This is a genomic window from Leclercia sp. LSNIH8 (genome assembly GCF_002920195.1).
GTDB lineage: Bacteria > Pseudomonadota > Gammaproteobacteria > Enterobacterales > Enterobacteriaceae > Enterobacter.
Genome location: NZ_PQJY01000013.1, coordinates 1 through 55,778, shown reverse-complemented (window position 1 = coordinate 55,778; position 55,778 = coordinate 1). Strand labels below are relative to the sequence as shown.

Genomic DNA, 55,778 nt, shown 5'->3' with positions numbered 1-55,778 from the left:
TTTACGGATAACTACGGGCTGGGCATCCCCAATTTTGTCTATAACGTCGCCCACCAGCAGTTTGACCGCATTCTTGTGTGTACTGAGACACCCGCAGAAAGTATTGACGCGCAGCTTCTTAAGGCGCTGGCTGAGGTTGCGCCCGTCGTGGAGATTGTTACCTATGAATAAACCCGTTGTTCTGAGCGACCTTGACGACACGCTCTTTCAGACCCGTCGTAAAATGGTGGACGAGCTGGCCCTGGAGCCATTCCGTACCGGTGCCGTTGATCGTACCCTGAATCCACGAAGCTTTATGACGGAAGAACAGTCCATGTTAGTGGACTGGCTTCTGGAGCAGGCTGAACTCATTCCCGTTACCGCACGGGGAACTGAAGAAATCAGCCGCGTACGGATCCCTTTCCACTCCTGGGCAATCACCACGCACGGGGCCGTCATTCTCACGCCTGAAGGCAACCCCGACGAGGAGTGGAAGGCCCATATGCTCGGCCAGCTGGCTCCCTATCAGGAAAAGCTGACATCGATGCAGCGACTGATAACTGAAATGATGGACGCAAAAGGGATTAATGCCTGGGCAAGACTGAACTTCGAATACGGTGAAACGGCGGTTTATATGGTGATGAAACACCGCGACAGCACCCGCCTTGACGAGCTCAATGCCATTGCAGATGAGATAGAAACGGTGTTTCCGACCGAGGGCTTCTACATCCACCGCAACAGTAATAACGTGGCCTGGCTACCCACCCCGGTTGAGAAAGGGCTGGCCGTCAGCTGGCTGCTTGAAAAACTTCGAGCTGAACGCGGCGTTTTCCCCGTAATTGGTCTGGGCGACAGCCTGAGCGATCATCGTTTTATGAAACTGTGCAGCTGGTTTGGCATCCCGCGTCAGAGTCAGTTTGCAGATGCCATTTCACAGCGAATTTTTGGAGAAAATTAAAATGCAGCCACATGAAACATTTACCGGCTCATACCAGCCCGGTGACGTGGAATTTCTGCTAAAGCCGGTTGTCATTGAGATGACGCCGGTTGATCAAAAAGAAGAGCTGATTCAGTCCGGGAAGAAACATTATTCAGACATGCTCAGCCAGGAGCCAGCACCAACACAATGGCATCTTGATTTGTTTCACCGGGCGCTGGATCGGGGCGCAGAGAGGCTTGCAAAAGAAGTCACACAGCTCGCTATTTCTCTGGCCGAACGCTTCGGTGATGAGCCCATTGTACTGGCCAGTCTTGTCAGAGCTGGCGTACCGCTCGGCGTTATGCTGCACCAGGCCCTGCGTGACATGGGGAAAACCTCATGGCATTACGGCATCAGCATCATCCGGGATCGTGGAATTGACGGTGCAGCACTCGACGTCATTGAAGAGCGGCATGGTACCAGCGGTATTGTCTTTGTTGACGGATGGACAGGTAAAGGCGCAATTACCGGAGAGCTTGTACGCGCACTGAAAGATCGCCCGGGCTATCCTGAGCAGCCGCGACTGGTTGTCCTGGCCGATCCCTGTGGCTGTTCCTGGCTTGCAGCAAGTGATGATGACTGGCTCATTCCTTTTGGCATCATGGGTGCGCCGGTATCAGGTCTGATCTCCCGGTCAGTATGGTCCTCTGAAGGATTACATGGGTGCATGGTTTGCGAGCATCTCAGTGAATTCGAATGCAGCCGGATGTTTGTCGATACCGTCGCTCATTTCCGTAAGAAGTTAACACCGACATCCCTCGCTCCCCTGAGCTGGAATACGGAGTCAGCCCGGATCTTATGGCAGACAAGTTGCGACGTTATCGCGTTCCTGGCCGATGAATTTAAAGTGGACAGCGTCAATCGTATTAAACCCGGTATTGCTGAAGCAACCCGGGCTGTATTGCGTCGGGTACCGGACCATATATTTGTGCGTTCTATTGACGACCCGGACGTTGCCTTGCTTGTAGGGCTTGCTCGTGAAAAGGGAATAGTTGTTACAGAAATGGGGGGAACCCTCGGCCAGTATCGGGCTGTAACCATTATCAAGAAGGTACTCTGATGAAAAATCGTCTTTCTCCCTGGAATCTGGGAGCCACGCTATACATGCCTGCAACACGGGAAGATATTGCTGATGCCGTCCTGCATGGGAAAATCCCGGGTTTGCGCTCTCTGGTAATTTGCCTTGAGGATGCTGTCAGTGAAGCAGACATCCCCATCGCCCTCAAAAATCTGGAGCACCTGCTGCACGAGCTCAGTAACAGCATGCGTAGCCTGGGTAAAAATGACTGGCCTCTGGTGTTCATTCGCCCCCGGCATGCCGACATGGGCAGATGGTTAAAAGCGCATTATGATCTTTCCGCTGTCGACGGGTTTGTGTTGCCGAAATTTACCCTCAGTTCGTTAGCTGAATGGTGGGATATCATGGGCGGGACTCACCTGTGCATGATGCCAACGCTGGAAACAGAAGACGTCTTTGACGTGGTTCAGATGCGCGAGCTGGCCACCCGTCTGGTGGAACATCCCTGCCACGACCGCATTATTGCGCTTCGAATCGGCGGCAACGATCTTATGAACGTTGTGTCGCTTCGCCGTCCCCGGGACCTGACGCTGTATGACAGCCCGATGGGCTACGTCATCAAAATGCTCGTTTCGGTCTTCGGCCCGCGTGATTTTGCCCTGACCGCGCCCGTATGTGAGCATATTGACGATCATGCCGTAATGGCCAGAGAGCTGGCTCTTGATATGGCACATGGGCTTGTTGGGAAAACGGCCATTCACCCGGGTCAGATAGAGGTCATTCAAAACGCGCTGATGGTCACTCAGGGTGAGCATTCTGACGCTCTGCGGATCCTGAACTCTACCCAGGCCGTGTTTAAGTCGCAGGGAGCAATGTGTGAACCCGCCACACATCGCCGCTGGGCGGCTGGCATTCTGGACAGAGCTAGTTTTTATGGGTTACAGAACGAGCAAAGCGCTGATGGAATCAGATTACTTACCGTGACCCAGCATCATTAAGGAAATCATAATGGGGTTCAGGTTCAGAAAGTCGATCAACATTATTCCTGGTGTTCGCCTCAACCTGAGTAACGGTGCACCGAGCCTGAGTGTCGGGCCGAGAGGTGCTTCCGTTTCTTTTGGAAGCCGGGGGACCTATGCCAATCTGGGCTTGCCCGGTACCGGGCTGAGTTACCGTACCCGGCTTGACCGGGCCGCGCGTTCCGGAGGTGGGAACCGGACGGCTACCGACCCGGGGCTCAGACAGGCGCTTGAGCAGGAAGCCGCTGATCTCATGTCAGCGGTGACCGCAATCCGTAATATTCACGAGCTGACGCCGGATCCCAAAACAGGCATCAGCTGGGCAGAGCTGGAAGCAGTATACCTGCATAACAGAACGTCGCCTTTTCAGGTTCCGGCACCGGTGCGTCCTGAAAAGCCAGACTATCTTGCATTGCCGGAAAAGCCTGCCGAGAGCGAAGGCATTAGTTTTCTGGGTAAATGGTTTGAATCGGAATCAGCTAAAGCTGAGCGCCACGCCGAAAATCTTCGCCGGTGGCAGCAGGAGCTGATTGATGTGGAGCGTGAGAATACCCTTCGACAGCACCGGTACCAGCAACAACGGACGGCCTGGGCCGAACAGTATGCAAACTGGAAGTTTGAGGCTGAAGAACATGAAAAACGGCTCGCCACGGCTCAGGCAGATGCCCGGCAGCAGTTCCGGACAGACGCCGCGTTTTTCGAATCATACCTGGCGGGTGTGCTGGCAGAAACTGAATGGCCGCGTGAAACGCTTGTTGCATTTGAAGTAAAGCCGGAGCTATCAGCAGTCCTGCTGGATGTTGATTTAGCTGAGATTGAAGATTTCCCTGATAAGATTTACGGCGTTAATGCCCGGGGCACGGAGCTGACGGAAAAAGCCATGACGCAAAAAGCCGTACGCGAAAACTATGCCCGCCACGTCCATGGCTGCTTGTTCCGCCTGGTCGGTATCGTTTTACATACGCTACCGTTCGACAACGTGATTGTGTCAGGCTTTACGCAACGGGTCAGTAAGCGGACCGGCTATCTGGAGGATGAGTATATCCTGTCCTGCAAATGCAGTCGCAGCCAGATGTCGTCAGTAAATTTTGCAGGCTTAGAACACATTGATCCGGTTGAAGCGTTAGGCGATCAACCGGTTATTCGAAAGATGAGCAGTACCTTCATTTTTCAGCCTATTGAACCACTAACCCTTTAAGCAGGCTAAATCTTACGATGCAATTAAATACCAGACAGGCCCGGATTTTTAAGCTTGCCAACTTACTGGGCACCGGCAAGCCCGTTTCCGCTGCCGACATTATAACCAGTCTGGAATGCTCAGAGCCGACATTAACCCGGGCACTCAAAGAGCTACGCGAGTCATATTCTGCGGAGATCAAATACAGCAAGGCAGGTCATTCATACCATCTCGTTAATCCGGGCCAGCTGGATAAAAAGACCCTTCGCCGGATGAATGAAGCGCTCGCACAGAATGCTGAACTGAAAACCGGTGAGTCCACAGGGAAGGTCGTACTCGATAAGGATAAAAAAACAGCCGTGTCATTATCGCTACGCATGCGGATTTTAAGAAAAATTGACCGTCTGGCTGCGCTGAGTGGCTCGACCCGAAGTGAAGCGGTAGAGAAGCTGGCTCTGCACTCCGTTGATGAACTGATAAAAGAATACAGCGCTAAAAAGTCCTGACGCTAAATCTCAGACCGGGGTGAAAACCCCGGTTTTGTCATATTTCACCTCTGTATCTGCGTGACGGAGTTTTGATCTATTCTCCTCCCGCAATGTCAGCAGCGCCTTTCTGCCTACAAAACCTGGTGTCTTGACATCCTCTTGTGCTACACATCAATCTTTGGGCGATTTACACTCCATTCATGCAGATCTGTGATGTATGATGATTTTCATACATAAGAAAGTTTATTTTTGCCGGAGTTTTTTTCAGAAATCTTATATTCCAGTACGGTCTGAATTTTTTTCTCTGATAAGAGGCCATTCACATGTCGGTAATTCAATGGTGGTTAACTTATTTCTTTAATGCCGCTTCTGAGTATTTAATCTCCACCCGACAGATGTCGTGCCGTTTTATCAAATCTACAAACTCTGGCCTCTTCCTGAAACTACTCTCCTCTTCCGATCTCTTAAGAAGGAATTACATTTGAGACGCTTACCCGTATATCTGCTACTCGACACGTCCGGCTCTATGCACGGAGAGCCTATCGAAGCGGTTAAGAATGGCGTTCAGACGCTGCTTACCACGCTGAAACAGGATCCGTATGCACTCGAAACGGCTTACGTGTCAGTGATCACCTTTGATTCTTCAGCCCGACAGGCAGTCCCCCTGACAGACCTCCTGAGTTTCCAGATGCCAGCACTAACAGCCAGCGGCACCACCTCTCTTGGCGAAGCGCTTACCCTGACGGCCAGCTCCATTGCCAAAGAAGTACAGAAAACGACGGCTGACACTAAAGGTGACTGGCGTCCCCTTGTATTCCTGATGACGGATGGAAGTCCGAATGATGACTGGCGTAAAGGCCTAAATGACTTTAAAGCGGCCAGAACCGGCGTTGTTGTGGCATGTGCAGCCGGGCATGATGCCGATACCAGCGTCCTCAAAGAAATCACTGAAATCGTGGTTCAGCTCGATACAGCTGACAGTTCGACGATTAAAGCTTTCTTTAAATGGGTCAGTGCGAGCATTTCGGTAGGCAGTCAGAAAGTGGAGTCCAGCAAAAAAGAAGTGATCGGTCTTGAAGACCTGCCACCACCGCCGCCAGAAGTAAACGTGGTCTTATAATTTTATTAATTAAGGGGATGTCATGTCTGTCAGTCTGAGCAAAGGCCAGGGCGTAAGCCTGAAAAAAAATGAATACGATCTCTCGTCCGTTACTATCGGCCTGGGTTGGGATATTAATGAGGAAAAGAAAGGTTTCCTCGGCGGGATCTTTGGTAAAAAAGAAGAAGAATACGACCTTGATGTGATCGCTTTCCTGTGTAATTCAGCCGGAAAGGTGACCGATCTCGGCAATGTGGAAAATGGTAAACCAACGCTTGTGAATGGCGATATCATCTTTTTCAACAGCCTTCGCCATAAGTCAGGAAATATCTGGCTGACGGGCGATAACCGAACCGGAGCCGGTGACGGTGACGATGAGCAAATTATTGTGCGCCTGAATTCCCTTGACGCTCAGTACGAGAAAATTGTGTTCATCGTTCAGATCTACAATGGTGAAAAGCTCCAGCAGCACTTTGGTAAAGTTCAGAATGCCTTCATCCGGGCAGTAGATGCCCGTAATATTGAAATGGCACGATTCGATCTTTCTGGCGGACCCGCCTTCGCCAGCCAGCGCTCCATGGTTTTTGCCGAGCTGATACGCGAGGCTACAGGCTGGAAACTCAGGGCAATTGGTGAGCCTTCAGAATCAGATTCGTTTGTCTCGCACCTGAGGAATTACATGTGATGCGCCGCCTGCCTGTTTACCTTGTTATCGACACATCCGGCTCGATGCGCGGTGAGTCCATCCATTCCGTTAACGTTGGAATTCAGGCGATGCTTAGCGCTCTTCGCCAGGATCCCTACGCCCTCGAAAGCGTTCATATCTCCATTATCACCTATGACAATGAGGCGCGTGAGTTCATTCCTCTCACGCCGCTGGAAGACTTCCAGTTTTCTGACATCGTTGTGCCAAGCGCAGGCGGGACGTTCACCGGTGCTGCCCTTGAATGTCTGATGCAGTGTGTTGAACGGGATGTACGTCGCTCAGATGGTGATACAAAAGGAGACTGGCGTCCTCTGGTATTCCTGATGACTGATGGAACCCCTTCTGATGCCCTGGCGTACGGTGAAGCGGTAAAAGCGATTCGCGGCCGGGGATTCGGATCCATCATTGCCTGCGCCGTTGGTCCTAAAGCAGGCCATGAGCACTTAAAACAGCTCACCGATAAGGTTGTGTCTCTGGAGACGCTAGATTCAACCGCGTTTGCAGGTTTCTTTAAATGGGTATCGGCCAGCGTGTCTTCCGGCAGCACAAGCGCGGGGATCAATAACGGAACTGATACCCTTCCCCCTCCTCCACCAGAAATCCAGCTGGTGCTCTGACAGACAGAAAGGTGCTGCTTTCCGGGCAGCACCTTTCTGTACAGCAACGTTTTCTGCTGGCCGTACCAGCCGTACGAGGAAAATTATGAGACGCCTTCCCGTGTTTTTTGTCCTGGACTGTTCAGAGTCCATGATTGGTGAAAACCTGAAAAAAATGACTGATGGTCTGCAAATGATCGTCGGAGATTTAAGAAAGGATCCACACGCACTTGAAACAGCCTGGGTTTCGGTAATCGCATTTGCCGGTGTAGCCCGTACGATTGTACCTCTTCACGAAATTGCCTCGTTCTACCCTCCCCGCCTTCCCGTTGGCGGCGGTACGAGCCTTGGGGCCGCATTGCGTGAGCTGACCGTACAAATTGATACCCAGGTCAGAAAAACCACTCATGAGGCTAAAGGCGACTGGAAACCCGTCGTGTATCTCCTTACCGACGGACGTCCGACTGACGACACAACCGCAGAAGTGAAGCGCTGGAAGGATCACTACGCGAGTAAAGTGAATCTCATTGCCGTTGGCCTGGGGCCGTCAGCGGACCTGAATACCCTGCGGCAACTGACAGAGAATGTCATGCTGTTCACCGAGTCTCAGGAAGGGGACTTTACCCGCTTCATCAAATGGATCACAGCCTCGGTTACGGCGCACAGCCGCAGCGTCGGAGACGACAAACAACCTGAGCTCAGCCAGACTGAATACATAGTCCGGCTGGCCAAGGACGAGCCAGTAAAAGCGTACGACGAAAACTGCGTTACGCTTACCGGCCGTTGCAGCAAGACCCGTCGTCCGTATCTGATGAAGTATGAACGGCCACCAGCAAGGATTTCCGGGCTCGATTTCAACCTGAACCTGAACAACTTTAATATTGCCGGATGCTATCCCATTGATGAGGACTATTTTGCGTGGTCAGATGCCACCGCTACCGATTTGCAGGTAAACACAAGCGAACTGCATGGTGTACCGGGTTGCCCCCACTGTGGTAATGCCAGTGCGTTTGCCATGTGCTCATGCGGGAAGTTGCTCTGCATTGATGGCCCCGATGACGTGATCTGCCCATGGTGTGAAAAAGGTCTTTCATTCAGCAATGATGGCGGAAACACTAACTTCGACGTAAACAGAGGGAGAGGTTGATGTCGCAAAATACGTCACTTGAAGAAAAGATTATCCGCTTAGTTCTGTCTGAGCTCAGCCACACCGCAGAAGGTGAGCGGCTTTCCCTTCCATCCCAGGATCCTGCCCTGTCTGCCGAGGTTATGCAGCTTATAAAGCGGATTGAGAACCTTGCAAAAGGTACCTCTGCACTGGTTAACGAAGGTGAGAACGAATCAGTGACTGCCCTCCCGCCTGCTCCAGGCCTTGCCGAAAAGCAACAGCCGGTCGGGACTGATGAGGATATGCAGGGAAACCACGCTATTGACAAAAAAGAGACGCAAACAGCCACAGTCAACGAAACCAGCCCTACATTGTGGAAATTGATGCCTTTTTACGAACTTCAGAAACCAGGAAAAAATGAAACTGAAAACCAGCCGTCTCCGATACTAAAACCTGGGCAGGTACCGGAAAGCCAGCATCGGACCGGGTCAGCAGTGCAATGTGTAATGCCCCCGACAGCGAGAATAACCATACCCAACGCCCGCGCAGGCGAACGTTTCTCTTCGCCGGTTGCCATCATACTGGATGAGGGTGGACGGGCGACGATAAGAGACGTTGTCTTTCCCCGGGACATTGGCTTGTCGTATAAAAAAGAACAAGGGTTGCTCACTGGCATACCCACTGAAATTGGCGATATTGAGCTTTCAGTACTGTGGTCATACACTTCGCACGACGAATGCGAAACAAAGTTACTTTTTGTAGTAAACCCGGATCCGAGAAGCCTGTGGAAGGTAATAGAACCACCAGCAGACACTCCCTACCCTAAGGCCCATCTGGACTCTGCTGGCCTGGTCAGAGATAACATATGTATTGCTGCCGCCAGTCGCCGGGGCCGCTCTCATGAGCATGCCGGGAGCTTCAGAGATGATGACTTCTATATCAACCACTGCCAGGAAACAGGATGGTCTGTCATGCTGGTCGCAGACGGGGCCGGTAGTGCAGTAAATTCCAGAGAGGGATCGCGAATTGCAGTCATGACGGCTGGCGATTACCTTTTCAATCAGCTCAGTGGAGTGAAAGGCGTCCGTTTAAAAGAGCATATCACGACTTGGGAAGGGAGCGATCAGCAGGCAACCATAAACGCCATGCTTCATCATTTTAAACAGGCAGCTACGCTCGCGGTCAACAGCATCCAGAACGAAGCCATTTGTGCAGAACAACCTGTGAAATCCTATTCAACAACCCTTCTTGCAACTGTAGCACTGCGAACTGAAAACGAGTTGTTTGCAGCTGCTTTCTGGCTTGGCGATGGTGCGATAGGTGCATACAGTCCTTCAGGTAAAGTCAGGATACTTGGAAATCCCGATAGCGGAGAATACGCAGGACAAACCCGCTTCCTTGACCAGAGCATTATCGCAGACCCATCATTTACTGGTCGCATCAGCGTGGGCAAATGGAATGACGTATCTCACTTGATCCTTATGACCGACGGCGTATCAGACCCTCTGTTTGAGACTGATAACGGGCTTCGCAGTGACGAAAAATGGACCCGTCTCATTAATGAGATCTCCCCTATCCTCGCAGACGCCAGTATTGCGTCTGAGGGGTTAGGCGACTGGTTAAACTTTTTCTCCACTGGGAACCATGATGACCGCACTATTGCGGTGTTGTGGTAAGGGATACGCTTTTTCGGTGATCAATATGGCAAATATCGTTACGTGTAAAACAAAGAACGGCGAAACAGTCCAGTATGTTGACGAGGTGATTGGTTCAGGCTCGATGAAGGATGTTTACTTTTCGCCTGATAAATCTTACGTCGTCGCTTTTTATCAAAAACCGCAGAATGAGCAGGCCCGGGATCGTATTGATATGATCACCGGCCGCTACAGGCAAAACATTTTTGGACAATCCGGTGGCGAATACTGGAAGGATCTGTTTTGTTGGCCGACCCACGTTGTTGAGCATGGGAATAAAATCGGTATCGTGGTTCCAACCTACCAGAACCATTTTTTCTTTAAATATGGTTCCAAAAACGATGATTTTCTGGATATTAAAGGCCGGGAGAAAGAAGGCAAATGGTTTGCCAGCGCCAGCAACCAGAATAAATTCCTCGATCCGCGTGAACGAGGCAATACGCTTACCTATCTCAAAGTCTGTCTGCTGCTGACAAGAGCCGTCAGAAGGATGCATGCAGCTGGCCTCTGTCACAGCGATCTCAGCTATAAAAACGTGCTGATTGATCCAGAAATGGGCCATGCCTGCATCATTGACGTAGACGGCCTAGTCGTTCCTGGAAAGTATCCTCCCGATGTGGTGGGCACTCCGGATTTTATCGCTCCGGAGGTGGTGAAAACCAGCCATCTTTCCAAAGAAGATCCGAACCGCGTACTGCCAAGCATTACTACTGACCGCCATGCACTGTCGGTGCTTATCTACATGTACCTGTTTTTCCGTCATCCGCTACGTGGCGGAAAAATACATGACATGTCGGATGAAGTGCGTGATGAAACCTTATCAATGGGTGAGAAAGCGCTCTTCATTGAACATCCGACAGACAAAAGTAATGCAGTCAAAATCAGTCAGTTATCCTCCTTTTCACTTCCCTGGGCTGACCCGGGTAAAATTCCTTACACCATCATGGGTCCCTACCTGACGTCATTGTTTGATCGAGCCTTCATCGATGGCTTACATGATGCCACAAAACGCCCTACCGCCGATGAGTGGGAAAGTGCCTTGGTTAAGACCGTTGACCTGATACAGCCCTGCCAAAACACGAAATGTGAACAGAAGTGGTACGTTTTCTCGGGTAAGACAAAGCCGGTCTGTCCTTACTGCGGTACGCCGTATAAAGGTAAGTTGCCAGTGCTTAATTTTTATTCTTCTCGTAAAGAAGGCAGCTATCGTCCTGACGATCACCGGTTGATGGTCTGGAGCGGGCAGTCTATCTATGCGTGGCATGTGAATCGTCTTATCGCGCCAAATGAACGTACAACGGATGCACAAAGGAAACGGGTTGGTTATTTTGTTTACCATAACGATCAATGGTGGTTGGTAAATGAAGGCATATCAGGACTAATGTCATTACCGGATAAGCGGCAGATTATGGTTGGGGAAAAAATAGAACTGAAGAATAACGCTCAATTTGTTTTGTCAAAAGAGGAAGGTGGCAGGCTGGTAGTCGTTCAATTAGTAGAAAACTAACAAATATCTCTTACCAGATTTTAGCTGTTACGGCATTGAGCCACTCATCGCGACTAATTCGATGAGCGGCCCGCCAAACGAGGCTGTGAAGCGCTTATGAAGGCGATGGATCGGTTTAACAAAGAGCTGCGTAGCTCTCTGTTCCTGCTTGGGGAAGGGATTCAGCAGGATTTCAGGGGGTAGCAGACCATACTGTCAATGTCGCCACGGTATACCACTCGCTGGAATGAGCTACTTGTCGTAAAAGCCTGACATCCATGCCAGTGTTACCCGGCATGGTCAGTTCTGGCATGAAAAGCTACTTTAACCACCACGGGCCTTCTGGATTGCGTATTTCAGGGTAGCTTCGTCGACAGCCCCCGGGATGAATGATGTCGTTGCAGCATCGGGTTTTTGCATGTTCATGATAATGAACCCTGGCGTTCCGCTGATCCCGAGAGCTTCCCCCAGTTGCATATTTCCGGAAATGACATTCTCATAGCGACTTTTTTCTCGATCGCTGAATGAGCTGTTGAACCCGGATTTATTCACCACCATGTCTAAATCACTGAGCGTAAACCCTCGCTGGTTGTTGAAGAATACATACGCGCTGGTCATCAGGTTGTTGTGGTACTTACGATACGCTTCAGCGCCAAATGCCTGGTACACATGCAGGCCTGTCGCCGCCCCCATCGCAGAAACGGGTTTCGAACCAGCGAAGATTGGAAATTCTTTAAAGAAGAATTTAACATCGCTGCTCTGGCTCAACACGGATTCAACGACCGGCGCTACCTTCATACAGAAATGGCACTGGTAGTCGAAAAACTCGATGACGGCGACGGCCGCATTATCCGGTCCAATGTTGGGAGTCTCTTTGGTCTCGAAGAGAGCCGGTGCGTAAGGGATGATCCGCTCAAGGGAGGCGTTGGTATTTTGGTTTTCAAGAGCCTTACCCGCTTCAAGCAGATACTGAGGATTTTTTACCAGATAGGTAGCCGCTACCTTTCCTACTTCATCGTTACTGGGGAGCTCAGTTTTAAAATATTTCGACGTGATATACACAGAGCCAGCCGTCGCAATCAACACAGAAATTAAAACAGACGCTACGGGTTTTAAATAATTTAATTTAGTCATAGCCACCTTTACGAATTCAACTTGTTAGTTATCAACCTGTGTTCGATTATACTGTCACAGCACATCGGAATTATTCGTTAAAGAACCCTTTTTGGAGGAATTAGAATGTTACGGCATTTATTCTTACTGACCGCCACAACGTTCTTATGTGGGTGCAGCTATCATTTCGGGAATGATGTTGATGCTTACGATTTAATGTCACGCCCGGTAGGCAACAAGAAATTTGAAATTGTAGCGCCTGATGACAGTATACAATCGCGCATGTTTGCAGCCCGGTTTGCGAGTGGATTAACGGGGATAGGGTTTAATATTTCCAACCATCTGCCCGACTATATTCTCAGATTCAGTTACAGTAAGACCCAGGAAAATATGCAATACAGTGAACAGCTGGTGACGGGCATAACCGGATATGTCGTCGAGAAGAAGACAACGAAAAAAGATAAACACGGGCAGACTCAGACGGACTATGACTATAAACCCGTCAGCGGGATCGTGGGGTCAGAGACGATATCACAGAGGCATTTCTGGCGCCGCCTTGATGTGGAAGTCTACCCTGCGGGGAAAGGGGCACAACAGGTTCTTAAAGTCAGTATGCAGAGCAATGCGCCAATCCCATCGGACAGCATTGCGTATTCCGCAATGATCGACGCTCTGGCCGGGAAACTGGATGCCCCGCTACGCTCCGGAAACTATGTCGCATCGGTTCCCTGGAACTAATGACCAGCACCGCAACGCCCAACCGCAAAGTGACTTTTCTCACCTGCATGCCGCACCTTTACCGGCCTCCTCTGTTGAAATCATAGAGCCGGTAAAGATCACCGATCGTCATTGCATCCACTTTGGACACGAACAAATACTCAAACTGCGCTTTCTGAATATCTGACACTGACGCATCGTCCAGCACCTCCTGGTAAAATCGAGCACTGATGCATCTCTCCGGATGCATGAACTGGTACCGACTCTGGAGAACCACCATTAGTAAAAACAGAATCAGCAGAACGAGAAGTAATATTTGGTTGGAGAGCTCCAGTCCCAGCGACACACCGATGGTTGCCAGGAAACAGAGAGTCCATCCGACCAGGGCAAAAGGAGCCTTTTGGATCTTTTGTTGGTAATAACGGAAGATCACCGGATCATTTAAATACCGCTTATCCGGTAATCCCGTTGCCCGGGTGACAATGCTGAGCCAGAGCGACATTTTCTAACCCCCAAATCGCGGATATACGGCGCTCTCAGGCCATACGTTCATAAAAGGCAACCAATGGCTGGGTGATGGGGTTTTGTACAAGCTCGGGGCGAATGACTTTCAGCTGCCTTACCGGCGCTAGCTCATCCGTCGGCTTCACGATTCCATTGCCCGGACCTTTCCGGGTACTGTCGGTGTTCACCTTTAGCCTGTCATTATTCAGATACGATTCAACCCGCTTAGACATGGCGTCGCTGGGGGATGATGCGTCATTAAGTTTTTTTAAAACCGCGTCTTTATCCGTCTGAGCCGCAGAGACCAGCAGTTCACTGCTGGCCTCAATGTCTGCGTTGCAGGACCCGAACTGGCATTGGGCCGCAAAGACGGGTTGAGTGCCAACCGCCACGAGCATTAACGTTGTCAGTATTACAGATTTCATAATCACCTCTTGCAGTCGTGAAAAGTCACTTTTGTGCGGTGCCCATGCGGGTCACCAGATTTTCCGGGCTCAACCAGCCGGTGAACAACTGAGGTTTACCCGACAGCGTTACCATGGTTGGCGTACCCTGAAGCGGAATAGTTGAAGCAACCTGGAAATGCGATTTGATAATATCGAGGCAGGCCGCGTCAGGCCGTCCTTCCGGAATGATTGATATCGAGCTCATTGCAGCATCCAGCGCATCATTAGGTTTGGCCGCACACCAGATTTTTGCCATATTCCCCGCGACCACGGAGTTCAGGCCTGCACGCGGAAAAGCGAGGAATTTTATTGAGATCCCGGCATCGAGATAGGATTGAAGATCATGATGTAGTTTCTGGCAATACCCGCAGGTTATATCAGTAAACACCGCCAGGCGATATTTTTCATTCGCCGACTTATATTCTATGGATTTTGTTTTAGCAGCAAACTCCCTGACGCCTTTCAGTATCGCCTGTTCCGTTGTATTCTCCACATCTTTGCCGTTAACATGAAACAAGCTCCCGGTAAAAATGTAATCACCATCTTTGCTGACGTAACTCACGCCTTCTCTTGAAATCACGGTATAAATATCTTTTACTGGGGATGGTTCAATATGCTCGATGGACAGCCCAACTTCTTTTAATTTCTTCAGTGCTGCATCAGGAAGCACGTCAGTTTTCACTGTCTGGGCATTCATGCTAAAGGCCGTACAAGATGCCAGTAATAAGAATGATGCCTTGATAGTCTTATTCATTTCAGCTCCTTTAATGGAGCATTAATACTATCATGCGAAAAAATCCTCCAAATTCGCTTAAGGGACAAAATTCCCTCCCTATAGTAAAAATTTTTAGCCCGCGATGTGGGAGAATATCCAGTATGTAATTCCAGTGGAGATTATCTCGTGTTTATACCACCAGCAGATGATGTGAAACCTATTCCCGTTCCTGTTGAAGTCTACACACAGTGCATTACCGATGCCTCCCGCTTTTTCGGGATTGATGCAGAATTGGTCTTTACGCTTTTTGATAATGAAGGCGGAAAAGTGGGAACGTTCAGCCGGAATAAAAATGGCACTTATGATATTGGACCTATGCAGATCAATTCGTCCAATCTGCCGGAAATACGTGGCCACTTTCCGTCTGTTACCTGGCGGGTATTGGCCTATGACGCCTGTGCCAGTTTCTGGGTAGGTACCTGGTGGCTTTACCGGAAAATTGTAGACCGAAATGGTAATGTATTTGAAGGGATTGCCGATTACAACAGCAAAACCCCTAAGGTCCGGGCGAGGTATATCTTTAACTTCATGGTCAAATACAATCGCCGGATTCAGGGCCGGAATGGCATGGACGAGTTATATCAGTGGACGCAACCAAAGACCCAGTACAACGGACATATTGTAAAAAATGTTCCGGAGTAAATTACCCCCCTACTCTCCAATTTATTGTTTAGTTGTTTTACGTGGCTGTGAACAATTCATCACTGAGCGAGTGAAACTGTCCCGTGAAAGAGGTTAGGTATGCTCCAATCAATATACGAATTCCTGTGCAAGATACGCTGTTCTCCACAGAAGCTTAGAAATAAAGACTTGGACGGGATCTTGCCTCAGGATGAATCAACAGCTGGCTTATGGGGACCTCTGCCATTAATCCATATTGTTCTTTTCCTGGATTTTGATGGTGTAATCCACAAATGTCAGAATGAATCTTTCGAACGGATGTATTTGATTGAGAAGTTACTTGATGCAAGTCCTTCAATGTTCATCGTTATATCAAGCTCATGGAGAGAATGCGGGAGTATTACCTACCTAAAGTCACTTTTCCGCTCGCCGTACAGAGACCGGGTAATTGGCGCAACCCCATCCCTGTGTCTACCCTCGGGGGGAATAGGGGTACGTGCAGCTGAATGTGAAGAATTCGTGGCCAGGCACCAGGTAAAAGCCTTTATCTGCCTTGATGACGATACGACCCTGTTTCCGCCAGAATATCCGCACCTGATCCGTACGGATTATTACACGGGGGTTAAAGAAAAGGACATAACGGATCTGATAGCCAGATATAACCTACTGATGGCCCGTTTTTATTAAAAAAGTAACTTTTCCACACACTCCGTTAAAAAAAACCATGATTCGCCATCTACCAAAAACACTGCATCAGTCGATCAGAAAAGTAACTTTTTCCTCAACTTTAATTTAGGCCAGTAAGCATTCACGTTTCTTAGGGTGGCGAGTGAACTGGATTTGGAAAGAGAATTTGAATCGTGATTAAGATAGTATCCTGTTTGACCATTGTTTTAAAACTGAACAAACCTTATCCAATGCTCAGTTAGCCGGTGTACTTTTCTCAGATTCGTGGTTTACCTTGAATAGCACTGCCGTGAATAGTTATTTTCCCCGGATGCAGGCATAAAAAAGCCGTGCCCAAAAAGAGCACGGCTTTTATCAGTCAGTATTCACTCCTACTTCTTATTATCATTCAGCCAGTTTTCAGCTCTCTCTATTCTCGACTGATACGGTTCGTTTGTATTGTTAAGGTCTGACTTCATAAAGTTAACGAACGCATCTGCTTTATCCGACCCGAAGCGTGGATCATCGGTCAGTTGCTGACGAATCGCACGCTCTGAGTTTTGTGATGCACTCTCATACGTCTTGATCCCATCACTTCCCATATCCTTATAACGGCTGGTCACCGCGCTCAGACCATCTGACATTTGCAGGTGGTTGCCAACCTTGCCCAATAACGAACTCGGCATATTTACCGGATTCGTTGCATCGTTTGCCAAAGATGCGGGCGTAGTCAGGACCCCAATACCTGAGAGCATGTCGTTTACGGGTTTTGCTCCGATAACGTCAAGCCCTCTGGCAACACTCTCCTGGCCCGATAAAAGCGTACTGCCAATCACACTACGTTCTGTATTGGACTCAATTTTATTACCAGCAAGGGTATCAATCGTGGTTTGGGTTCGTTGGCCAACGATCCCGCCGCCAGAGCCGCCTTCACCAAGATTCGCCCTTATTGCTGAATCAAGAGAGCCTGAAGCCTTGTTGTGCATGTTGAAACCTTCATGGATACTCTGGAGATCATTCATCCCCCAGCTAACGTTGTAGTGACCCAGCTCGGTGAGGAGGCTTTGAGTATCCGCTTTCAGTTGTTCTTTCTCAGCGCCGGTTGCCATTGTACTGGCCCCATAGGTAAACACGGCTTGTGCGGCCAGCTCCGCCCGTTTGTCATCCGGCTTTTTGGTTGGGTCATTTGCAACCCTGTCAAAATAATTCGGGAGGTTGTTTGATATCCCGCGTATCTGGCTATCTCCGTACATAGAATTCAGTTTTTCGCTGGTATTACCCATGCCTGAAGTAGCATGCTTGCCGCCTATACCAGTTTGAAGCTGGTCGAAAGTTTGGTTGGCGTTCTTAACGTCCTGCCCAGCCCCCTGAATTCTTCCCACGGTCTCATTAGTCACTACAGGGGTATTCTTATCCAACGACGAGAGAACACTTTGGTTTTCTTCGCTATAGGAGTTAGCTACATTACCTTTATGAATGCCCTGAATATCTTCTTTACTGACCGAGCCCACATTGTACGGCGTAACACCTGATTCGGTTTGTCCGCCAATATGTTGATTAGCATTCTGCTGGTTCTGTGCCAATCCAGCTTTCGCCTGAGCATCCAGACCTTGCCCTACGTCAGCAACACGATCGGCACTCATTACGCCGGAGGTATCTACATGGTCTGGTGTGCGCTCCTGCGCCTGTGCAATGGTATTAATACCCGATGCATCACCAGTGATTCGGTCAAGTTGATTGGTAATTGGCAGCATCTGTTGAGCGTTACCGCCGAAGTCAGCAACCAGCCCTTTAAGCAGGCTGGAGGTCTCACGCAGATCCTGCTTATTGCTCTCAGCCGTTTCACCCCTGGCAGTATCAATCGCAATTTTTTGCTCACTAAAGTCGCGTGTCGTTGCCACCAGCGCATCAGTTCGCTGGAGTTGTGATCCCAACTGAGTGCTGGCCTTAAATGTGTCATTGTAAGAATTGAATTTATCCATAAACGCATTCTCATCAAGACCATTTTTCCGTGCAAAATTACGCACATCATCATCGCTGAAGTTTTTATTACGAATAGAATCGGAGAATCTGTCTAGGTTGACAGACTGTCTTGAGTCGAGTGTCATGCCGGTATTAGCGCTGGCGTTCGTTGAAAGTGACGTCGACAGATTTTCGGCCATTGTCTGTGTTGCCTGGTTCATTTTTGATGCAGCTTCTTTGAATGCATTGGTCTGTGCAAACTGATCACTGTTTACCTGAGAAGCCGCTTTACTCATTTGTTCAGAAAGTCCTGAGTTTTCTGACAATTGAGTCGTAATAGCTTTATTCAAATCAGTTAAGAGGCTATCACTGCCTGAATTCGATTTTGAGATCCCTGAACCAACGGTACCCGATGCTTTCAGACCTAGTGAATCCATCACTTTCTGACCTATGCCCCCAGCCCCCCCTTTTCCAAGTTTTTCCTCGCCACCAAGTCCCAAACTTCCATTGAGGAGAAGGTTTGACACCACACCAGCTAATTGCTGCGAATTAATTCCGTGCTTCGCCCCTACGCTATTAGCGACGTTTGCACCGGCCTGGTCTGTATATGATTTCAAGTTTTGCAGATTCGAGGAAAATTGCTGGCCCGATTGCCCCGAACGACCAACTTCACTCATCTGATTGTAGGCCTGCTGGAATGAATTACTTGCTGCACTCATGACTGATGAGGTCATTGCCGCCCCTTGTCCCTGGCTTGACGCGATACTTGAACCTGCATTCCACGTACCGAGTCGGAAGTTACTGGAGTCCATGGCCCCGCCACCGCTGAACCCCTGCCCGGTGCTTGTCAGTGCTGTACGATTAACATCCCCAAATGATGATTTTCCGCTATTTGGCGCATCCCACACTTTCGGCGTGAGGTGGCTGGAGTCCACAGGTGCGGGTGGCGTAACTCCTTTCATCGCATTCATCATTGGATGAATGGATTGCGTCATCAGGAACAGCGTCAGGACTGGGATAAGAGCATAGAGCGCTGATGCAACTGATAAGTAAGAACTATATGTTTCGGCAAGCCCTGGTAAGCCCATCCAAGTCACCGCGTTACTCTGACTATTCAGTGTGCTCCATGTATCAAGATCCGCTGTTGCCACCTTCTTCACGTAGGCATTGACCATCACCGCAGTAATCGGCCACATATTAACGAAGAGAATCAACTGAAGATATTTTGCCGCTGCGGCAACACCGTTTCCGCCGAGTGCAAGCAGCATGAGCAATGCAAACGGAGCAACCATGTACGCAAACATTTCAAGAAACGCAATTGCCGCACCAGATAATTGCAGCCAGAGCTGCCCCTGAGATGCCATGGTATTCGTACGTTTTAATGATGCCTCAAACAGTTGCATATCCGAGGCCAGACCAAGTGGGGTTTTGTATTTACTGGCACCATTACGTAGCTCATTCATGATGAACAAAGAAAGCGTCGCGTCATAAGCGCCAATCGCCTTGCCATACATGCCGTTCGCCGACGCCATTACATCCGTGAAGCTCGATCCGGATGCGGCACCGCCCGCCTCTTCTGGGGTAAGAATACCGTTTGTTTGCCCAATCAAAGCAATCGTCTGTCGAGCCTCCGGGGTGCTCGTTACCTGTTTAACGGTCGACCAGACCTCTTCACAAGTCGCTGACTTTGAACTATTCACACCCACGATGTTAGCAGATGCGTTCTTCAGCGAACCTTTCATCGCCTGATTAATGCGTTCCATGCTTTCCGCGACATTTGAAGAGAAAATATCGTTAAAAATGGTTTCTTTCCCAGCGATTTTCGCGCTTGAGTTTTGTGTTCCCTTGAGGCAGTTATAGGCCAGTGATTGCACTGTCGCACACACGTTCATCGCACCTAATCCGCTAACTGGTTCGGGGAACGCTGAACAATACCCCTGGCTGTCCCCGCCCCATTGTAAGAATTTAACGAAGCGAATCATCGGGCCAAGAGTAATGTCATCATCAAGCGTGGTTGCGGCAAAGTCGATCGGCGCCAGCGGATCAAACGCCGTTTTATAGTCTTTGAGTAGGCCCTGGCTAAGGTTAGTGGTTACAGTTCCCATCGCCGCGATAAAAACAGGAATACCATCGACATTTCTCACTTCACCAGACTTAACCGATTCAATAGTCACATCCACGCGTACTATTGCCATCGAAAAAAGAATCAGCCCAAGAATCCATGAAAATATCGGCACCTCTGCTTTTGTCGGGTTCAACAGCCAAAGCCATGTTTTATAAAACAGGCTGGCTCCAGCCAGCACCGCTGCCGTGGTGAGAAATGCTTTTACACCGGTATATTGTGAGAAAATCAGGGCAATCCCGTTAAGGGCGGACCACACGAACTCGATATCACCTACTGTATAGATGTTGTAATCCATATCAGACCTCAGTTACCTGTGCCACGAAGACTTTCCATGAACGCCTTCCTCTTTAATCGGCGATCATCCCATGCTGAAATGACATCAGAGCTGTTACCTACCTGGCTACGGGTGAGCTCGTAAGCTGCTTTTACCTGATTGCTAAGGTTTTCAGATAACCGAGTCAGGTCCTGCCGCCGTCCGGAAAGTGATTCACTGGGGATATTCATAGCGCTGATCTTTGCTTCAACTTGCCGAAGCATGTTAATGACAAGGCTGGTGGCCGCTATTGCACTGATATCCTGGATATAGGCATAGCCTTCAGGGACATCAAAAGTCTGAAGAGAATCAAGAATTGTTGGGATGCCGATATAAGAAATAATGCGTAATTCATCATCAGAGATCCTGACATCGCTGATTGCCTTTGTTTGAACCTGAATTAGGAGGTCTGAAATCGTATCCTTCAGTCCTTTGAAACCACCATCCATCACTTCAGACATAACCAGGCATTGCGACTTTCTCGCTGAAGCAGGATCGGGTACAGGCGAACATTTGAGCATTTTTATGGAGCCACCAGCCGGAGGACCCATGATGAAATCCGATACCGTCATCGTCGATGGACGAACTTCCATCCCCGCTTTTTCACCTTTAGCATCCCAGTTGATAATCACAGTGCCGACAAGCGACATCAGCTGCTCTGCGAGTTTGTAGCCAGATAATTCAGTCACGCCACCGATATTCATAGAACCTTTATCGATGTCCATAAATGACATATAGAAAAGGTTTCCACTGAATTTTTCAGCAAACTCTTCAGGGTCTTTTGCTTTTACCTGGGAGGTCACAGTTTCTGGCGACTTGGTCATTGATGAACCGAAATCAGGCAACAATCCATTAAGAGTACCAAGCATTGAAGCTGGGCCGGAACTGACCGCATTCGCATACTGGCTGGGTGGTCCAACATTTTCAGAAAGAAACGAGTAAGTAGCGTTGCAGGAATCTTTGGCAAATTTGTTCAACGCCTGCAATTTGTTCTGGATATCATTAATAGTCGCAGCACAGTCAGCACAGATTGCCGATACCGCGACATTAAATGCATAAATCGCGGCCCCCTGCGCGATACCGCGAGCAACCTGCACCAACTGATCTCCGTTAATCATACTGAATGAACCGAGGAAAACATCGATGCCGTTACAGCCGACGGAAGCTTTGGGGAAAGACATTGAAACTAAATTGGTATTCACGTTTGTTGTGCGGTAGGAAAAAGAGCCGCCAACCACACCGGTACGGGTGGCCGTTTCAAAACTGGCCGGGCTGGTTGTCGTCATCATTCCATTAAAAATATTACGCATGGCGTTATCGGCACCGGCATTTGGTGCAATCATCGCCGTGCAAACGGCTAACGACAAAAGTAACTTTTTTGCACAAACATGGAGGTTAGCGCGCATATGGGCCTCCTAAACTGCCACCAACATTCAAGTAGTTCACAGGGTCCGCTGTAGGCATATCGTACCCTTCCAACTTCTGGTCCATTATTCGTTGCAATAAGAACGGGTCAGATTCCATTTCTGATTTATTCACTGTAATTACGCCATCCTCACCAATGGTATATTGGCGCTTAATATCTAACGTGGATTGGAATGAGGCATCATCAATCAGGTTCATGCCCTTTGCAGCCAGAATAATAGTATTCTTGAGCGCCTCAGCAGTGATCATACCTTCGCTAATTCGTTGCGCTGATGACCCGTCTTTCGACACAAGGAAAATAGTTGGCACTTCGCGGATTTTGAATTGATCAATAATCTGCGCATTAGGGACAGAGAAATCCTGGAACAACCCATTTTGTAATGGTCTGCCATCCATGCTGACAGGGAGAATGTCGACCGAATAGTAATTCTGCATAAACTGGAGGATTTGACTTTCTTCGTGGCAGAACTCACAGGTACTCTGGAAAAAGAAAAAGAGCCCGGATCTTGTGAAAATATCTTTCATTACCGTCTGCTGGTTTTTTTCCACAACCGTACGATGTGCATCCAAGGCAACCTTCTCAACCGGCTGTCTTCGTTTTTCAGACATCATTGGATTTTTAAGAAAATAATCTTTCGACTTATCCGAAAATCGCGTACCGATATCCAACATTAAACGTTGCGCTGTATAAAACCTCGATAAGTTTTCAGGGGTCGGATTATCCATTGCCTGAGTCAAAAGCCGGGGCATATTGTCCTTTAGCCACTTTGAATTAAGATCAATCTTTTCTTCTTGTACTGGCTGGGACGAAGATGCAACAGGAGGCGTAGTCTCATTAATTTCTTCCTCAGTTTTCCGGGCTGGGTCGTCATACCAGAAAAAACCTTTCTTAAAGGCTTGTCCTGACACAAATGGGGTGTCTTTGATAAGGGTCTGGTCTTCATTTGCATGGACGCCAGTTATAAACAAAGACATCAACACTAACATCTTTGAAGGCAGTAACGTTAATCGAGTCATTCACCGATCTCCTCATGGAATAGAGGTATGATGGCATAAAAAAAATCACCGGGAGTTCGATAACGGAGTAGATTTCATGCGTTAAAAAACCAGAAATGTGACGCCGACAAAGCCCCAAAAACGACAGTTCAACACAGTGTCCCGGTAAAGACATGGTCTGTAAGAGAGAAATGGATTAATTATATGACGGTACAGTAATGCAAATTCGCGTTGTCATTCAGACAACACTATCCAGATTATGAACGATCCCCATACTTTGCTGGTTAACGCATAAGGGAATTTATACTTAATTGAATACCTATAAGAAACGAAATTGGCAGGCGCATCATAAAATCTGGACTTTTCAAAGACCGTAATGAATCAAAGAATGGCAATTCATGTTAGTTATACTTACAGAAAATGAACGTTGGAAGGATAGAGCAGACAAAAAAATACGGATGGTAGTAATATTTAACACAGTATGTTTTAGATACGTCAGAACGGAAGCCGTCTGAAAATAAACAGCAACATGAGGAACCATGTGTAACGGTATGCAAGCCAAAGATTTAATAGATAAAGACGACGCAGTCTTTAGATTTTTGGTCTCAGCTTAAAACCACTCACATAAAGTAATAGCTAATCTAACTCCTCCTGAGAATATCTCGCTATTGCAGAGACCGTTGACGACAATCTGCACCGAGGGCAATGAGTATCATTGGTATACGGGACAATGTAAGGCCGCTTGCATTTCGCACAAGTTTCGAGTTCCTCTATTTCTTTCATTGACGTGAGGATCTCAATGATTTTATTGACCTCAGGGGCGCAGACGAAATACCCAAGGTTATGCAGCACGCTCATGATTCGGTTGAAGTCAATATTGCGGAAGCTGGATTCCGGATGAATAGGATCAAAACCGAAGTAATTTACCGCGACATCAATAACCGCAGAAAATGCTCTGCGGTTATCCGAACGACGACTCCACCCTCGAATACCTTTTTTAACGTTTTGTTGAGGTTCCGATCTGAAATCAATATTTTCTGCAACATGGCTTCCATAAAGAATTCTTATTGAGTTTTTATTCGCACCAAGTGACATCGTTTTTGTAGCGCTCAACAACATGTTAGCTTTAGTTTGATCGACTTTAGCCATTTTTATTAATCCTTCAAGAGCACTTTATTTGCCAAAGAGTTGAACACATCCTGACGGTGGCATGTAAACATAGTGTCGTAACGCAATAGTTCCATTAAGTCGTCACTAACTTTACCCAAACGAATGTCGGCAGATAATTCGTATGCCCAGGCAAACACCTTAGATTTTAATGTTGCACTATCATCCCCCAACCCCGGTGTAAAGGCAATTATTCGTGGGAATAGAACGACATCGTTAATTGCTTTGAGTGATGACACACCAACATCTTTTATTGCATCTACGGTAGCAGGCTTTAATCCAAAAAATATACTGACAAACTCAGGTGCAAGCATTGACATAAAGAAGATCTGCATAAAATAATCATTTTGTATGTCTACACACTTGGAGCGTAACTGCTGAATTTTGCTCGGATTATAACAATCTTCCTGCCCATTCAACAAAGTAACTTTTTCCCCTGCATTGTAAATGCCGAAGTCAGTATCGTCACTGTCATATTCACGGATAACGTTAGTGTCACCATCAACAACGGCCATAAAAAATTTATCCCACGAGATCTCTTTACCTAAAGAACGTGGAACGAGGAAACTTCCGGGACGTGTTTCAACTTCGAATGCATTATCAGCCATTGCCCCAAACCCGGTTCCAAATAGACGGCGTTGCAGGAGTGGAGACCCTGTTTGATACATAGAAGATCCGTGAATAGGCAATAACATTAGGAATGCACGGTAACTACGAATAATCGAAATCTCGGTACGTAATAGTTTACCGAGTAGGTTACGCGTTATGTTATCTGATTCTGACATGTGCGGATTGTCCTTGCGTCAATACAATTGTACTAATCTTCTACATGAAATTAAAGTTTGGTTTTTGAATGATGAAAAGTAACTTTTGGAATTTTAATACTGCCTATTTGAGTCTTAAAACTAACCATTCATCCATTGGCCTTACTTGTAACACTTTTTGACCAAACTAACCAGAATTTTATCAAAAAACCCTGCGCTTGCTAACGAAATTTTAATCGCTTAAAAAAATAGCAAAGCCCGAATCGTTATCGGCATTAAGCGGCAATAACATTAGCGAAAAAAGCGATTCAGGATGAATATTTTTCCGATTGATTAACATGACTACTACATAGGGTCACTTCTTGCCGAAAAGTGGTCCTATGAAGCCTCGACATAGGGTCACTTCTTTGTGAAAAGTGACCCTATGTAGCCAAGACATAGGGTCACTTTTTTTAAAAGTGGCACTATGCGCAAAAAACATAGGGTCACTTTTGTTTAAAAAGTGGCACTAGATATATGTATAACTTAGTAAGTAAAACAGCACTTTTCAGATCACGGTCTCAAAATACCCATGGCAGAAAAAGTTACTTTTCTGCCGCGCTTAAATGCGCCCATCTCAGCCGTTCCCGTGTTCATCTGGAGCTGCGCACTATCTGTATTCCTCACGCCTCCGAAGCCCCACCTCAAAATTCTCGATAAAAATCACGGAAAAAAGTCCTGTTTGTGAAAAAAAAATAAAAACCACTTCGGTATAGTGATTTCACATCAGGAGGTCACATGTCTAATTCGAAACTAATAAAGTCACTAGAATTATCACGCAGTTTGATGCGTTCACAAATCGAGGTTCTGCGGGAGGCAGCTGAAGACCTTTGCACAAATTACTGGATCGAGTGGAAAGAACGGAATCATCTGGAGATTAATTTACCCCGGCCTAACAATACGCTAAAGCGTGAGTATCTGGGTTCGTATGCGCCGAAAATTGAATTAATCGGTAATGCCAAAAAAGTTACAATCACCTGGCATAAGTTCAGCCCGTTTAAAACCAGGTCTCCCAGTCATATGTCGAAACGGATTTCTGCGATGAAAAGCGGAAAATATTCGAAAAGCTGCTTTGTTAATCATGCCTTCTGGGAATATGAAATGATCGAAAAAACGGAGGGAGTACTAGAACCCTACAGAGAATTACTTGAGTTCTATCATACTGCGTATATCGAACTGGGACGCAAAATCCGTAAATACTCAAAATCAGAGGTGGCACAATGACCGACGTAACAATTAATGAAAGCAAGCAGAAGACACCTGATGTAAATGCCCGCTCCTCTCAGACTCCTGAAGATAGCCGAAGAGCCACGCAAAGTAAAAATGAACATTACGGCATGGCAACAGTAACTATTACTCCAGGCACGCCAGACTTTAACCGATTTCTTACGGCACGGAATCGTTCCGTAATAAGAGGCTTTAATGATGTTAGCATTGCTATTTCATCATTATTCAGGACGGTTAATGCGGTAAAACACCCTGAATTGGTGCAGGCAATTCAGGACTGGTTTAATGAATTGCACGACGAAAACAATTTGATGAAGCAGAATCTGGAGGCCCACATCGCCACTATTAAGGTTGATGAAAGTGATCCATTCTTCTCATCAACTGAGTTTTCTCCGTTCAGATTTGAATCTGTCCAGTTAAACTTCAACAACCAGAACACGATGCGATTTTATAAGCACATCTTTGAAATGAACAACCTTCTGACCCAGATGTATAAATTCAACTCTCTGGGTCAGCTGCCGGTTAGCGATTACAACGTAATGGCGCACAATATTATCCGAAGTCTCAACATGTATATCGAACGGGTCAAAAAAACACTTAACGTGTCGCGCCGTGTAAAAGGTTCTTACAGTCCTGATGAGTTTATCGAAAAGGTAAAACAGTACAAAAGCGTGCAGGCATATATTGCTGCGGAACTATCTGGTAAACGCCAATAAGGATTATTTGATGAATTTCAGGGCGCTATTCCTAAGTATACAAAGAGTTTTAGGCATCTTCTCCAGTAGGGAGAATGATGTGGCTGAGTTAATGATGAAGGATGTTTCGAGTCTTTCACCATTTGCTCAGATTATAGGGGATCAGAAATACACTGTACCGGATCACCCGAATCTTGAAGTCCTGAAATTCATTGAGTACCCAACTCGGCCAGCTGGGATACAAACGTTTAATGAGCAGTCTATTCTTTCTCTTTACAGAGATAAACTGCACTCAATCTCTATGATGCTGGCAATAAGTGATGGAGACATCCGTGAGGATGCCTTTACCTTCACCAATCTGGTTTTAAAACCATTGATTGAATACATCCGTTGGATTCATTTACTTCCTGCTTCAGAAAACCACCACCATAATGGTATTGGCGGATTGTTGTCACATAGCCTGGAAGTTGCAATGATTTCTTTAAAAAATGCCAATCATTCTGAATTGCGCCCAATTGGGTATCAGGATGAAGAAGTCATTCGCCGAAAAGTATATCTCTATGCCGCTTTTATCTGTGGCCTTGTGCATGATGCCGGAAAGGTATATGACCTCGATATAGTAAGTCTGAATCTGAATGAAACTTTAACATGGGCGCCAAGCTCGCAAAGCCTGCTTGACTGGGCACGTGAAAACAATGTTGTCGAATATGAAATACATTGGCGAAAACGCATTCATAACCAACATAATATATGGTCAAGCGTTTTCCTTGAGAGAATATTAGATCCGGTCTGTATGTCATTCCTCGACCGTGTCAAAAAGGAGCGCGTCTATGCAAAAATGGTTACGGCACTGAATGTCTATAACGATGGCAATGACTTTCTGTCCAAATGTGTAAGAACCTCAGATTATTATTCAACGGGAACTGACCTTAATGTATTGAGGGACCCGATAATGGGTCTGCGGTCGAATGATGCTGCGGCAAGAGCAATAGGTACCATTAAGCATAACTTCACCAGTATTAATATTAATAACTATAAATCCAAACCCATGCACATCATTATTGTAAACGGTGAAGTTTACCTCAATGAAAACGCCTTCCTCGACTTTGTACTTAGTGATTTTGCGGCCCACAAGTTCAACTTCCCACAGGGGGATGCAGGTAAAACTGTACTAGTAGAGTCGCTGGTTCAACGGGGTTATGTTGAGCCTTACGATGATGAGCGTGTGGTTCATTATTTTATTCCCGGGACATACTCGGAAAATGAAATAGCCAGCATCTTCCGAAACGGTATCGGTAAGCTGGAATTTTATAATCTCCTGAAACTTCGCTGGATCGGGTTAATTTTTGACTCATATAAAATCCCGGATTCTGTTCCGGGCCTCTTCAGCGTTAATGCAAATAAAGATTTCATCTATATTGATGAACAGAAAACTGTAACAGAATACAGAAGGCCGGTCCCGGGTCGTGAGTCTGTTACCAGAGTAACGGACACCGTAAGCGACGCCATTGAAGATACTCCACAATACGGACTCAAACTCGTGAACGGCCCTGATGCCGACAGTGTCAACGGTAAAAGCAGTGAAAATACTGAAGCCATCACAGAAAGTGTGGAGGCGGCTGGCACGGATAAAGCAACCGATATTATTGATCCGCAGGTTACTACGCCAACAGATACAGCCGGAACAGGCGGCTTGGATGAAAAGGAACGGGTAGAGGAACATGAAGAGCAGAGTCAGATGCGTCTGGTCGAGCAGCTGCATGAAATGCTTCTGAGCGCCCCACTGCCCCACAACGCAGTCATTAATATTGATTCCGTACCTTACCTTAATCTCGATGCTGCTATTGCGTTAATCCCTGGTATTGATGAGGCGGCATTTTGTGATGGGCCCTTTTTCCAGCTGACGTACCGTGATGGATCACTGGATGGTATGTGGATAGTCCGTGACGTAAACAATCTACGCCTGATACAACTGGGGGATAACTGTGCTGGTATTCAGGTGAGTACCTCGGAACCCCGAACCACTTCTACGCTGAAGTCGCTTTTTGATACGTCAATGTACCAGCCGTTGGATATCCCTGAAAGTCCATCATTAAACGAAGCGGTTTCGCCCCCACAAACACCGCTTGATCTCCCTCCGGCGCGACTGAATACCCCCCAGGCTGTAGAGGCCAATTCGGTAGCTGAACAGATTAACGCCCACTCCGAACCGGAGACCGTCACTGCTTCTGAGTATGAGCAATATGGCCACCTGCTGGAAGAAACCCTAGATAGCGATAGTGAGGCATATTCTGACTTTATAGTCGCCGACAACTCTGTGGTTGAACCCCCCCAGCCTGAGGCGAAAAATAGCGATGTCGCCGAATTCCATGATGAAACAGACCAGGTCGTTGCGCCCGGTAAATTGAATGATCCTGAGGATACCAGAGAGCCACCAGCTCCCAATACAACCGGGAAAGAAGTAATTTTAACAAGTCCTGTGTCATCACAGGACCCTATAAAATCGGAACCCGCCGGGGAGAAAGCGAACCATCTATCTCCGGCCCTGGCTCGTCTGTTTGCGGTAAACACTCAAGCAGAGAAGAAGCATGAAAATCCGCCGGTCACGACTCCAGTGAAAGAAGCCTTTAATCGATCCAACTCTGCCACAGTTCAGGCTCCTATTGCCGTTGACCAACCTGGTGCAGAAGAAAAGGAGACACTGGAAGATTTTACCCTGCTAAGTGGCGGTGAAGTTACAGAACTTGAATACGTCGAAATTGCCACAATGCTTCACCACATTCTGACTAAGTTATCTGGGTCGTTTAAAAGAAAGCGGAAAAACCGATTCATGGTTTTGACCCAGAACACCTTTTTTCTGACCCAGTCATGTGTTGAAAAATACGGGACGCAGTTAAATGCGCCTGAGCTTTTTAACCAGCTTCCTCAATACCAGGTCACCTCCGGCGCCATAGTCAATACAAAATGTTTCGCATTCAACATGCCAACTCTGGTAGCCGCATCCGACCGGGCAAAGGTCGATATTGAGTTAATCATTAACACACTTAAAGATGTAGGGAATCTATAATGGCAAAATCAAAAAGGACCAACCTGCACGCCCAGGAAAACTTTTACAGGCCGATATTGGAGTACAGAAGTGCCTCAGTACTTTTAATTTGCGCCATAATAATGCTGTTTATGGGGTTTCGATCAGATGGGTTGAATATTGCCCCCATCATTTTGTATACCGCTGCCTTCATGCTTTTGGTTTGTTTGTACCGCTGTAAAACGGCATACCCTTATTTGATGGCGCACTGGCGCGTGTTTCAGCGCCAGATTATGTTTATTAGCCTTAAATCGCTCAGGTCGATCAACAAAAGTAACTTTTTCTCTAACGAGCGAAAGTACCGCCAGCTGGTACAAGAGTATAAAAAATCCAACCGTCAGGTACCGGACAGAAAAACCTACTTCTGTAACGGCTTTGAATGGGGTCCCGAGCATGCAGATCGCGCGTATCAAATTGCCAATCTCTCAAGCGATAAAAGAGAGATAGCCCTGCCATTTGCCCTAAACCCCATAGCGCGGCATTTTGAGGCGATGGCCAGATCCATGGGTGGCAGTAACGCCATTTTTGCTGTTGATAAACGGGCGCCAATTTTTGTTACCGAAGATAACTGGTTCGGCCATACCCTCATTACCGGAAACGTCGGTACCGGTAAAACAGTCCTTCAGCGGTTATTGAGCATCAGTATGCTGCATTTAGGCCACGTCATTGTGGTTATTGATCCAAAGAACGACGCAGATTGGCGGCAGTCACTTATGGATGAAGCGGCGGAACTTGGGTTGCCATTTTATAAGTTTCACCCTGCCCAGCCTTCTTCTTCAGTGTGTATTGATGTCTGCAACGCTTATACCAATGTTTCGGACCTCACCTCACGCCTTCTTAGTCTGGTTTCGGTTCCCGGGGAAGTTAACCCATTCGTACAATATGCCGAGGCTCTCGTTTCAACTGTGATCACCGGTCTGTCTTACACGGATAAAAAACCGTCGATATATCTCATTCATAAAAACATGAAAAGCCACATGGCAATCCTGAACCTCACCGTAAAAGTTCTGGAATGCTGTTATGCACGGCACTACGGGCCCGATGTATGGATGGAAAAGGTGAAATATTCTTCGAATGATACTCTACAAGTCCGCTTTAAGCGCCTTGTTGAATGGTTTTCTGCCCACTTCTTGAATTATGAAGGTGCCGAGCCCATTGATTGGATTGATACCGTCGGCCGGTTAGTAGATTATTCTTTGTCTGATCCTGAGCACATGTCAAAAATGACAGCGGGTATTATGCCGCTGTTCAGTCGTCTGACCGAACAACCACTGAATGAATTGCTTTCGCCGTCACCTAATTCACTCACTTCGCGTGAAATAGTCACTTCAGATGGAATATTCAGTACCGGAGGTGTTCTCTATATCTCGCTCGATGGTCTTTCCAACCCGGAATCCGCCCGGGCTATTTCGCAGTTGATAATGTCAGACCTGACGTCCTGCGCGGGTAGTCGCTATAACTCTGATGATGGTGATATGTCCTCACATTCAAGGATCAGTATTTTCGTCGACGAAGCACACTCCGCAATCAACAATTCAATGATAAACTTACTCGCTCAGGGTCGTGCCGCACAAATTGCATTGTTTATTTGCACGCAAACCATTTCCGATTTTATTGCAGCAGCAAACATTGAGACTGCAAATCGTATTACGGGTCTGTGTAACAATTACATTAGCCTGCGGGTAAACGACACCCCAACGCAAACGCTGGTTGTAGAAAACTTTGGTAAAAGTCCAATTAGTACAAATATGGTCACGTATACGACAGGATCAGAAACCACTTTGCCGCATAATAACTTCTCTGGTTCGATATCAGAAAGAAAGCAAACAACGCTGGAAGAAAGTATTCCGAAAGAGCTTTTAGGCCAGGTTCCAAAATTTCATATTGTGGCCAGACTTCAGGATGGTCGTAAAGTCGTCGGGCAGATCCCGATTGCCGTAAGTGAAAACTCGATGAGACCCAATACAACATTATTGGAGATGTTCCTGAAACCCGCCGGAAAAGTAACTTTGCGTCAGAATGTGGGTTTAGACTATTTAAATAAACATCTAAGGAAATTGCATTGATGGACGAGCAAATTACTCTGACACAAAATCAAATTTTCAGTTCATCTCTGAAAGTCAGTAAAAGCCGTTCGCTTGTTAAACGGCGTATGCAGTCATTAGGCCTGAAGTTTGCCGATTCGCAGGATGTTCGTGACCGTCTGGCAGGGATTGAAAAAGGTGCTTTGAAATCTGTGGGGCAATTTTGCCATGACAACGATGCTGAGTCTTTATCAGCGCTGGCTATTATCCTTTCCGAGCTTTTTCTGCTCCAAGGGGAACTGTCCACCAGCAATGAATACGGTGACCATGAAACAAGTTACTGGTCCGTAGCTCAGGGACCTTGTGATGAATGGGTTCAGTCTCTTCTTACGAGCGAAGACGGACAGCGAAAATTTATTGGTTTTCGCATTACATTCGACAATTCTGAAGAGCGCCGCCGCCTTGTTGATAAAAATTCAAAAATGCTGGGGAGTTATTTACTTCCCTATTTTGTCAATTTTACGAGTGCTGCATCGGCGTTTATTACGCTGCCTGACAGCGTCACGTTTAAACAAGTACAACGCAATAAGCCACTCATTCACCCTGAAACCACATTAAGTCACATTCTTACCATAGAAGACTCGGCGTTTCTCTCTCGTATCAAATTTAAACTAATCTCGGCGATTGACCGCCTGCCCGACCCGACCGGGCTATATGCCAATATGTTCAACCACATTATGGACCGGGCACTATTAACACACCTCGACCGGGAGCAAATTGATAGCCCTTGTGTGTGCAAAAAGGTCATCTCAACCTACGCAGACACCATGCTAACGCTCCCGGTATTTAATACAGGGATCACCGGGAGATACCGACACTGGACGCCCTGGGGGATTAATTTTGTTGAGTTTAGCCGTCAGGCTGCAAAGGAAAAAGCCTGTGTCTATGTTCCTGAACCCGGTCAAATTCATTGGAAAAGTCCGGAGCATAAGGAACTGGCTGAGTTCAGCCTGATCAACCACATAATCCCGCAGCAATACCACTGGTTGCTGGGTGTGCCAACAATCTGGCGAAGCCACTACCGTGACCATGGCGACCGATTAGACTTATTCAGGGAGTGGAGGGACGCAAATGGCTGCGGATAATTCTGCACGGGCAGTATTCATCAGAGGACTGCTTTTTTTAGGGATGATGCTTTATCTTATTTATAGTCTGGGCTTCCAGAATACTGACGATCTAAAGCAACAAATCACTCAGGAGGTGAACGCCAGTCGTAGCCTCATTTCTAATGACCGGTGGTTGTCGGTTATTGCAAATAGTGAAGCTACTTTGTCGACTCTGATTAATGACTATAAGCTGATCGAATATCTGAATACGATACTGATCCCGGAAACGACGAAACCTGCGCGTGGGCTGAATTACGTTGCAGAGAAGATGTCATCGGTAAACTACACTGTGGCAAAGAATCTCCCCTTGCTCATTTATCAGTCCATTTTCCGCTGGAATCTGATACTCGGCTGGCTGATTGTGTTTTCACCTTACTTAATTGCTATGCTCGCTGACGGCATGTATCAATGGAAATTAAAACGTTACGTTTTCGGTAATGTAACCGTTCAGTTTTACAGGATCTGGTTCAGAGCCTTCTGGATAATTGGTGCATTAACCTTTGTTTACCTCTCAATGCCTAATATGTCTCTTTTTAACAATATCGCTCAACTGTTCCCCCCTGTCGCATTGCTGATATTGGGAATTGCACTCAACCGCTTGTGGTCTAACTTTCAAAAACTTATGTAATAAGGTGGTCAGATGTTTAACCGTAAAAATAAGAAGTCACCTGCCAATATCAAAGAATCGCTTGATGAGAACGCTGACCGTTTTTATAAGATGTTCCGAATCCATACCACCTCAAAAGTGGTTATTTCCCTTCTGGCATTAGCAGCAGCAGGGGTTTCGGCCTTTAATATTTACGATAAGTATCAGGAATCAGAAGGACGAATGGATCATATTGCCGTCGTGCGCATATCGGGAGAAATGGGCACCGGGTCAGAGGCCGGTGACGGTTCTGTGATAGCCGCAGCACTGGCAAAAGCGTACAACAACCCGCATGCCAAAGCTGTCATTATCGAGGCGGAGTCAGGTGGTGGCGGACCTTCAGACGCGATTATTATTTATCGCCAGATTAATGCACTTCGAAGCCACCAGCAGAAGATTGAACGTATTTCACATGCGGAATCCGCAAGCAAGACCCGTAATACGGGTGATACCAGTGCTTCACGCTCGCAGGACGATATCAATGCCGAACAATCGAAACGCAATACCCTGGAGGTCCTCTCCGCCGGGAGTGGCCGTTTCATTGCCGATATGGAAACCAGCTATAAGCCTATTATCGTTAGCGTCAAAGGCATTTGTGCTTCAGCGTGCTACTACGCCGTGTCCCCTGCTGACGCCATTTATGCAGATAGCAGCGCTCTGACCGGCTCGATCGGCGTACGAATGGATCACTGGAACCTGTCCCGCGTCATGGATACGGTCGGTGTTAAAAATGAGCCGCTCACAGCAGGGGAATTTAAAGCTGCACTCGACCCTTATCATCCGCTTTCCGAGGCCACCCGGGATTTTATGCAGAAGCAAATCCTGGATTCCATGCATGAAAAATTTATTTCGGACGTTGAGCAAGGCCGGGGTTACAAACTAATTAGCCGCCCGGAGGCAAATGCTGTCGCTCTGTATTCCGGCCGGGTATGGACAACGCAGCAAGCAATCCAGTACGGTCTCATCGACGGTGACCTGACACCAGTCGAGGTCCGTTCGCGTCTGTCTCAAATGTATTCGACCACTACATTCAAAACGTACAACGAGCCGCAACGATCGCTTCGCTCCGCGCTCGGTATGTTAATGAGCCTGTCAACCAACATCGAAACGCTGGCGGGCACAACCTCCCGGTTACTTGATTCTGTTCAGGCCACCAGCTATCCGACGGTGAAATAAGATGGACGTGATCCTGATGGCGTGGCGGGTGATAGCAATAAGTATTATTGCCCTGGTACTCATTGTGCTTTATTGCTTGATGGGATTCGTATCGTCAGCCATTGCTGAACGCAGGACGGCCAAGCAAATTGAAGCGTACCTTCCTGATGATGCAGAAGGCCTTCTGAGCGATTTAACTCTGCCGGTTAGTGCCACTGGCACCACGCAGATTGATCACGTCCTTATCGCCTCTCATGGGCTCTACGTCATCGAGCAGAAGAACTATGCTGGAAAGCTCTATGGGAAGCTGGATGAAAGCCACTGGCGAAAATGGAAATCGTCAGGGACACTAAAGTTACAAAACCCGTTCAGGCAAAACTACGGTCACATCAAGGCCATTCAGTCTACATTACGCGCCAGCGAACTGGAGTGTATCAATGTTGTCATCATTAACGGGCCCTGCAAGTTTGAAGGTGAGAAGCCAGACTGGCTTTGCATGGGTATGGGTGATTTTGTTCGGAAAGTCACTGAGCGGCGCCAGTTAACTGTATTCAAGCCTGAGGCAGTAAGTTATATCCGTGGGGAGCTGAAGTTAAAGAGAAAGCCTCCTGGCCTTTATACTGATCTGGACCATATCCACAACGTTACCACCAGATACAAAACAACTATGCGATTGGAGCAGCGTATTACCTATAACCTTTTGCGCTTTCTTCGGAATCTACCGGGTAAAATATTCGGTTCGACAAAGTAAAAAAAAGCCCTGCTAATTTATGCGGGGCTTTTTTATGGATTCAACACCGGAATATTTTGCCATGCTTCCTGCATAATTTGCATGACCTCCCCAATGGGTAGCGACGGCCATAAGACTGTGTCAGTCATGATTACGCCAACCGGCTCACATTCAATGGGAACCAGAATTAAAATCACACGAGTCCCTTTAACCTGATACGCAAGATTAACTACCGCCTGTCTGTAGGTTGCCAGAACACCAGAACCGTACTCCGCTGGTTTGCTGGCCCAGTTCCGTACCAGAGCATAAGCCTGCGGCATATAACGATTATCCAGAACGCCCTGTGGCCGACGAAAAGGCACAATATCATCGGAGCGGTAGATAGTAGTGGTGGTTACGTTGGCCGTTGTCATTATTAAACTCCTCCCGTCCAACCCTATTAAATCTGAATGAATAGGGTTCAACTAACAGTTCCTAGTCGTGAAAACTGGCTAGTGTAGCTAGAATTTTTGTTCCATTTGTTGAGCTTCAAAATCTCTCGTTGCCTTCAATAATGAAGCGCCACTGTAGTACTCCGGTTCAGTAATATCATCCTCTTTATTCAACCATTGCGAGGCTGATTCATTGCCTGTCTTAACTGTACTCACATCGCTGCCTTGGTATTTGGGCAACATTACGGCATCCACTTCTTGATAAACGCCATTGCGTTTCACCAGGATTTTAACCGCTTTCGCTTTGCTGCGTTTTTCGCGCACTTTATTAACCAGATACAGCACGACAATCCAGCCTACCAGTACGTAAAGAAAAGTATTCATAATGCCCTCCTTTGTATGTGTCCATTATACCAGGTTCCGTCCCAGCCCAAATAGGTTCGGTGCATGAAAAATAGACTTTCCCGCTTGAATCTGCAAATCACCTCCGGCGTGCCTTTGCTGCCCCGAGAGATATTTTCTTTCCGGATGCGTCTGACAGATTCAGAAAAGGTACTTTTCTGCACGACGGATTTAATTTAGATTCTCTGACTTCACGCCCCACCAGCCAGAGCCCACGGCCGCAACCTTTACGAAAAAAACCGTCAAAATTACCAATGTCGATAGCTCCCCACCAGCGGACGCCTGCGAACAGCATCAATCACCACCACCCCCACATCCGCCACCAGCGTCACCACCACCCCCACATCCACCATCACCGCCTGAGGTATCGGGGGTAAAGAAGGAACCATTTCCGTCGGCAATCCCCCCTCTCTTACTATCCTGCGTATACCGACGCCCTTCGGTCTGGGAATGGCAAAGTGCCTTTTTATTACGGGCTCTCAAAAATAGACAGCAGAAAAGACATACAACCACATAGAGGGTTAAAACAATATGGAGAATCATAAGCACCAGTGAAATCCTGTGAGTCATCGTTAATTGTCTGAGTATTTATATCAAAGTCCCTCGCGCTTAATTTTTGCTAGCACGTCCCTTTTCTCTCGATCGCGAATTAAGATGGCTCAGTTCAGTTACAGACGACACACCGCAGGCATCCGCCAGGCATATCTACACGCAGGTCGGGAGGTCACGACGATTTCTTTCCGGATGCAAGATACCTTTTCAGTTCCCCGGCGCCATCTCGGCACCGGGCGAAACCATCTGCATGCGGGTCAGACTTATACCACCAGCTGTGGGCCCCGGGCAGACCCAGACTCCCTTCCCCGTTTGCCAGCACTGACAGCTGAGTCCATAAAAAGAAACCCGGAGTTACCGGGTTCTTGTGCTGATCAGCTGGCCTTCAGTCCGTGGCTTTGCAGGTGGCTATTGAGCGCATCATAGGCATCGGGTTCATAATTCCAGTTACGCCAGATCAGCTGGCGATCGTGGTCGCGATGATTACGGATGGCAATCTGGAAATGGCCTGCTGGCTGGAGGTTTTCGATAAAGACGTTCTGGTAACCGGCGGCAACGGCGCGGGCTTGAGCCAGTGATAACGGTGATTCGTTGCTGAAAAATCCGCTCATGGGCATTTCCTTCATAATGGCCAGGCCTGAGCCTGGCACTGGGTGTCAGGCCACAAGGCGTTTCGCGAGTTTAACGAAGTGATCTTGGTTGTTGTAGAGCGGCATCTGATAGGCCCGGTCTGAAATAAACATCCGGATCTGGTCAAACGTCATGCCGCAGTTAAAGCCGGTTTCGCTGACATTAGCCCGGGGAAAATCGGCGCAAAATTCGTTTAACACCTTCTCATGGACAATGCCGATATTAAGGAGTCCGGCAGGTCCGTTATCACGGAAAGACACCACCCGGAATGCACCGTACCAGCCCGACTGGCAGAAGAAGGTAAACGCCTGGTTCGCAAGTCCGTTAAACAGCTCGTAACGCAGGCTGGCACTTAGCGATTGACTGTCCAAGCAGTACACACGGTTGATGAAGACGCCTGGGTCGATATTTGCAGGGGTCTGCCCGTAAGCAATACACGGCATAGGCATTTCCGCAGTGTCTTTGTTATCACCAATTACTTTATATTGGGTGGCGATGATATCCGCCAGCATTGATCCACCAAGTGTGTTAATTGCTGCGATGTCGTTAATCTGAATATTAAGATTTTTCATATTTCACCTCGTCGTTTTTTATTATTATTCCACAATCGGTTTCGTGGCTAATAACCTGAAGTGAAATATTTAATAAATAATTCAGTACGACAGACACAAGCCGGTTGACCGTTCAAAAATGTCCTGTAAATGAATACCACAGACATCCAGATTAAAGCGGACAAGCTCTGCTTCATTATTTGAAGTAGAAAATAAATAAAAATCAAATCCACCTGTATTATCATCTTTGAAAATTCTGAAGGAATTATTATCAACAGCGTCGGCCAGTTCAACGTGAACGCCATAGCGCACTTCACCGTCGTCAAACTGTGCAATTCGGCGCACAGATTTAAGACGGACAAATTTCGCCAGCTCCAGTTCGGGCGCCTGGGAAAACGTCAGTGCCTCGAAGATGAGATCAGCCGTTTCATGTTGCTTCCTGCGGTCGAACTCAAACAAACCGCCACCGTTGTTGCGATAGACCGGCTGAAGCGCATTGACCAGGTTGAACGACTGCCGGTTCCTGTCATATCTGTACATTTAAAGGTACTCCAGACCTGCCAGCATCCACCAGCAGGACATAATGTGATTAGTGCCAGTCGGCGATCAGTTCTTCGCACTGCAAAAAGGATAAGCACTGCTGTGCCAACACGGGCAGTACGGCAATGTTGGGTAGGCGGTTGTAACACCAGGCGTTAAACAGCATCTGCCACGGACCGGCGTAGTAACCGGCCATTTTCTTTTTTTGCTTCGGAGTACGGCACGCTGAAATAGCCTGCTGATAGAGACTTTCATTTTCGGCACCTGAGCGTTGTTGCAGTGCCTTGTAAATAAAGGAATAGAGAGAGTCGGAACAATTAGATGCGTAAGCCAGACTGGTTTTCATAATACCTCCTGTTTTTTGGTATTATATAAAATTCGACCTGCTAGCTAATAACCTACACTGAATATATTTTTAAATTCCCATAAATATTAAATATGGACGAATGTGGATTTAAGCGTTGTAAATTATTAAAACCATATCTTATTCTACCATTATGTATTCCCTACAATACGCTTGCTAATTCGTAATTTTGCAGTTATTTGAATATCACCATCCTAAAAGCTGGTAGCCACCTATTTTCCCTCGGATGTAAGTTCACAATAACTCTGTTTATTGCCTGTTCAGTGGCGGTTAAGATTTATAAATGGGTGTGCCATTCGTCAAATCGGTATCCATGGGGTTTGCAGGTACTTATTAAAACGGATCATTCACCTTTTACGTTTACTGCAAACGAGCGTAAGAATTCAGTTGCAGCTCTGCGTCCGCCTGCTGTTGCAGCACGTCCATCACCCGGCTGAGCATGGTCAGCGCCTGGGAGGGGGAGCCGCCAAAAGTCACTTTAATTTCGTTGGTGGTGTGGTGCTGCTCCAGATCGAGAATATTCACTTCCACGTCTTCGCCCTTCTCATCCTTCGCCGTACACTGAATGCTGACCCGGGTCACAGGGTCCTTAACTGTCTGCAATGGTGCCTTCGTGCTGACGTTGATCGCGATATTCTTCATTACCCTGTTTCTCCTTGACCTGTGGTGGTAACCGACCCTACCGGGTGGAGGGTCGGTCAGAAAATCATGCCTGGCCCTGTTGCTGCTTTTCGGCATGCTTACGCAGGTACTGCGTGAGATTGCCGTGGGCTTCACAGATGGCATTCATCTCATCATTGGTCAGCACTAAGGTGTACGTATCGTCGCTGAGGTTCTTAGCGGCACGTTGTTCTGCTTCTTCCGCAATACGCGAAAAAAGCGGGATTGCCGTGTCCGCAATCGTCGTCACGGTCTTTTTGTTGAGTACGCTGGAGACCGATACAGTTTTAGGCTCTGGCGTTTTGATCGGATCTTTCGCCTTCGGCTCCGGGGTGTTTTCCGGAGTTGGCTCCGGGTTGGTCCCAACATTCCCGTCCACCAGCTGCGGCGGGGTGGTCTCATCCGTAGTACCTTCGACGGATGTTTGTTCCGTCACGGTGGTTTCAGGGGTGTTTGCGTTCGTTTCCTGCACGACCGGCGCTTTCGGCTGCATGGCTGCATCAATGTTGCCAGCTTTGACGAATTTAAGGGTTTTGGCCGTCGCCTTGCCATAGACGTCGATGGCTTTGGTGATATTATTCACGGCCTTATCGCCGCTGTAGAGATATTCATCCAGCGCGACATACATGCTCACTTCCCCTGTCACCAGCATAACCTGGAGGGCTTCAGGCAGGTCCAGGACGCGAACCATCTGACGCAGGTGCTGTTCTGTTTTACCGCGACGCTTGGCCAGTTCTGCGAACGTTTTAGGTTCTTCAGCATCTTCGACCATCCGTTTGATGGAGAGCGCCTCAGCCACGACAGACAGAGCCAGATTAGAGTTACCGTCCAGCGTAAACTGTTCGGCACTGGCGCGGCTACCGCGAAACTCCTCGCAGCGAATTAACGAAATCAGTTCACGCCCTTCCTCTGCCAGCTCGATGTTTGCCATAGCGGCGGCGCGGATACGACATGCCCCCTGACGCAGAACAGGACGACCATTCAGAACCTGCACGACGATAGCTGGTACGCTTAAAGGCTCAGACTTATAGGACTCTTTAAGACTGTTCAGGTGGGCTACCACGTGGGGTAAGGAGTAGTAGCTTTCTCCCATGCCAGCGGTACGGGTGTTAAAACCTTCTTCCTCTTCGACCACTGCCGGGTTGATGACCAGACCATTGCTTTTGCGTGCGCCGTTACCGGAACGCTCCAGGTAAGTGCGCAGGCTGATATCGTTGTTAGCGGTTTTTACATCATTTTCGATAGTGGACATTGTGGCCTTCCTTTTAAATTTTCGTTTAGGGTGGTTGTTCGCTACAACACAACAATACCAGGTTCGATTCATTTCCTAATAACCTGAGGCGAAAAAAAAAGTAACTTTTTTTCCCGGGGTAATAGTACGTGATCCGTCCGTTTTAATTTTTCGCTAAGGAGGCCAAATTTAACTTTAGTGTGAAATCGGGTACCAAAAAGCCGGAATTTATCGAAAAAGTTACTTTTCCGTCTGCAAGAACCCACAATAATGCAGAACCGTCAGCATGAAAGGTGTTACATGCGCTGAAGGGAAGATGAGTAAGAGGGGAACTGCGGCGTCACAAGGCATCTAAAGTTACTTTTCCAAAATATGGAATGGCAATCTATCTATCGCTATAAAAGAATAACCGGGATCACTGTCGAACATCTCAACGCGGGGCAGGTAGAATGAGGGAATTAAAATCGGGCCAGGCTAAATCTGCCCGGCCATCGGGAAAGGATACGGCGGCATGGGTCTTACACGAGATAATGCGAATGTATGGTCTTTTCCGGTTGCGACTGTTGGGTTTCTTTCTCACCTGTGGCTAACCGTCGGTATTCGGCGTCACAAAACATCCGTAAGTTGGTAAAGACTTTCTCCATAAACTCAGCGTGAGCAAACGACTCACCCGGGGATTGTGTACGTTCTTTCATACATTCCTTTTTAATCATGTCGACACCTTCGGCACAGGTTGCAGCGGGTACGTCAGCGGGTCACCGGCTGGCGCTGATAATTCGTGAATCCGGAATAGTATTCTACCCTGTTCGCATGCCACATCTGGTCGATAAGCGGGGAATTTCAATCCTATATTGAACCCAGCGACCACCGCAGGGAGAAGGGGCACATTCTCCCCCGCTCTTCTTCCGTCTGCGGGAGGTCACACTCGGCGCGGTGTCCCCGGGCAGAATCATGCTGTGACGGCTGGCGTCCATATCAAGATGTCAGCTCCTGGATTAAACCGCCTCCATCTTCTGTAAATGCAGGGGCTAATGACTGTGTGCAACTGAATTTACCGCAGCATCCGTCCTGTATAAAAAATCCTCAAAACGTTGTTTTCTATTGTATTGACAATAGAAGTTCAGAAGATCATAGTAATCCCATGGCGCGGCATCCGCACCAACGCCCCGGCGTTTCCGGGCATAAGGTAAGCATCATGACCCACGATATCGACACCCTCATTCGTCTGTCCCAGCATAAGTCCCACATCGTCGCTGTACGCCGCCTGCAACTGGCCTTTGAGCTAGAGCTGCGCGACGCAAAAATCAACTCACGTGACGTCGCTGATGCGCTGGCTACCTTGAATGCGGCTATCAGTCTGGAAGAAGAGCTGAACGGCTCTGCGTATGACGATCTGCATTTTGACCTGACCGATGGCGCGAAAGTCGACGCAGCCGAACTGGCAGCGTACCGGGCACAGAAACCGGTGGCTTCCTGCATCGTGGCCGATGGCAGCATTGTGCCAGACGGTTTCGGTGATTACTGCGAGCCGCTGGCAGATGGGGCGCATGACTTGTTTGTCCGTCCGGTCTCGGCATAAGGAGCGATCCATGAGCAAAGAGACTCTGTCACTGGCAACCCGTTACGCAGGCAACTCCTCTGTGATTTCGGAAATGCAGACAGCGCTGGACGTAATGCCGCTGGTGACGGAAGCCGTTCAGAGCGTGTGCGAACGGGTTGAATGTGAGCCCACTGAATTTCTGGACGCGATGGCGCTTGTAAAACGTTTCCTGCTGGCAAAACAAGATGAACTCCGTGCGGAAAGCGTTTCAATCCGCAAGCAGCTGGGTGAGATGGGGGAATAATGATGATTAAGGCTACTATCAGCAACGATGCGCTTCGCACCCGTATTCAGGCGCTGCGTAAAACCAGTGCAAACACCCTTGTCAGCACGACGAAATTCGACGCTGATGCGCTGGAGGAGCTCCTGCGCCTGCGTACCGCAGTGAAGCTGAGACGAGTACGCGTGGTCCAGAGTGGCACCTGCGACTGCGAGGAGCCCTGTGAATGCATGCCCGGGCTGTATGTAACCGTCGACTCCGGCGTGGGTCACGGCCAGGCGGTCTGGACTTACCGGGACGACGGAAAATCCGGTCTGGCGTACTGGTGCGAATTTATGGGACTCGCTCCATTCTGGGCCGAAGACCAGATGCATGCCGCCGAACTGCTTCGCGAGAAGCTGGCCTGGCTGGGTGAACATGTCGAGGTGGTCCCGTGGTAATGAAGCTGTATTGCCCCGAGTGCCTGGCGTACCTTGAAGGGGGGGATGGAACGCTACAGGACTGTCACTGCGGCTGGAAACAGCCGGTCAGCTCTTCCACTGAAGAGGGCGATGATCATGACGCTGACTAACGCCCAAATTTATACTCTGCGTCGGCTGAATACCGGAACCCGCTACCTGATGCAGGGCAACGGAAAGAAAGGGATGGAGCAGCGTCCAGATTGCCTCAGTACGCTGGGATATTTTCCGGTTAATGCCCCCAGTCTGCCACCCCTCTTCCGGCTGGGCCTGATTGAGTTCACTCTGAAAAGTGGGTTAGAACAGAGCTGTTTCTATCGCGTACGGCTGACCGGGCGTGGGCAGGAGTTAGCCACAACGGCGGTGATCTCGGTGGGCTGACTCAGCCCGCTGCTGCACTGCTCATTACAACTTTAACAGTCTGATTTAAAAAATAAATACAGCTATCAGGTGGAAAAAGCACCCGTTGTTTTGTATTGACAAAACAACTCTGATTCTGTATATTTAATCACACAGCGGCACTCTGGCCGCACGCCCCGGCGTTTCCGGGCATACAGGATAACCCCATGAAACCGATGCTTAAATCCGCTTTCTTCTCAGCTGTTAAATCACTCCTCACCAACGGCTTCAGACCAACCTTCTACACCGTTAACTGTGGCCGAATCGGCATTATCGCCTTTACCGATAAAAACGGTTCTAAGCAGGTTGAACAGGTCTATTCCTGTACCTCGCTTGCCGTGAAGACCATTGCTCCCCGTTTCGAAAAGTGGTTTGCTGCTGCCGTGGCGGAATTTCATGCGGCCGCAGCTGAGACTCTGGAGTCGGGCCAGCGGGTCCTGGACAAGGGTACTGTTCGTACCGTGACGGGATTTCGAAGTGCATTCATCCGCAGCGCTAACGGCACACCCCGTGCCCAGGCACGGACTGGCATAGTCATGCTTGATCATCGGCACGAAGTTATGGCCGGTGATCTTGTTCGAATGGCTGACAATCCATCAGACACCGTCGTCCATAATACAGACCAACAGCCTGACCAGACAATTCATTCTAACGTGCAGAACGTTTCCGTAAACCTCGCCACAGGACTGGCCCCTGACCCGACGGTTTCAACAGCGACATGACACGGCTGCACTCTCCCCCTGGGAGCCGCACTACGCGGCTCTGTTTGACCGAGAACACTATGACCGATAACAATGAAAAGCACGTTAACGCGATCCATATGAAGGGCAACGATAACGCGAAAAAAGATGAGGCCGACAAAGCAACGGCACTGGTCCAGATGCGTATGACCCCGGAGAAAAAATCACGCTATGTCCGTGAGGCGAAGCGTAATGGCCTGACTATCTCGGCATGGATTCAGCGTCATATGGATCAGGTATGTGATGAGTCAGACGTAAACTATCTAAAGAAAAAGGCTGGCGAGCAATAGGCGACAGTCCACCAGCAGCAGCGAAAAGTTACTTTCCCGGTTGCCTGAAAAGGACCGCATACTGCAAACACAAGGTGTGAACATCACACCCCCGCCCCGGCGGCTCCGGGCAAAGGAGTATCCAATGAAACTTTCCCGCCAGACCACGAACGACACTGCTGTAATCGAAGGTACCCGCAGCCACTTCTGGGGTCGCTCGCTCTACTTCATCATTGAGAATGCGCCCAGGGCACACCTCGTCGCTATTGATGAATTGCTGGATGCAGCGGGTTGGGAAAGCGATCACTGTCCAAACTACGAAGATGACGATGCGTTTGGGCATGCCGGTTACAGCTGCGGGTACATGATTGAGATCGATGACGTGGCACGCTTCAGGGCTGACTATAAGCGCCTCAAAAAGCAGATTGCCGCCCATATCGCCGCCCAGCGTAAAGCCGCAGCCAAACAGACGGCATGAATTTTAATGCAAGCGTTGAGCCTGCATCTAAAAGGAACTGTGCAATGACCGAACAACTATCGGATGAAAAACTGCACCAGCTGGAAGGTGCTGCCGCAAATTACCGTACGACATACCAGGCGCACCTCGCTAATCCACTGGATGGCTCCGCAGTACAGGACTGGGATGAAGCGACCCGTCAACTAATGGCGGTCATCAATTACGATGAAGCCAATATTATCGCGCACCTACTGGCTCGCCGGGATGCAGATCTTGCCAGGCATGAAAGCGACATGACCCGGGCTATCGCAGCTTGGCAGACGGCATCCGTGAAGCTGTCCGAGCAGGCCAGCCAGCAACCAGAATTCCACCTCCGCCGTGTTGGTGGGGACGAGGAGCTCTATGCCCCTTGTGGAAAAGATTATCCACGGGGAAGAGCGTACTACGTTAAGCCGGTAGTGAGCCTGGTTACCGTAAATTCTCCGCCCTGCGACCAATGCTTTGATTCTGCCGACGCCGCAACGGCCTACCGGGATGAGCAGTGGAGACATGTGCTGAGTGAAGCTGGTGTGCTGGTTACGCCGGGGGAGACAGCCCCGGTTCAGCCCACTGAAGACAAGCCGCTTTCCAAATAGTGCGATTGAAAATGAAAACGAAGATGAAACAGCCCAAATCTGCACTTCAGAATGCGATGAAGGGCGAAGAGCCTGCGAGCGTACAAATTCAGATGCGTGCCACTGTAACAAGAAAAGAACGCTATAAGGCGCAGGCAATTCAGGAGGATCTGAATTTAACCGAATGGATGGCGAATCATCTGGACGCCGTCTGTGACGCCGCCGAAGGAAAGGCATCCGTCAGCATCTTTTCCCCGGTTGTACCGGAGAAGATCCCAGACAGCGTCTACCAGGTCATCTATCAGGAATGCGGCGGGTTCGTGGACTGCGATGCGAATGCCCAGACGATCTGGAATGCCTGCCGCCAGGCCATTCTGAAAAACGTGAAAGACTGAATACCCGGCGTCATTTTACCGGATGCAGCAAGGACAAACATGACCATAATTGAACGCCGTGCAGAGATGCGCCAGACGGCCATTAAAGCTCTGCTGGATGCTGAAGAAGCACTGACCGCACTGGCTATGTCCTATGAGCTACAGCCCAATGAGAAGACCAGTGCATGTCATCCACAAACCAGTACTCTCTCCACGACCAGCCAGGTTCGGAAAATGCGGCGGGTCCTCGAAAAATTGAGGCGTTGAGAATTAAACAGGACGCAGGAGGAGGTACCCAGTGCGAGCCGCAGCCGTTCTGGGGAGAATTTTAATCCGACGGTATTCCACTGAGACTGTTGAATGCCTTGGGTAATTGAGTGGCGGTCTGCCACCGAACGGAAGGAAAAAAGGGTTTCCCCGACCGGAGAAACCCTTTTCTAAAGGTGCTATTGGCTTGCTGGCCACATCTGAATCGAGGGGGGTTACCCCCCTCTTTCAGCTACTTACCGGATTCGTAGTCCATCACAGCCGACACTTCCCGCGTACCGTCTTTCAGCCGCAGTTCGCAGAGCGAATTGCGCGTAAGCCAGGTGAATATCAACAGCGTAAGACATACTATCAATACGCACAAAACAACGGGTTGGTTCGGCAGTTTCATGGCTTCTTCTCCTGTCAACGCAAAGCAGAAGTGTCACCATCGGTGCGAAACAGAGATGTCATGCTTTGGTTCAGAGAATGCGTTTGACCGCCTCGCTATATACTTCCGAGCGTTCTCTTTTCCCAACAGAAATCACGAAAACGACAACTTTCTCGTCTATAACCTGGTATACAAGGCGATAGCCTGAAGACCGGAGCTTAATCTTGTAACAATCAGGCATACCACGGAGCTTGTTTGCTTCAATCCGGGGTGACTCAAGTACTTCAACCAGCTTCTTTTTCAACTGTTCACGTACCGTCGAGCCCAGCTTTCGCCATTCCTTTAGTGCCCGCTCGTCAAAATCCAGAAAATACGCCATCAGAGTTCATCCAGCGTCACACGTACTGGCTTAGGATTACGAAGTCGTTCTTTCACTATCTCCACAAGTTCAGCATCTTCATCACTCAGGAGTGTCTGTTTGAACGGCAAGCGTTCATTGTCAGCGATATACTCGAGCATGAGACGAAGCGCTTCAGAAGGAGTTACGCCCATTTTTTCAAGCGCGGCGTAAGAACGCGCTTTAAGTTCATCGTCAATACGTAGGTTAATGCTACCCATGTCTTACACCCCTTGTAATTACAAATGTCATTACAAGTATCGCACTACAACATGCTTAGGGCAAGTCACGAAGTAAGTCAGAAAGTAGTCGTAAGAACGGTGATCACTGTCCGCTTTGTGCCAGAAGCGGACTTTTTAAAAATATTGCGTGCCCAACAATTGGGCGCAGGTCACATCAAGTACCCTCAGAATTATAGAGAATACCTGAAATTTTTGTAGAGCGAGGTTTGTTACCCTGCCCGACCAGCGACATGTGGTTAGTTTAGTGATCAGAAATGTCGAGCGTTTGGTCGTTCATTGACGCGGGATCTTCCAACGGTTCCACATGAGTGGTGATATGGATAAAAGGCAGTGCGGTGCGGATATCATTCTCTATACGCTCGGCCCAGTCGTGCCCATATTGAACAGTCCATCGCCCAGGAACTAGGATGTGCATTGTCATAAACGCCCGCCCGCCAGCCTGGCGTGTACGTAGTGCATGGAAATCAAGCCCCTGTTCACGATATCCTGCCAGCAGTGACTCGATTTTTTTGAGTTCTTCCGTGGGTAGCGATACGTCCATCAGACCTGCAGCTGAACGACTCATAAGCTGATAACCAGTCCAAACGATGTTGGCTGCGACCAGCAATGCAACGATCGGATCGACCCAAAACCAGCCGGTCAGATAAACCAGTCCGACACCAAAAATGACACCGACCGACGTCCAGACATCGGTCAGCAGGTGATGAGCATCTGCCTCAAGAGTGATAGAGTTGTGCTGCCTGCCAGCCCTTAACAAAATGCGAGCCGTCACAAAATTAAGGATTGATGCGACTGTTGAAACCAGTAATCCGAGACCAATCTCCTCAAGCGGCTGTGGAGTTAACATCCGCTCAACTGCGGTATAGGCGATACTGGCTGCCGCCAATAGGATCAGAAATCCTTCGAAAGCACTCGAGAAATATTCGGCTTTGCCGTGCCCATATGCATGGTTCTCATCGGCCGGAAGCGCAGCCAAGGTCAGCATCCAGAGCGCCATTAGGGCTCCTGCGAGGTTAACTACGGATTCGATGGCATCAGATAGCAGACCGACCGAACCGGTCATTTTCCACGCCACACCTTTGAGTCCGATAGTGGCAATAGCCGTGGCAATGGAAAGCCAAGCGTAGTGCGTCAGCGGACGAGGTAACCCTTTTGTTTTAGTCATTATTAACTTCCTAAAATAGGACGACTAACTCACATTTCTATCCATGATAGATAATTAAACAATCATTTCGCCATGAATATTTTTTCGTTTTTATTAAATTTAATTAAAAAGTCTCTGCAAGTGCTGTTTCATCTTCTAGTAAACTAAATTTTATTTTTAGGGTTTTCTTCAACTTGAAGTAATATTATCTCACAACAGATTAGTCACTTAGGTTAACTGAGCGGCTTTTATATTTTTCAATTAAAATATGCAAAACTCCCATTGCACCATGTGCATAAAAATAGACCTCAATGAAAGTAGTAAAGAACTTATGCCAGTGGATTACTGTTTCAGCCAGATTTGACTGCATGGTATTCAACAAGAACCATAGGCCACCTGAAAGTGCTACAATTAGCAATGCTAGAACTCCAAATCCTTGGATTGTACTGGCAATACCTCCCGAATGTGCATCGGGCAGTCGGAAACTAGTCAACGTTTTTATATCTTGCTTAATACCACTAAAGTCAAGCCCTACCCATGAAAAATAATAAGTAAAACCTCTTTGAGTAAGCATCCAACTTAACATAATAAAACCACAAATAATCAGTCCTAACCCTGAAATAATGTGCATCCAGGTTATAACTCCTTCAAGACTATGTTCACCAATTGCTTCGGTCTCTGTCAGATTAGAGTTAATAATTTGTGATAATATTAGAAATGCCACAATGATGTGAAGAATACGAAAAAAAGGAGCGTAATCATGGGGTAATAGATTCCAGAGTCGCAATTTCATTAATGAGTCCTTAGTAAATTTATCGATGATCTTAATCATACAAAAGAATTATTAGGATAACCTTAATTCTTAAAATTGCAGCAGGCATTAGTTCACCTCTGATATGGCCACTTGCGAAATGGGAATGGTAACTGTTATTACTATGTATTTACTTGCTGTTCTTGTTACGCAGCCCCTTAAACACATTACTTTCAAATATGATTTCCTGCTGGGTTTAAATATGTGTCTTTCTATAGTGCGGCAACCTATTTTTACACCAACTCATGAATTAAATAAGAATCATAAATTAAATGAGAGGTTTAATTCTCTTGCTTAACGCGATGATATTAAATGGAAATTTTAATTTTTGTAATTTATTAAACAGTTAGAATGAGACATGGTAAATACGATCTTCCTTTAGATAATTCTGATAGCACTTTTTCTACTGGGCAGTCTGCAATGTCCGCTTCTCGCTGTGAGTTCAATGGGTCGATGCAACGCAATCCTTAATCAAGGGGGACGTTGTCATGAAACGAAGAACTCGGATTAACTACACGCCAGAGCAGAAGGCAATTATCTGGGACAGATATAAGCAAGGTGATTCTCTACATGATATCGCCAGAATGTTCGACAGATATCATTCTTCCATTATGCCCACTATCCACCAGACAGGCGGCTACCGTCCTCCCGTGCGAAAACGGCACCGATTAGCGCTTTCGCTTGATGAAAGAGAGGAGATATCCAGAGGGCTGGTAGCAAAACTCAGCATCAGGGACATCGCCGCCAAATTATCAAGAGCGCCCTCAACGATTAGCCGCGAGGTCAGGAGGCACAGTGGTGCAAAACAATACCGAGCAGCAAAAGCCGATGCTACTGCGTGGGAAAATGCGCTGAGACCAAAACCGTGCAAGCTAATTGAAAGCCCCGCATTGTGTAAAATCATTGCAGAGAAGATGCATCAGGACTGGTCGCCGGAACAGATCGCCGGTTGGCTGAAACGTTGTTATCCGGATAATCAGGAAATGCATGTGTCACACGAAACGATTTATAAAACGCTTTTTATACAAACCCGGGGAGCATTAAAAAAAGAGCTGCAGCAATGCCTCAGAAGCGGAAGAGCAGTGCGTAGATCCAGAACGTCATCGCTTAAAGGGAAAGGATTAGGGTCAATCCCGAACACGATACCTATCAGCGAAAGGCCACCAGAGGCGGCTGACAGAGCCATTCCAGGTCACTGGGAAGGTGACTTGATTCAGGGCTCGAAAAACTCCTATATAATCACCCTCGTAGAACGTCATTCCCGTTTTGTTATGCTGGCGAAGATCAGAGACAACAAGACCATAACGGTTATATCTGCACTCATCAGACAAGCCCGGGAATTACCTGCTGAACTTTATAAAACATTAACCTGGGACCGGGGCGCTGAAATGACCAGCCACACCCGGTTTACTGTAGCCACAGATATTCAGGTTTACTTCTGCGATCCTCAATCCCCCTGGCAACGTGGCTCAAATGAAAATACGAACAGATTGCTCAGACAATATTTTCCAAAAGGAACTGACTTATCGGTTCACAGCCAGCAAAGACTTAACAGTGTTGCCAGACAGCTCAACGAAAGGCCGAGAAAAACGCTAGACTATGAATCACCCGCAGAACGGTTCAATAAGTGTGTTGCGTCCATCAGTTGAACTCACAGCTCTTAGCGGACATTAGCATAGGCTATTTACCATAACGCCGCATTACGCGTACCGCTCAGACGGCCTGAGCGCGTTTCTGACGTGTCCCCGTTAAAAACAGTAACAAACCACCCGAAAATGCACGCCAGAAACGCTACGTAAGAATCTATCCTATGACTGGATATGCACTCAACTGAATAACGCCTGGTTTCAGTCCATTTTATCGGGATCAGCCTTCTTTCTGGGTAATTTAGGGGGCTTCACTTGCTGATTACTTTGCGTGCGGCGCGTGAGCCAAGGATGGTCAGCTTTAGGTTTTACGTAGAATTTTGAGCGTAAATCAAAACGGGCATTATCCACACGTTCATGGACACTTTTTTCATCATCCAGTGGTATAGGCTCCGGGCCATCAACATATTTTTCCCATCCCAACGCTTTCCCATCATACAGAACCTTAATTTCACCGTTAAAGCTTTCGCATACCGTGACAACCGAATGCCGAAGTCGATATCCCCGGCCTTCACTGCGAATCTGAAACGCACTGCTTTTGTACTGGAAAGTGAGATTTTTGGAGAGAACGCGCTTCGCCTGGAGGCTGAAGATATAACCCAGTTCCTCTTCAGAATGGTGTACATCAAGATGGGCGTTATCAGCAATACGAGGCGGCGTAGCAAACCGGTTGTTATAGGCTTCAATAAAGGTCGGCAACCATGCGTTTGCTGTTTCAATATCACTGATACCCTGAAGCCGCATTTCTTTGACCAGCCTGTCCTGCAGTGTCTGATTGGCACGCTCTACCCGCCCTTTTGCCTGCGGGCTGTTGGCATGGATTGGCTCGATGCCCAGTGTCTTTATCGCACGTGTGAACTGAGTCAACTCTCCTTCCCGCTCCGGGTTATTTACTCTGAATATACTGTGTCTGTCAGAATAGAGAGCCAGTGGTACGCCATGATCATTAAGGTAACCCCGGAGGGTTTCCATGTAAGCCCGGGTTGTTTCTGCAGGAGCGAATCGTAGCGCCATCAGAGCGCTGGTAGCATCATCGATAAAGACTATCAGTGTGCATTTGGGGCCCCGACCTTCAAACCAGTCATGAGGCGAGCCATCAATCTGGATGAGTTCACCGTAGGATGGGCGCCGCATCCGGCGCTGATAAATTCGGGCAAACTTACGACGACGTTCGCGCCATATGCCCTCCTCTACCATCCACTTCCTGAGAGTTTCAATGGATAAACACAAGCCGTGTATCTCGCGCAATTTTTCGCACGCAAGCGTAGGTCCAAAATCAGCGTAGCGGCCTTTGAGGAGTGAAATTACTGTTGCTCTGAATTCGGTAGAAAAGGAATTATTGGGACGCTTTCCACGTCGGCGGGAAACTAGACCAGAAGGCCCTTCATTTCTATACCGTTGCACCAGACGTTTAACCTGCCGAATAGAAATGCCAATGCGTGCCGCAGCTTGTTCCTGAGTAATATGGCGATTAAGTGACTCCTGAATAATGTGAAGTCGGTCGAGTTCCTTATGACTCATCGTAACAGTCTCTTTGATCATGAAAAATCCCCCAGAGAATTGTCTGGGGACATTTTAGAATGGTTCAAAGGGGACATTACAGCTTGGTGTTAACACATGGCTTCTTCTCCTTGCATTTTTGCAGGTAAGAGGCTAACCTTTAATGTGACTAGCATCAGGGGCCTCGGGTTAATTTGAAAAAATTACTCGGGGCTTTCTGCTTTTTACCACAGTCAAACAGTGATTCTGCTGGCTGGGGCAAAAGCCTCCAGCACCGAAGCCATTATACCACCCAGCCCCCTTCAAACGAACAGGTCGACCGCCTAAATATTTAATAAGTAAGTATTTCAGGTTTTGCTGCCTCGCAGGCCGTAACAGCGGACGGCTGACGTAATCGCTGACGAAACAGACGGATGCAAATCTCTACACTCAACGCCGCCAGCCCGTCCGGTCCCCCGCTTCTTTCCGGCTGTAATCAGTCAGTCTTCGAACCCGCGATCAGTGACAAACGGTGAGCACGAACACAACTGTGCATTAGGCTATCCGGGTAATGGGCGATTTTCTCCAGTTTCTCATCGAGGCGGGTATACGTCAGTCGCCTGATTTTCGTTAGTTCCTCGTGAAGCCAGCGTTTGATAAAGGGATTGCTGGAAAGCAGCACCAAATCGGAGTCCTCCACTTCATCAAAAAGCCAGACGGGTTTTGCCGGAGTAAGACGATAGAGCCAGGGACGCGAATAGTCCCCCGTCGCAATCAGGAACCAGACAACAATGCCAAGTGCGAGCTCCATGACCAGCATCAGGGTAAACTGAATATCCCGGACGTCAGGCTCTCCGGTAAAGCTCATCAGTCGGTCGCCAGTTGCCACACGCTGGATAATACATACCAGCATCAGCAGAGCAAGCAAAAGCCCCATGAGCAGCCCGCCATTCACCTCAAAAGTAGCTTTCTGGACGCGATCAGGCGGTACCTGTCTACGGTAGCGGCCGACCACTTCGCCGATCAGTTCCCTGATGGCCATGCGTTCTTCATCGACCGTTGTTGCGGTATATCCGGACGGGTCCGATTCAGTTTGGTTCATGTACCCTCTCCTCACTCTGAAAATTAATGGTCACAGACACGCTGATCATACCCGGTGAACGGGAGCTAGTTTGCGGGTTAAGGGCTCGAAAAAAACGGGAATAAAGAGGGAAATGACAGCAGGAAGGTGGGATGCAATGAGCTGTTTTGTTTCCCTACAGTTAAGTGGGGGGGAAAACTGCCATCACCGGAATACGCTGAGAACGGAACGGGCCAAACCGATAAGATGGACGGGCGCTATTTTGATTCCAATATTCGGGATTTTTCTTCCCGCGTCGCCAAACGGACACTTCCGGAACGGTCGCGGATGAGTAGCGGCTTATCTTTTTTCCAGCTACTTATCGCCGTTTCCCCGAACCGACGCGGCGCATTGCGGTTCCAGCTGGCGATAACGTGGTTATCGTAAACCTCCTGAATAACGACAGAATGAAGAGTTACTGTCTTAATGGTGGTATTGCCCATTTTGGTTCGGAAGAGTGACCAAACGGTCATCCCCGCCTCCAACTGACTGAGTTTCATCTTTGCTCCGGTGATATCGGGGAAATCGACGTGGTGACGTATTTAATCATAATCACTCACAGCGGATAATGCCGCCAGGTAACAGGGTACTGTCAGCCCAGGCATGAGCAGTCCTTACGGCTATCGTGATTCGGCCAGTGTGCGGGTAATAGTCGCACGCTGACGCTGACGCTCAGCCTTACGCTGGCTGCGGCGGTAAAGCGGTTTCGCAGCAGCATAACGGCAATCCTCCGGGTAGTACCAGCAGCAGCCACAGGGCTCAGGCTGCGGTTTTCCGGCAAGTCCAAATGGTTTCATAATGTCACCTTTAAATGGAAATATTGTTCAGTTCCCGGCCTTCAGACACGGGTTCATTAATGAAGCGGCGTTGCATAAACAGGTACAGATAACCCTCTGTCGAGAACATACAAAGATTCTCAGTAATACAGGCATCGAGATATTCTGTGTCGCTCTGGAGTCGTTTAATGACGCTCATCTGGTTAGCCGCCGACTGAATCAGCGGATAGCCATTAACAGCACGATGAATACCTGAGCGGAATAACGAACGAGCCTTTCCAATCTTTTCCCGGGCAGCGGTCATTTCCATCTCGATAACCGACTGTCGCGCAAGATTAATAGCATCGCCAGATAATTCCGCAAAGCTGACCAGAGACTTATTCATCTAAAACTCCTTTCAGAAATGTGAGCTCATTATATCAATACGGCCTCTGGCCCAAATAACCCGTGGTGAAATATTTTGACGAATATCTGAAAAGTGAAAATGGCAACCGGGAAAAGGACGGTTTTTATTTTAAGTGTGCCGATGACGTCTGACAGGGGAATTAAATTTGACGGTCTTTGATTTAAAAAAAGGTAGAAGGAGGTCACCTGGACACCTCCTTCTCCGGCGCTCAGTTTGAGAATACGTTAACGCTGTAGCGTCTACCGAGCACCTCGGCAGTGGTATCCACAATTTTCTGAATATCATCGGTAATCGTGGGTTTACTGAATGCGACAGTATGCAGTTCGCCAGCTTGTTCCGCCGTCGCGCCATCATGAAAGCGGCTGGCATCGTACAGCTGGACCCGGAGCGTCCGGGTGTGATCAACATGGGGCAATGTTCTTCTCCTGTTCAGCCAGTCGCCATAAGCGTTAATAATCACTTTCTTCCGGTTGCGGCTGAGTGACAAACTGGTACTTTACTCCATTAGGGACACCAACGGCTTTTGCTACGGATTCACACAGCAGCGACAGGTCATTCAGCGTCATCGGATATTCGATGTCGACTGAATATAGGGCCCCGGCATTCTCGGCGTCTTCGATGTTTTTAAACTGGGCGCTGAAAATGGCGACGGTAGAAATTTCAATGTTGTGCATGAGTCAGTCCTTATGAAAAAAAAGCCACCGAAAGGTGGCTGAGTAAAAGTTACTGCGCCTGGCTGGCCTTGTCCGCATTTTTGGTGTAACCAACTCGGGCAATGACGACGGCAATTGGGCTTTGTTGAATAAATCGAACTTTTGCTGAGTTGAAGGATCAGATCACGCATCCTCCCGACAACACAGACCATTCCGTGGCAAAGCAAAAGTTCAGAATCACCAACTGGTCCACCTACAACAAAGC

66 protein-coding genes and 1 pseudogene (1 of these 67 running past the window's edge) are annotated in these 55,778 nt (G+C 48.1%); 37 read left to right on the top strand and 30 right to left on the bottom strand.

What is annotated here, in order from left to right:
• The 13 genes from C3406_RS23465 to C3406_RS26745 all read left to right on the top strand — a co-directional run.
• Nucleotides 1–171 carry the 3' portion of a phosphoribosyltransferase domain-containing protein gene (locus C3406_RS23465; protein ID WP_001282603.1) on the top strand. The gene continues 972 nt to the left of window position 1, outside the view, so the window shows 171 of its 1,143 coding nt (coding positions 973–1,143); its start codon lies beyond the left edge, outside the window; it ends in the stop codon at nt 169–171.
• On the top strand, nt 164–937 hold the full coding sequence (locus C3406_RS23460; protein WP_001040062.1) for an HAD family hydrolase: 774 nt from the start codon (nt 164–166) through the stop codon (nt 935–937). Before C3406_RS23465 ends, C3406_RS23460 begins: the two co-directional genes overlap by 8 nt.
• 1 nt (nt 938) lies before the next feature.
• Entirely contained in the window at nt 939–2,018 is a 1,080-nt protein-coding gene (locus C3406_RS23455; RefSeq protein WP_040113323.1) for a cysteine protease StiP family protein, read from the top strand.
• Nucleotides 2,018–2,974 carry an HpcH/HpaI aldolase/citrate lyase family protein gene (locus tag C3406_RS23450; protein WP_040113322.1) on the top strand — a complete coding sequence of 319 codons (957 nt, stop codon included), beginning with the start codon at nt 2,018–2,020 and terminating at the stop codon, nt 2,972–2,974. Before C3406_RS23455 ends, C3406_RS23450 begins: the two co-directional genes overlap by 1 nt.
• A gap of 10 nt (nt 2,975–2,984) precedes the next feature.
• Complete coding sequence (locus C3406_RS23445) at nt 2,985–4,193, top strand: DUF4236 domain-containing protein (protein ID WP_000506888.1); 1,209 nt, start codon at nt 2,985–2,987, stop codon at nt 4,191–4,193.
• 17 nt (nt 4,194–4,210) lie between these two features.
• A complete protein-coding gene (gene terW, locus C3406_RS23440; protein WP_001176767.1) occupies nt 4,211–4,678 on the top strand; it encodes a tellurium resistance protein TerW in 468 nt (155 codons plus the stop codon).
• Between the two features lie 463 nt (nt 4,679–5,141).
• Nucleotides 5,142–5,780: a vWA domain-containing protein gene (locus C3406_RS23435; protein ID WP_001388628.1), complete on the top strand. Its 639-nt coding sequence runs from the start codon at nt 5,142–5,144 to the stop codon at nt 5,778–5,780.
• A gap of 22 nt (nt 5,781–5,802) precedes the next feature.
• Complete coding sequence (locus C3406_RS23430) at nt 5,803–6,444, top strand: TerD family protein (RefSeq protein WP_000116681.1); 642 nt, start codon at nt 5,803–5,805, stop codon at nt 6,442–6,444.
• Complete coding sequence (locus C3406_RS23425) at nt 6,444–7,082, top strand: vWA domain-containing protein (protein WP_001253658.1); 639 nt, start codon at nt 6,444–6,446, stop codon at nt 7,080–7,082. Before C3406_RS23430 ends, C3406_RS23425 begins: the two co-directional genes overlap by 1 nt.
• A gap of 85 nt (nt 7,083–7,167) precedes the next feature.
• Nucleotides 7,168–8,208: a TerY-C metal binding domain-containing protein gene (locus C3406_RS23420; protein ID WP_040113321.1), complete on the top strand. Its 1,041-nt coding sequence runs from the start codon at nt 7,168–7,170 to the stop codon at nt 8,206–8,208.
• Nucleotides 8,208–9,845: a PP2C family serine/threonine-protein phosphatase gene (locus tag C3406_RS23415; protein ID WP_040113320.1), complete on the top strand. Its 1,638-nt coding sequence runs from the start codon at nt 8,208–8,210 to the stop codon at nt 9,843–9,845. Before C3406_RS23420 ends, C3406_RS23415 begins: the two co-directional genes overlap by 1 nt.
• Before the next feature lie 25 nt (nt 9,846–9,870).
• Nucleotides 9,871–11,370 carry a helix-hairpin-helix domain-containing protein gene (locus C3406_RS23410; RefSeq protein ID WP_032610464.1) on the top strand — a complete coding sequence of 500 codons (1,500 nt, stop codon included), beginning with the start codon at nt 9,871–9,873 and terminating at the stop codon, nt 11,368–11,370.
• 198 nt (nt 11,371–11,568) lie between these two features.
• Nucleotides 11,569–11,622 (top strand): DUF4113 domain-containing protein, encoded by a 54-nt coding sequence (locus C3406_RS26745; protein WP_223203177.1) that lies wholly within the window; start codon nt 11,569–11,571, stop codon nt 11,620–11,622.
• A 51-nt stretch (nt 11,623–11,673) separates the two neighbouring features.
• On the opposite strand, the gene C3406_RS23400 is transcribed toward C3406_RS26745, so the two are convergent.
• A complete protein-coding gene (locus C3406_RS23400) occupies nt 11,674–12,483 on the bottom strand; it encodes a DsbA family protein (RefSeq protein ID WP_015062990.1) in 810 nt (269 codons plus the stop codon).
• Between the two features lie 105 nt (nt 12,484–12,588).
• Here C3406_RS23400 and C3406_RS23395 point away from each other — a divergent pair, with 105 nt between their 5' ends.
• Nucleotides 12,589–13,200 (top strand): hypothetical protein, encoded by a 612-nt coding sequence (locus C3406_RS23395; protein ID WP_015062991.1) that lies wholly within the window; start codon nt 12,589–12,591, stop codon nt 13,198–13,200.
• Nucleotides 13,201–13,258: 58 nt separating this feature from the next.
• Here C3406_RS23395 and C3406_RS23390 read toward each other — a convergent pair whose 3' ends face one another.
• From C3406_RS23390 to C3406_RS23380, 3 genes are read right to left on the bottom strand one after another with little or no spacing between them, the layout of a single operon-like run.
• Nucleotides 13,259–13,681 carry a hypothetical protein gene (locus C3406_RS23390; RefSeq protein ID WP_015062992.1) on the bottom strand — a complete coding sequence of 141 codons (423 nt, stop codon included), beginning with the start codon at nt 13,679–13,681 and terminating at the stop codon, nt 13,259–13,261.
• Nucleotides 13,682–13,715: 34 nt separating this feature from the next.
• Nucleotides 13,716–14,108 carry a hypothetical protein gene (locus tag C3406_RS23385; protein WP_040113319.1) on the bottom strand — a complete coding sequence of 131 codons (393 nt, stop codon included), beginning with the start codon at nt 14,106–14,108 and terminating at the stop codon, nt 13,716–13,718.
• A 25-nt stretch (nt 14,109–14,133) separates the two neighbouring features.
• Nucleotides 14,134–14,883, bottom strand: a complete 750-nt coding sequence (locus C3406_RS23380) for a thioredoxin fold domain-containing protein (RefSeq protein ID WP_040113318.1) — start codon at nt 14,881–14,883, stop codon at nt 14,134–14,136.
• A 147-nt stretch (nt 14,884–15,030) separates the two neighbouring features.
• On the opposite strand from C3406_RS23380, the gene C3406_RS23375 reads away from it, so the two are divergent.
• Nucleotides 15,031–15,546 (top strand): lytic transglycosylase domain-containing protein, encoded by a 516-nt coding sequence (locus C3406_RS23375; protein ID WP_032610469.1) that lies wholly within the window; start codon nt 15,031–15,033, stop codon nt 15,544–15,546.
• Between the two features lie 99 nt (nt 15,547–15,645).
• Complete coding sequence (locus C3406_RS23370) at nt 15,646–16,212, top strand: HAD domain-containing protein (protein WP_015062996.1); 567 nt, start codon at nt 15,646–15,648, stop codon at nt 16,210–16,212.
• A 371-nt stretch (nt 16,213–16,583) separates the two neighbouring features.
• Here the strand turns inward: C3406_RS23370 and C3406_RS23365 are convergent, their stop codons facing one another.
• The 5 genes from C3406_RS23365 to C3406_RS23345 form a co-directional block, all read right to left on the bottom strand.
• Entirely contained in the window at nt 16,584–20,573 is a 3,990-nt protein-coding gene (locus C3406_RS23365; RefSeq protein ID WP_015062997.1) for a conjugal transfer protein TraG N-terminal domain-containing protein, read from the bottom strand.
• An 8-nt stretch (nt 20,574–20,581) separates the two neighbouring features.
• Nucleotides 20,582–21,997 carry an IncHI-type conjugal transfer protein TrhH gene (gene trhH, locus C3406_RS23360; RefSeq protein ID WP_015062998.1) on the bottom strand — a complete coding sequence of 472 codons (1,416 nt, stop codon included), beginning with the start codon at nt 21,995–21,997 and terminating at the stop codon, nt 20,582–20,584.
• The gene (locus C3406_RS23355) at nt 21,987–23,033 is read right to left on the bottom strand and encodes a thioredoxin family protein (protein ID WP_040113317.1); all 1,047 of its coding nucleotides are present in this window, start codon (nt 23,031–23,033) and stop codon (nt 21,987–21,989) included. Before C3406_RS23355 ends, trhH begins: the two co-directional genes overlap by 11 nt.
• Before the next feature lie 615 nt (nt 23,034–23,648).
• Nucleotides 23,649–24,161 carry a hypothetical protein gene (locus C3406_RS23350; protein WP_015063000.1) on the bottom strand — a complete coding sequence of 171 codons (513 nt, stop codon included), beginning with the start codon at nt 24,159–24,161 and terminating at the stop codon, nt 23,649–23,651.
• A gap of 5 nt (nt 24,162–24,166) precedes the next feature.
• The gene (locus C3406_RS23345; RefSeq protein WP_015063001.1) at nt 24,167–24,964 is read right to left on the bottom strand and encodes a hypothetical protein; all 798 of its coding nucleotides are present in this window, start codon (nt 24,962–24,964) and stop codon (nt 24,167–24,169) included.
• 756 nt (nt 24,965–25,720) lie between these two features.
• Between C3406_RS23345 and mobI the strand changes: the two genes are divergently transcribed.
• Genes mobI through C3406_RS23305 form a run of 8 tightly spaced genes read left to right on the top strand, consistent with a single transcriptional unit; the run spans nt 25,721 to nt 35,731 of the window.
• Entirely contained in the window at nt 25,721–26,206 is a 486-nt protein-coding gene (gene mobI, locus C3406_RS23340; protein WP_015063002.1) for a conjugative transfer protein MobI(A/C), read from the top strand.
• On the top strand, nt 26,203–26,925 hold the full coding sequence (locus tag C3406_RS23335; protein WP_015063003.1) for a hypothetical protein: 723 nt from the start codon (nt 26,203–26,205) through the stop codon (nt 26,923–26,925). Before mobI ends, C3406_RS23335 begins: the two co-directional genes overlap by 4 nt.
• 10 nt (nt 26,926–26,935) lie before the next feature.
• Nucleotides 26,936–29,971 carry a MobH family relaxase gene (gene mobH / locus C3406_RS23330; RefSeq protein ID WP_015063004.1) on the top strand — a complete coding sequence of 1,012 codons (3,036 nt, stop codon included), beginning with the start codon at nt 26,936–26,938 and terminating at the stop codon, nt 29,969–29,971.
• Nucleotides 29,971–32,055 carry a conjugative transfer system coupling protein TraD gene (gene traD, locus C3406_RS23325; RefSeq protein ID WP_040113316.1) on the top strand — a complete coding sequence of 695 codons (2,085 nt, stop codon included), beginning with the start codon at nt 29,971–29,973 and terminating at the stop codon, nt 32,053–32,055. Before mobH ends, traD begins: the two co-directional genes overlap by 1 nt.
• On the top strand, nt 32,055–33,158 hold the full coding sequence (locus C3406_RS23320) for a hypothetical protein (RefSeq protein ID WP_015063006.1): 1,104 nt from the start codon (nt 32,055–32,057) through the stop codon (nt 33,156–33,158). Before traD ends, C3406_RS23320 begins: the two co-directional genes overlap by 1 nt.
• The gene (locus C3406_RS23315; protein ID WP_015063007.1) at nt 33,145–33,807 is read left to right on the top strand and encodes an IncC plasmid conjugative DNA transfer DtrJ family protein; all 663 of its coding nucleotides are present in this window, start codon (nt 33,145–33,147) and stop codon (nt 33,805–33,807) included. The genes C3406_RS23320 and C3406_RS23315 overlap by 14 nt, the downstream gene beginning before the upstream one ends.
• A gap of 12 nt (nt 33,808–33,819) precedes the next feature.
• The gene (locus C3406_RS23310; protein ID WP_040113315.1) at nt 33,820–35,001 is read left to right on the top strand and encodes a S49 family peptidase; all 1,182 of its coding nucleotides are present in this window, start codon (nt 33,820–33,822) and stop codon (nt 34,999–35,001) included.
• Nucleotide 35,002: 1 nt separating this feature from the next.
• Complete coding sequence (locus tag C3406_RS23305) at nt 35,003–35,731, top strand: nuclease-related domain-containing protein (protein WP_015063009.1); 729 nt, start codon at nt 35,003–35,005, stop codon at nt 35,729–35,731.
• A 32-nt stretch (nt 35,732–35,763) separates the two neighbouring features.
• Here C3406_RS23305 and C3406_RS23300 read toward each other — a convergent pair whose 3' ends face one another.
• The 9 genes from C3406_RS23300 to C3406_RS23260 form a co-directional block, all read right to left on the bottom strand.
• Complete coding sequence (locus tag C3406_RS23300) at nt 35,764–36,123, bottom strand: hypothetical protein (RefSeq protein WP_015063010.1); 360 nt, start codon at nt 36,121–36,123, stop codon at nt 35,764–35,766.
• Nucleotides 36,124–36,210: 87 nt separating this feature from the next.
• A complete protein-coding gene (locus tag C3406_RS23295) occupies nt 36,211–36,525 on the bottom strand; it encodes a hypothetical protein (RefSeq protein WP_015063011.1) in 315 nt (104 codons plus the stop codon).
• A 266-nt stretch (nt 36,526–36,791) separates the two neighbouring features.
• Nucleotides 36,792–36,932, bottom strand: coding sequence for a hypothetical protein (locus C3406_RS26230; RefSeq protein WP_154591402.1), 141 nt, complete (start codon nt 36,930–36,932; stop codon nt 36,792–36,794).
• Nucleotides 36,933–37,469: 537 nt separating this feature from the next.
• The gene (locus C3406_RS23285) at nt 37,470–37,706 is read right to left on the bottom strand and encodes a DUF905 family protein (RefSeq protein WP_032610472.1); all 237 of its coding nucleotides are present in this window, start codon (nt 37,704–37,706) and stop codon (nt 37,470–37,472) included.
• A 45-nt stretch (nt 37,707–37,751) separates the two neighbouring features.
• On the bottom strand, nt 37,752–38,297 hold the full coding sequence (locus C3406_RS23280) for a hypothetical protein (RefSeq protein WP_032610473.1): 546 nt from the start codon (nt 38,295–38,297) through the stop codon (nt 37,752–37,754).
• 81 nt (nt 38,298–38,378) lie between these two features.
• The gene (locus tag C3406_RS23275) at nt 38,379–38,816 is read right to left on the bottom strand and encodes a hypothetical protein (RefSeq protein ID WP_015063013.1); all 438 of its coding nucleotides are present in this window, start codon (nt 38,814–38,816) and stop codon (nt 38,379–38,381) included.
• A 49-nt stretch (nt 38,817–38,865) separates the two neighbouring features.
• Nucleotides 38,866–39,162, bottom strand: a complete 297-nt coding sequence (locus C3406_RS23270) for a hypothetical protein (protein ID WP_040113314.1) — start codon at nt 39,160–39,162, stop codon at nt 38,866–38,868.
• A gap of 378 nt (nt 39,163–39,540) precedes the next feature.
• Nucleotides 39,541–39,822, bottom strand: a complete 282-nt coding sequence (locus C3406_RS23265) for a hypothetical protein (RefSeq protein WP_032610475.1) — start codon at nt 39,820–39,822, stop codon at nt 39,541–39,543.
• Between the two features lie 64 nt (nt 39,823–39,886).
• Complete coding sequence (locus C3406_RS23260) at nt 39,887–41,092, bottom strand: DNA-binding protein (protein ID WP_032610476.1); 1,206 nt, start codon at nt 41,090–41,092, stop codon at nt 39,887–39,889.
• Between the two features lie 1,174 nt (nt 41,093–42,266).
• Here C3406_RS23260 and C3406_RS23250 point away from each other — a divergent pair.
• The 10 genes from C3406_RS23250 (at nt 42,267) to C3406_RS23205 (ending at nt 46,469) form a co-directional block, all read left to right on the top strand.
• Complete coding sequence (locus tag C3406_RS23250; protein ID WP_050596975.1) at nt 42,267–42,650, top strand: hypothetical protein; 384 nt, start codon at nt 42,267–42,269, stop codon at nt 42,648–42,650.
• 10 nt (nt 42,651–42,660) lie between these two features.
• Nucleotides 42,661–42,915, top strand: a complete 255-nt coding sequence (locus C3406_RS23245; protein ID WP_032610479.1) for a hypothetical protein — start codon at nt 42,661–42,663, stop codon at nt 42,913–42,915.
• Entirely contained in the window at nt 42,915–43,331 is a 417-nt protein-coding gene (locus C3406_RS23240; protein WP_040113313.1) for a hypothetical protein, read from the top strand. Before C3406_RS23245 ends, C3406_RS23240 begins: the two co-directional genes overlap by 1 nt.
• Nucleotides 43,332–43,448: 117 nt before the next feature.
• A complete protein-coding gene (locus C3406_RS23235; protein ID WP_032610524.1) occupies nt 43,449–43,730 on the top strand; it encodes a hypothetical protein in 282 nt (93 codons plus the stop codon).
• A gap of 185 nt (nt 43,731–43,915) precedes the next feature.
• A complete protein-coding gene (locus C3406_RS23230; RefSeq protein WP_052134036.1) occupies nt 43,916–44,470 on the top strand; it encodes a hypothetical protein in 555 nt (184 codons plus the stop codon).
• Between the two features lie 59 nt (nt 44,471–44,529).
• The gene (locus C3406_RS23225) at nt 44,530–44,778 is read left to right on the top strand and encodes a hypothetical protein (RefSeq protein WP_050596976.1); all 249 of its coding nucleotides are present in this window, start codon (nt 44,530–44,532) and stop codon (nt 44,776–44,778) included.
• 124 nt (nt 44,779–44,902) lie between these two features.
• Nucleotides 44,903–45,235 (top strand): DUF5417 domain-containing protein, encoded by a 333-nt coding sequence (locus C3406_RS23220; protein WP_032610481.1) that lies wholly within the window; start codon nt 44,903–44,905, stop codon nt 45,233–45,235.
• Nucleotides 45,236–45,279: 44 nt separating this feature from the next.
• The gene (locus C3406_RS23215) at nt 45,280–45,849 is read left to right on the top strand and encodes a hypothetical protein (RefSeq protein ID WP_040113312.1); all 570 of its coding nucleotides are present in this window, start codon (nt 45,280–45,282) and stop codon (nt 45,847–45,849) included.
• Nucleotides 45,850–45,872: 23 nt separating this feature from the next.
• A complete protein-coding gene (locus C3406_RS23210) occupies nt 45,873–46,223 on the top strand; it encodes a hypothetical protein (RefSeq protein WP_032610485.1) in 351 nt (116 codons plus the stop codon).
• A gap of 39 nt (nt 46,224–46,262) precedes the next feature.
• The gene (locus tag C3406_RS23205) at nt 46,263–46,469 is read left to right on the top strand and encodes a hypothetical protein (RefSeq protein WP_044713525.1); all 207 of its coding nucleotides are present in this window, start codon (nt 46,263–46,265) and stop codon (nt 46,467–46,469) included.
• 232 nt (nt 46,470–46,701) lie between these two features.
• Here the strand turns inward: C3406_RS23205 and C3406_RS23195 are convergent, their stop codons facing one another.
• The 3 genes from C3406_RS23195 to relB all read right to left on the bottom strand — a co-directional run bounded on the left by C3406_RS23195 (nt 46,702) and on the right by relB (nt 47,457).
• Nucleotides 46,702–46,860 (bottom strand): type I toxin-antitoxin system Hok/Gef family toxin, encoded by a 159-nt coding sequence (locus C3406_RS23195; protein ID WP_001447600.1) that lies wholly within the window; start codon nt 46,858–46,860, stop codon nt 46,702–46,704.
• Between the two features lie 70 nt (nt 46,861–46,930).
• Nucleotides 46,931–47,218 (bottom strand): type II toxin-antitoxin system mRNA interferase RelE, encoded by a 288-nt coding sequence (gene relE / locus C3406_RS23190; RefSeq protein WP_000323025.1) that lies wholly within the window; start codon nt 47,216–47,218, stop codon nt 46,931–46,933.
• Nucleotides 47,218–47,457, bottom strand: a complete 240-nt coding sequence (gene relB / locus C3406_RS23185) for a type II toxin-antitoxin system antitoxin RelB (RefSeq protein ID WP_000534858.1) — start codon at nt 47,455–47,457, stop codon at nt 47,218–47,220. Before relB ends, relE begins: the two co-directional genes overlap by 1 nt.
• A 24-nt stretch (nt 47,458–47,481) precedes the next feature.
• Here relB and C3406_RS26635 point away from each other — a divergent pair.
• Nucleotides 47,482–47,598, top strand: a pseudogene (locus C3406_RS26635) (hypothetical protein); the annotation flags it as partial.
• Between the two features lie 121 nt (nt 47,599–47,719).
• Here the strand turns inward: C3406_RS26635 and C3406_RS23175 are convergent.
• On the bottom strand, nt 47,720–48,643 hold the full coding sequence (locus tag C3406_RS23175; protein ID WP_000167917.1) for a cation diffusion facilitator family transporter: 924 nt from the start codon (nt 48,641–48,643) through the stop codon (nt 47,720–47,722).
• A 199-nt stretch (nt 48,644–48,842) separates the two neighbouring features.
• Entirely contained in the window at nt 48,843–49,415 is a 573-nt protein-coding gene (locus C3406_RS23170; protein ID WP_001515348.1) for a cytochrome b/b6 domain-containing protein, read from the bottom strand.
• A 506-nt stretch (nt 49,416–49,921) separates the two neighbouring features.
• On the opposite strand from C3406_RS23170, the gene C3406_RS23160 reads away from it, so the two are divergent.
• Complete coding sequence (locus C3406_RS23160) at nt 49,922–51,082, top strand: IS30-like element ISCfr4 family transposase (RefSeq protein ID WP_000830285.1); 1,161 nt, start codon at nt 49,922–49,924, stop codon at nt 51,080–51,082.
• Between the two features lie 198 nt (nt 51,083–51,280).
• Here C3406_RS23160 and C3406_RS23155 read toward each other — a convergent pair whose 3' ends face one another.
• The 7 genes from C3406_RS23155 to C3406_RS23130 form a co-directional block, all read right to left on the bottom strand.
• A complete protein-coding gene (locus C3406_RS23155) occupies nt 51,281–52,621 on the bottom strand; it encodes an ISNCY family transposase (protein WP_000589001.1) in 1,341 nt (446 codons plus the stop codon).
• Nucleotides 52,622–53,054: 433 nt separating this feature from the next.
• On the bottom strand, nt 53,055–53,660 hold the full coding sequence (locus C3406_RS23150; protein ID WP_015063019.1) for a hypothetical protein: 606 nt from the start codon (nt 53,658–53,660) through the stop codon (nt 53,055–53,057).
• Nucleotides 53,661–53,896: 236 nt separating this feature from the next.
• Entirely contained in the window at nt 53,897–54,178 is a 282-nt protein-coding gene (locus C3406_RS23145) for a hypothetical protein (RefSeq protein ID WP_040113311.1), read from the bottom strand.
• A 120-nt stretch (nt 54,179–54,298) separates the two neighbouring features.
• Nucleotides 54,299–54,475, bottom strand: a complete 177-nt coding sequence (locus C3406_RS26330; RefSeq protein WP_162859439.1) for a hypothetical protein — start codon at nt 54,473–54,475, stop codon at nt 54,299–54,301.
• Nucleotides 54,476–54,485: 10 nt separating this feature from the next.
• Entirely contained in the window at nt 54,486–54,839 is a 354-nt protein-coding gene (locus tag C3406_RS23140; RefSeq protein WP_022652347.1) for a hypothetical protein, read from the bottom strand.
• Nucleotides 54,840–55,068: 229 nt separating this feature from the next.
• Nucleotides 55,069–55,275 (bottom strand): hypothetical protein, encoded by a 207-nt coding sequence (locus C3406_RS23135; protein ID WP_040113310.1) that lies wholly within the window; start codon nt 55,273–55,275, stop codon nt 55,069–55,071.
• A gap of 34 nt (nt 55,276–55,309) precedes the next feature.
• Nucleotides 55,310–55,534, bottom strand: coding sequence for a hypothetical protein (locus tag C3406_RS23130; protein ID WP_022652349.1), 225 nt, complete (start codon nt 55,532–55,534; stop codon nt 55,310–55,312).
• A gap of 149 nt (nt 55,535–55,683) precedes the next feature.
• On the opposite strand from C3406_RS23130, the gene C3406_RS26630 reads away from it, so the two are divergent.
• On the top strand, nt 55,684–55,778 hold a 95-nt coding region (locus C3406_RS26630; RefSeq protein ID WP_223367353.1), incomplete at its 3' end, for a hypothetical protein.

What these genes read in the sequence shown, in the direction of transcription:
- C3406_RS23460 (WP_001040062.1), top strand. Translation starts at nt 164, where the DNA reads ATGAATAAACCCGTTGTTCTGAGCGACCTTGACGACACGCTCTTTCAG.
- C3406_RS23455 (WP_040113323.1), top strand. Translation starts at nt 939, where the DNA reads ATGCAGCCACATGAAACATTTACCGGCTCATACCAGCCCGGTGACGTG.
- C3406_RS23450 (WP_040113322.1), top strand. Translation starts at nt 2,018, where the DNA reads ATGAAAAATCGTCTTTCTCCCTGGAATCTGGGAGCCACGCTATACATG.
- C3406_RS23445 (WP_000506888.1), top strand. Translation starts at nt 2,985, where the DNA reads ATGGGGTTCAGGTTCAGAAAGTCGATCAACATTATTCCTGGTGTTCGC.
- terW (WP_001176767.1), top strand. Translation starts at nt 4,211, where the DNA reads ATGCAATTAAATACCAGACAGGCCCGGATTTTTAAGCTTGCCAACTTA.
- C3406_RS23430 (WP_000116681.1), top strand. Translation starts at nt 5,803, where the DNA reads ATGTCTGTCAGTCTGAGCAAAGGCCAGGGCGTAAGCCTGAAAAAAAAT.
- C3406_RS23425 (WP_001253658.1), top strand. Translation starts at nt 6,444, where the DNA reads ATGCGCCGCCTGCCTGTTTACCTTGTTATCGACACATCCGGCTCGATG.
- C3406_RS23420 (WP_040113321.1), top strand. Translation starts at nt 7,168, where the DNA reads ATGAGACGCCTTCCCGTGTTTTTTGTCCTGGACTGTTCAGAGTCCATG.
- C3406_RS23415 (WP_040113320.1), top strand. Translation starts at nt 8,208, where the DNA reads ATGTCGCAAAATACGTCACTTGAAGAAAAGATTATCCGCTTAGTTCTG.
- C3406_RS23410 (WP_032610464.1), top strand. Translation starts at nt 9,871, where the DNA reads ATGGCAAATATCGTTACGTGTAAAACAAAGAACGGCGAAACAGTCCAG.
- C3406_RS23400 (WP_015062990.1), bottom strand. Translation starts at nt 12,483, where the DNA reads ATGACTAAATTAAATTATTTAAAACCCGTAGCGTCTGTTTTAATTTCT.
- C3406_RS23395 (WP_015062991.1), top strand. Translation starts at nt 12,589, where the DNA reads ATGTTACGGCATTTATTCTTACTGACCGCCACAACGTTCTTATGTGGG.
- C3406_RS23390 (WP_015062992.1), bottom strand. Translation starts at nt 13,681, where the DNA reads ATGTCGCTCTGGCTCAGCATTGTCACCCGGGCAACGGGATTACCGGAT.
- C3406_RS23385 (WP_040113319.1), bottom strand. Translation starts at nt 14,108, where the DNA reads ATGAAATCTGTAATACTGACAACGTTAATGCTCGTGGCGGTTGGCACT.
- C3406_RS23380 (WP_040113318.1), bottom strand. Translation starts at nt 14,883, where the DNA reads ATGAATAAGACTATCAAGGCATCATTCTTATTACTGGCATCTTGTACG.
- C3406_RS23370 (WP_015062996.1), top strand. Translation starts at nt 15,646, where the DNA reads ATGCTCCAATCAATATACGAATTCCTGTGCAAGATACGCTGTTCTCCA.
- C3406_RS23365 (WP_015062997.1), bottom strand. Translation starts at nt 20,573, where the DNA reads ATGGATTACAACATCTATACAGTAGGTGATATCGAGTTCGTGTGGTCC.
- trhH (WP_015062998.1), bottom strand. Translation starts at nt 21,997, where the DNA reads ATGCGCGCTAACCTCCATGTTTGTGCAAAAAAGTTACTTTTGTCGTTA.
- C3406_RS23355 (WP_040113317.1), bottom strand. Translation starts at nt 23,033, where the DNA reads ATGACTCGATTAACGTTACTGCCTTCAAAGATGTTAGTGTTGATGTCT.
- C3406_RS23350 (WP_015063000.1), bottom strand. Translation starts at nt 24,161, where the DNA reads ATGGCTAAAGTCGATCAAACTAAAGCTAACATGTTGTTGAGCGCTACA.
- C3406_RS23345 (WP_015063001.1), bottom strand. Translation starts at nt 24,964, where the DNA reads ATGTCAGAATCAGATAACATAACGCGTAACCTACTCGGTAAACTATTA.
- mobI (WP_015063002.1), top strand. Translation starts at nt 25,721, where the DNA reads ATGTCTAATTCGAAACTAATAAAGTCACTAGAATTATCACGCAGTTTG.
- C3406_RS23335 (WP_015063003.1), top strand. Translation starts at nt 26,203, where the DNA reads ATGACCGACGTAACAATTAATGAAAGCAAGCAGAAGACACCTGATGTA.
- mobH (WP_015063004.1), top strand. Translation starts at nt 26,936, where the DNA reads ATGAATTTCAGGGCGCTATTCCTAAGTATACAAAGAGTTTTAGGCATC.
- traD (WP_040113316.1), top strand. Translation starts at nt 29,971, where the DNA reads ATGGCAAAATCAAAAAGGACCAACCTGCACGCCCAGGAAAACTTTTAC.
- C3406_RS23320 (WP_015063006.1), top strand. Translation starts at nt 32,055, where the DNA reads ATGGACGAGCAAATTACTCTGACACAAAATCAAATTTTCAGTTCATCT.
- C3406_RS23315 (WP_015063007.1), top strand. Translation starts at nt 33,145, where the DNA reads ATGGCTGCGGATAATTCTGCACGGGCAGTATTCATCAGAGGACTGCTT.
- C3406_RS23310 (WP_040113315.1), top strand. Translation starts at nt 33,820, where the DNA reads ATGTTTAACCGTAAAAATAAGAAGTCACCTGCCAATATCAAAGAATCG.
- C3406_RS23305 (WP_015063009.1), top strand. Translation starts at nt 35,003, where the DNA reads ATGGACGTGATCCTGATGGCGTGGCGGGTGATAGCAATAAGTATTATT.
- C3406_RS23300 (WP_015063010.1), bottom strand. Translation starts at nt 36,123, where the DNA reads ATGACAACGGCCAACGTAACCACCACTACTATCTACCGCTCCGATGAT.
- C3406_RS23295 (WP_015063011.1), bottom strand. Translation starts at nt 36,525, where the DNA reads ATGAATACTTTTCTTTACGTACTGGTAGGCTGGATTGTCGTGCTGTAT.
- C3406_RS26230 (WP_154591402.1), bottom strand. Translation starts at nt 36,932, where the DNA reads ATGGTTCCTTCTTTACCCCCGATACCTCAGGCGGTGATGGTGGATGTG.
- C3406_RS23285 (WP_032610472.1), bottom strand. Translation starts at nt 37,706, where the DNA reads ATGAGCGGATTTTTCAGCAACGAATCACCGTTATCACTGGCTCAAGCC.
- C3406_RS23280 (WP_032610473.1), bottom strand. Translation starts at nt 38,297, where the DNA reads ATGAAAAATCTTAATATTCAGATTAACGACATCGCAGCAATTAACACA.
- C3406_RS23275 (WP_015063013.1), bottom strand. Translation starts at nt 38,816, where the DNA reads ATGTACAGATATGACAGGAACCGGCAGTCGTTCAACCTGGTCAATGCG.
- C3406_RS23270 (WP_040113314.1), bottom strand. Translation starts at nt 39,162, where the DNA reads ATGAAAACCAGTCTGGCTTACGCATCTAATTGTTCCGACTCTCTCTAT.
- C3406_RS23265 (WP_032610475.1), bottom strand. Translation starts at nt 39,822, where the DNA reads ATGAAGAATATCGCGATCAACGTCAGCACGAAGGCACCATTGCAGACA.
- C3406_RS23260 (WP_032610476.1), bottom strand. Translation starts at nt 41,092, where the DNA reads ATGTCCACTATCGAAAATGATGTAAAAACCGCTAACAACGATATCAGC.
- C3406_RS23250 (WP_050596975.1), top strand. Translation starts at nt 42,267, where the DNA reads ATGACCCACGATATCGACACCCTCATTCGTCTGTCCCAGCATAAGTCC.
- C3406_RS23245 (WP_032610479.1), top strand. Translation starts at nt 42,661, where the DNA reads ATGAGCAAAGAGACTCTGTCACTGGCAACCCGTTACGCAGGCAACTCC.
- C3406_RS23240 (WP_040113313.1), top strand. Translation starts at nt 42,915, where the DNA reads ATGATGATTAAGGCTACTATCAGCAACGATGCGCTTCGCACCCGTATT.
- C3406_RS23235 (WP_032610524.1), top strand. Translation starts at nt 43,449, where the DNA reads ATGACGCTGACTAACGCCCAAATTTATACTCTGCGTCGGCTGAATACC.
- C3406_RS23230 (WP_052134036.1), top strand. Translation starts at nt 43,916, where the DNA reads ATGAAACCGATGCTTAAATCCGCTTTCTTCTCAGCTGTTAAATCACTC.
- C3406_RS23225 (WP_050596976.1), top strand. Translation starts at nt 44,530, where the DNA reads ATGACCGATAACAATGAAAAGCACGTTAACGCGATCCATATGAAGGGC.
- C3406_RS23220 (WP_032610481.1), top strand. Translation starts at nt 44,903, where the DNA reads ATGAAACTTTCCCGCCAGACCACGAACGACACTGCTGTAATCGAAGGT.
- C3406_RS23215 (WP_040113312.1), top strand. Translation starts at nt 45,280, where the DNA reads ATGACCGAACAACTATCGGATGAAAAACTGCACCAGCTGGAAGGTGCT.
- C3406_RS23210 (WP_032610485.1), top strand. Translation starts at nt 45,873, where the DNA reads ATGAAACAGCCCAAATCTGCACTTCAGAATGCGATGAAGGGCGAAGAG.
- C3406_RS23205 (WP_044713525.1), top strand. Translation starts at nt 46,263, where the DNA reads ATGACCATAATTGAACGCCGTGCAGAGATGCGCCAGACGGCCATTAAA.
- C3406_RS23195 (WP_001447600.1), bottom strand. Translation starts at nt 46,860, where the DNA reads ATGAAACTGCCGAACCAACCCGTTGTTTTGTGCGTATTGATAGTATGT.
- relE (WP_000323025.1), bottom strand. Translation starts at nt 47,218, where the DNA reads ATGGCGTATTTTCTGGATTTTGACGAGCGGGCACTAAAGGAATGGCGA.
- relB (WP_000534858.1), bottom strand. Translation starts at nt 47,457, where the DNA reads ATGGGTAGCATTAACCTACGTATTGACGATGAACTTAAAGCGCGTTCT.
- C3406_RS23175 (WP_000167917.1), bottom strand. Translation starts at nt 48,643, where the DNA reads ATGACTAAAACAAAAGGGTTACCTCGTCCGCTGACGCACTACGCTTGG.
- C3406_RS23170 (WP_001515348.1), bottom strand. Translation starts at nt 49,415, where the DNA reads ATGAAATTGCGACTCTGGAATCTATTACCCCATGATTACGCTCCTTTT.
- C3406_RS23160 (WP_000830285.1), top strand. Translation starts at nt 49,922, where the DNA reads ATGAAACGAAGAACTCGGATTAACTACACGCCAGAGCAGAAGGCAATT.
- C3406_RS23155 (WP_000589001.1), bottom strand. Translation starts at nt 52,621, where the DNA reads ATGATCAAAGAGACTGTTACGATGAGTCATAAGGAACTCGACCGACTT.
- C3406_RS23150 (WP_015063019.1), bottom strand. Translation starts at nt 53,660, where the DNA reads ATGAACCAAACTGAATCGGACCCGTCCGGATATACCGCAACAACGGTC.
- C3406_RS23145 (WP_040113311.1), bottom strand. Translation starts at nt 54,178, where the DNA reads ATGAAACTCAGTCAGTTGGAGGCGGGGATGACCGTTTGGTCACTCTTC.
- C3406_RS26330 (WP_162859439.1), bottom strand. Translation starts at nt 54,475, where the DNA reads ATGAAACCATTTGGACTTGCCGGAAAACCGCAGCCTGAGCCCTGTGGC.
- C3406_RS23140 (WP_022652347.1), bottom strand. Translation starts at nt 54,839, where the DNA reads ATGAATAAGTCTCTGGTCAGCTTTGCGGAATTATCTGGCGATGCTATT.
- C3406_RS23130 (WP_022652349.1), bottom strand. Translation starts at nt 55,534, where the DNA reads ATGCACAACATTGAAATTTCTACCGTCGCCATTTTCAGCGCCCAGTTT.